Raw genomic sequence first — 53072 nt, forward strand, 5'->3', positions numbered from 1 at the left:
AATTAATACTTTTCGTCTATACTTTGGACACCATACTACATGGTATTTACAGGAATAGACGACATTGTTGTTTGATTCATATGTTATGTTTATATTTATATTATACTATGGCTCATTAGTTAATACAATTACTATTTTGTCCATCTTCAATTACTTGCATAAATTCGATGGACGCGTCTTATATCCCCATAGCTGACGCAAGGGGTTTTACGACGCATTGGATAAAAACCCCATAAAACGGATTTTCAGAACCTTCACAGTAACAAAAAATGGAAAACGCTTCAGAACCCGAAGCTCCAAGAATGTCCATACAGACAAAAGATCTTATAAGATATACCAACCATACCATACACCAGAAAAAAAATCACGCAAAACCCATCCAAAAATTCCACCACAATTCGACACACTCCCAGCCGACAACGAAGCACCTCGACACACTCCCAGCCGACAGCGAAGCACCTCGGCCCACCCCCTTCCCATCAAACCACAAGGAAACTCAGCCTTTCCTCCACGCCGTCCAGCGCAGCGCTGACGGCTCATCCAACTCCCGCCCAACCACCCTAACCCTACCGCCTTGAACCTCACAGCCCGAGCCGGGGATGCTGTCTGGTCTGCCTCTGCAGGAGGGGAGCTGATTCTTGGCTGGCGGAAATCTGCGTTGTTTTTCAAAAGTCCGCTGTCTGAGCGGCTGCAAGACGCGAGTTCGGACTTTTGGAAAACGCTTTTAGCAGATTCCCGGCAGCCTAGAAGCCAGCCCCCGACGAAGCCGCAGACCAGACAGCATCCCCGGCTCGGGCGTACGTTCACCCCCACCACCCTCTTCCCACCAAAATAAAAATCTGCTATAATACAACCACACAACAAAAATCAAAAATAACAAAGCGAACAATCACCAATCAATCGCATTCAAAATCCAAAGAAAGACAAGGTAAAACATAAATGAAATTTCCACCCAACATCAAAATCCCCGACTCCCTCAAAGGAGTCTTCAAAAAAAGCTCCACCCCGGATCCCCTCAGAGAACCCCGGCGCAACCCCAAGGACAACATCCCCCTGAACTTCCGCGAACGCAGCAATGCCCGCGTAAGTCTTATGGCATCCGTCATCGTCCTTGCGATCCTGGTCCTCTTCTTCAATCAGCTGGACTACCGCCTCATCCGCAAACCAGCTATAGACGCCCAGAAAAAAGCCGCGGCAGTCAAAGCCAAGGCCGATCAGGAAGCAGCCGACACCACTGCCGAAACTACCACTGCCTCCGTCATCGCAGTAGGCGACAACCTCTATCACCAGAGTCTCATCGACGCAGGCGCATCCTCTGACGGCAACTGGAACTACGACAAGATCTACACCCACATCCAGGACGCCATCAAGGACGCAGACATCAAAATGATTGATCAGGAAACCGTCTTCACAACCGACCATGACAGCGTAAGCTCCTACCCATCCTTTGCAACACCCACAGAAGTAGGAGACGCCATTATAAAAGCAGGATTCAATGTAGTAGAATCCGCCAACAACCACATCGATGACTTCGGAGAAGGCTTCCTCACAGACACACTGAACTTCTGGAAAACCAAATATCCGGATGTCACACTTCTGGGGATCCATGACTCCCAGGAAGATGCCGACACCGTCAAGATCCGTGAAGTAAACGGTATCAAGATCGCATTTCTGGATTACACCTACGGCACAAACGTAGGCGGCATTGAAGGAAAAGACTACATGATCGACATGATCCGCAAAGACAAGATCACAGCCATGATCCAGAAAGCAAAACAGCAGGCCGACTGCATCATCTTTGTAGCACACTGGGGTACCGAAGACGAAACCATGCCAAACGAATACGAAAAACAGTGGGCAGCCTACCTTATGGAGCAGGGCGTAAATGTCATCATCGGCGGACATCCACATGTACTCCAGCCATATGGCCGCCTTACTGATGACAAAGGCAATGAAACTGTAGTCTTCTACTCTCTGGGAAATTTCGTATCCACCCAGCAGAAGCTGGAAGAACTTCTCGGCGGAATGGCAAAATTCACCATTCAGAAAACCGTACAGGACGGCAAAACCTCAATTGAGATCCTGACCCCTACAGTGGAACCTCTGGTCATGCATTACAACAGCGATGCCGGTGAATTCGGACCATATATGCTTTCCGATTACACAGAAGAACTTGCATCTCAGAACGGTGTACAGTCATACATTGGTTCCGGTGTATTCACTCTTGACAACCTGAAAAAAAAGTTCAACGAGATCATGTCCATGAATGTCACTCCATCCACAGGGACCAACCTCCTGGATGTGACTATTGACACAGACCTGAACATGATCGATGCATCCGGAAATGTCGTAGAAGATACCGACTCCATCACAGCAGAAAAATATTACGCAGATAAAGGCATTGACATCACTTCCGAAGACTTTAACTCTGCTGATAATAACTCAGGCAGCACAGACGACTCCTCGGATGACGGTTCCTACGACGACAGTTACTCTGACGACGGTTCCTACGATGACGGTTCCTACGATGATGGTTCCTACGACGACGGTTCCTACGATGATGGTTCCTACGATGATAGCGAAGAATAGTGATAACTTTTCGTAACCAGTTTATACCCAGATCCATAAAATACCGGAGATCCGGCACCTCTGAAGCCAACACTTCAAAGGCACACAGATCTCCGGTATTTTTATTTTATCTCTTATATTTTCTTTCAAAGATTTCGCTATACAGAATATCAGTATGTAAATATACCAACTCCATAAGCTTCCAACGGATATGCAAAAGAAAACTCCCGGTTGTCACAATTTTTCTTTTCGGCTTTAAATACCTTGCCCTTCGGAAGAAGCCCCTGCTCATCCATGATCAGCTTGTACTGTTTTTTCTTCGGAACGCCTACACGGTAATCCGGACGTGCTACCGGTGTAAAGTTGCATACTATCAGGATATTATTACGTCTTGTAGGAGATTTTCTCACAAAGCTGAAGATACTTCTGTCGCCATCGTTGGCATTGATCCACTCAAATGCAGATGGATCATTATCTGCACCGTAAAGTGCCGGATATTTGCGGTAGATATGCAGAAGATCACTGACATACTGCTGCAACTTCTGATGATTTTCCTCGCCAAGAAGATACCAGTCAAGCTCTCTGGCCTCACTCCACTCACGCAGCTGTCCGAAATCCTGTCCCATAAACAGAAGCTTCTTACCTGGATGACCGAACATAAAAGTATATCCGGCCTTCAGGTTCTTGAATTTATCATCCAGCTCTCCTGGCATCTTCTCCAGCATAGAACACTTCAGATGTACTACCTCATCATGAGACAGAACCAGAACATATTTCTCACTGTATGCATAAGTCATAGAAAATGTCATCTTATTATGATTAAATTTACGGAAATATGGATCTAGCTTCATGTATTCCAGGAAGTCGTTCATCCAGCCCATATTCCACTTCAGAGAGAATCCAAGCCCGTCGTCTTCTGCCTTACCTGTTACCATCGGCCATGCGGTAGATTCCTCTGCGATCATGACAGTTCCATGATTTCTTCCGAGAACAACGGTATTCAGATGCTTAAAAAATTCAATAGCCTCCAGATTCTTGTTTCCGCCGTATTTATTGGCGATCCACTCACCGTCTTTCTTACCGTAATCCAGGTAGAGCATGGATGCAACCGCATCTACACGAAGACCATCAACGTGGCATTCCTCTACCCAGTAAAGAGCGTTTGCGATCAGGAAATTCTTCACCTCCGGACGTCCGTAATTGTAGATCTTGGTTCCCCAATCCGGATGCTCACCCTGTCTCGGATCTGCATGCTCATATACAGCAGTTCCGTCAAAGTTAACCAGTCCGTGTGCATCCTTCGGAAAATGTGCCGGTACCCAGTCAAGAATGATACCGATTTTCTGACGGTGAAGATAATCCACCAGATATTTGAAATCCTGCGGTGTTCCGTAGCGGGAAGTCGGTGCGTAATAGCCGGTTACCTGATAGCCCCAGGAACCGTCAAAAGGATGCTCTGCGATACCCATAAGCTCCACATGGGTGTATCCCATTTTTTTGACATACTGTGCAAGCTTCGGCGCCAGTTCTCTGTAGGAATAGAAACCATCCTCATCCTCTGCTGTCTGCGGATGCTTCATCCAGGAACCCGGATGCACCTCATAGATAGACATGGCACCTGTGTCCGGATCAAAGTTCTCGCGATTTTTCATCCAGGTATCATCTTTCCATTTATAGTTGGTGATATCTGTAATACGAGAGGCTGTTCCGGGACGCATTTCAGCGGCATTGGCATATGGATCTGCCTTGTAAAGCTCCTCACCATGTGCACCTGTAATGTAAAATTTATACAGCTGTCCGATCTTCGCTCCCGGTACAAATGTCTCATAAACGCCAATGGGTCCAACTTTTTTCATGGGATTCTTCTCCGTATCCCATTCGTTGAATTCACCTATAACAGAAACCGCCTGTGCATTAGGTGCCCACACTGCAAAATAAACCCCTTTTTTCCGGTTCTGCGTATCTGGATGTGCTCCCAGCTTCCTGTAAATATCATAATTCGTGCCCTGACCAAACAGATACTGGTCAAGCTCCGTAAATTGTAATTTTTTTCCCATTTTCAGGTACCTCCCTTTATAGTTCTGCCACCGTCCATTCCCCAATTTTAAGTGGAATTTTTTATTCTATAATTATACCAATCCCCATATTTTCAGTCAAGGAAAAACCCTCTCCGGCTAATATGTGTCTATTATCCGACAATGTCAGATAAAGTCAAAAAAGAGACCTGAATGACGCACATTTTGTCATTCAGGTCTCTCCTGTCATTTTTTAGTATTCTTCGCTTCCATCGTCATAAGATTCGTCGTAGGAACCATCATCATAGCTTCCATCATCGGAAGATCCATCCGAATAATCACTTTCGTCAGAGCCATCGGAATAGTCCCCTTCATCGGAAGATCCGTCACTGACATCCGATCCGTCAGAAGAATCGCTTCCATCGGAGCCATCCTCAGAGGAATCCTCTGAATCACTGGAATTTCCTGCATATCCTGCAACACGACCAGCCTGAAGAGAGCTGTCCCAGAAGTCAGAATAGGAAGCACTCTGTAACGTAACATCCTTCGCTTCTGCAAGCTCGCTGACTGTTACAAGCTTATATCCCTGGTCGATCAGTGCCGGGATCAGCTTCTCTGTGGCACACTTCACAGATGGTTCATGAATATCATGCATCAGGATGATAGAACCATCTCCCAAGGAAGAATCATTCATGATCTGATTATAATCTGCATCCGCATCCATCAGCTTCCAGTCCAGAGAATCTGTAGACCACATGAAGAAAGGCTTGCCAACTGCACTCATCTGCTCATCTGTGATCGCGCCATACGGTGCACGACATACCGTTGATGCCTGCCCACAGGCTTTTACCAGTGCATCATCCGTCTTCTGGAACTCCTGCATAACAGAATCCAGATCCATATTCGGCAGCGTCTGTTCCGGATGATCCCAAGTATGGTTACCGATCTCGCAGCCAAGCTTTACCATTCGCTGTATGGTAGATTCACGGCCCTCCACATTCTGTCCCAGCATAAAGAACGTAACATGGATATTATATTTCTCAACAGTATCAAGAAGTGTCTCTGTATACTCTCCAGGACCATCATCAAAAGTCAGAGCGATCATCGGGCGCTTCTTGGAAGGATCATAAGAGCCATCCTCATTAAAATAATAGTCCTTCACACCTTTCTCCACCCATCCGGTCTGCATGTATCCCTTTTTATCAAAGCTGTATGTTGTTCCGTCAATATCCGCAAAACCATTTACATAATATGTACCATCTGGATTCTGATACCACTTTCCTGTAGAATCCTCATGCCATCCCGGAGTCATAACAGAAAGCCTTTCGCCTGCTGCACTGCCCTTTACCGGCATCACCGTTGCATCCGTACCGGAATCCGCGCTGTCTGTATCCGAAGCAGCCGTATCCGTCGATGCCGTACCGTCCTTCGTACTGCTGTCTGTGGAAGCTCCGGCGGTATTTGCCTGAACATTTACTGTCTCCGCATCCTTATTGCTTCCGCCGCCTGCATGGTTGACGATGGGAAGAATTACCCCTCGAACAACAAAAACCAGCAGAAGAATCGCCGCAACTACACAGGTTATCCGCTTCATCATCCGCCGCCGTCTTAACTGCTGCTGTTTTCTGCGCATCCTCTCACGCAAAACTCTTTTGTCCATTTTTTACATCCCCGTTTATATACTCATATCTTTCTTTGATATTTAATGTCTGTCTTTAATCATACCGCATTTAACGCTTAAATACAATGGAAATTCCCGAAAGAATCTCTTAATTTGTTACTGTTCACTCCGTTCTCAGTAACACACTTCGCGATGCACATGTAAAAAAAATGGCACCCGAAACACATTCCGGGCACCACACTTTTTTAGCTGCTGATACTGTCAGATCACTCCTGACCCGCTGCATCCGATGTGCTGCTGTCTGCATCCTGATCCGCCTCGCCGTCTTCCGGCACCATATCTGTAGCCTCTGCCGCTTCTAGCTCTTCATCCACGGTACCTTCCGCACTGCTTCCGTCCGAGGAAGGATCATCTCCGTTTACTCCCTGGGTATCACCGGCAGAAACCTTCTCCTCAACCGTTGCATTGTCCAGGATAAAATCTTCCACTCTGAGAAGTCCGATGGATTCATCCACGGCTGCCTGTCCGTATTTATCTACTAGCGCAGCCAGATCCTTCACACTGTATGCTTTGATCAGTTCATCCTGGATACTGAGAGATTTTTTGTCTTCAAGTGTCATATTCTCCGCATCCATGATCCCCTGTACGATCAGGTTCTGCTTTACTTTAAACTCCGCATACTGACCGCTCTGCTCCTCAAAATCATCCATGGAGATTCCCTGAGCTTTTACAAAATCCTCCAGCGTCATATCACCCTGTTTTGCATAATTCTCATACAGACTGCGAAACTCTGTCTTGGCTGTATCCAGATCCTCCTGTGGATATTCCTTCACTTCAGATGCTGAAAGCACTGTGTTCCATGCAGTTTCACGCAATGTGTTCTGTGCACTTGTCTTCGCTTCATCCTCCAGCGTGGTACGGATTTCCTTCTTGTAATCATCCACACTCTTACAGTCTGTATTCTTGGCTACCCAGGTATCGGTAAGCTCAGGTGCACGCTTAAAGCTCTGCAGAGTGACCTTAAATACCACTTCCTGTCCGGCCAGCTCTTCCGAAGAGTATTCCTTCGGGAAAGTCAGATCGAGATCCTTGGTCTCACCTTTTTTCATTCCGATGATCCCGTCCTCAAATCCGTCGATAAATGTTCCGGAGCCTATGGTCAGCTCATAATTATTTGCAGTACCGCCGTCAAAAGCCACTCCGTCCTTGGTTCCCACATAATTAATGGTAACCACATCTCCGTTCTGAACACTGCCTTCCGTTACTTCCTCAGCCTTGTTCTGAAGTTCTTCCTTGATCCTTCCGTCAACCATATCATCGGTTACAGCTTCTACTGTGTTATCAAGAGTCAGCCCCTTATATTCTCCGATGGTCACATATTTGCTCACATCATCCACGGAAACAAGCCTTGTGTCTCCGGAGGCTGCCTCTTCGCTGTCTTTATTGGAATCCGTTTCTTCTGACTCTTTGGAATCTGCAGATCCGGAATCTTCTTTATCTGTTGTATCCTGCGCTTCTGCTGCAGGTTTTTTGTCATCTTTCTGGTCTGTTGATGTGCCACATGCAGTGATTGCCAGTGCCGCACACAGTGCAAGAACCATGAGATATGCTTTTTTCTTCATAACCTACTCCCTTCATCAAGTACTGTCGGTTCGATTATAATCTTTTTTTATACAGATTTGTAAAGTGTGTTTGCTGTCTTACATTTCCGGTACCGGTGTCGGTCTGGAAGAATCCCACACCTCCGATACATCAAACAGGTCACTGAGCATATCCGGATTGTAATACATTCTGTATCCATCCAGATTCCGTCTTCCCTGACGGAAATATTCACTTGTGATCTGCACAAAATACTGACTGGAATCTACATTGCAGAAATAGCGGTAGCCACGGCTTTTGTAATACTCATACTTCTCATTATCCGAGGTGTATCCTTCCCAATCGCCGATATCCGCACCAAAGGCAAAAATGATCATATCGGTTTTTCCGAGGATGGGTGCCACATATTTTTCCCATTTTTTATTATCGGTCTTCAACTCCGCTGCTGTGGAGCTTGTAGCGTTTCTGTGACCCCAGGTATGGCTTGCAAATTCCCACCCGTCCTTTTTCATGGCCTTCGCCACTTTTTTGGCTGCTTTTACTTCTTTATCATAGTCAAAATCCGGATTGGCCTTGAGAAAAGCCTTCTGGTCATCCTGAAGATTCTTCTTGGTCTTATATGCCCCATCTGTACGGTAGCCCAGAACACCATTATAACCGGTCATTGCCAGGATACCCTTTCTTCCATGATAGGAAAAATCCGGATGTTCTTTGATAAAGGAATCCAGGATCGGCACCACATCGTAATCTCCGGTCACAACTGTACCGTCTGCCTTCTTATACTCGCATTTGATATCTCCGTTGTCGTCGATCACCAGCTTTGTGGCAAATCCGTCTCCGTCCATATAATGATAGTAGCTGACGTCATCCTCTGAAAGAACAAAAGGGATCTTGCCTTCCGGCAGCATGATCTTTCCCTTGCTCATGGTTCCGTCATCATTGATCACAGCCATATCATGAGGACTCACCAGTACGTAACCCTTATCATACATGATCTGGAGCATTTTTTTGAATTCGCTGACTGTGGTCATCATCTGATTATATCCGGCCTCATCGGAATCTCCGTCAAAGGCCAGTGAAGTATTCACGATCAGGGAATGAAAAAATACATGGGTGATATTCTCAAGTGGATATTCCACACAGGCATCTCTTTTTTTCATGTAGGCTGCTGCTGCTTCCTGCATCTTGTCACTGGTGGCAAATTTCCAGTTGTTTTTCAACACGGAGATCGCGCCGGTGTAATCATACTGCTGTGCCAGTTTTTTGGCTTTTTTGAGAAGTGTTTTTTCGTCTGAGGAAGTACTGTCGGAGCTGTTCTCGGCAGCTTCCCTTTTCTGTGTTTCTTTTTCTGCCTTTTTTTCTTCCTTCGGTGTCTCGGTAGCTGCCGGCTGGTCCTCCGGGTCCGCTGCTACTTTGGCTTCTTCGGACTGTTCTTCTTCGGCTTCTGCAGCTTCTGCTTCCGCTTCATCAGACTGTGTATCCTCGTCATCCTGTGTCCCAGAGATCATATTGTCCACCTGAACAGTGACCGGATGGTTTCCGCCCACAAGAAGTGACGCCGCAAGCACTGTTGTCAGTACACCTGCAATTTTTTTCTTCATAATAATATATATGCCCCTTTCTAAAAGTCCCCTCGTATCTCCGGATATGACCGTTACATCGGCGGTACCGGTGTCGGTCTTGCCGGATCAAAAACATCTTTTACGTCAAAAAGATCGGATAACAGTTCCGGGTTATAATACATACGGTATCCATCCAGATTCCGTCTTCCCTGACGGAAGTACCGATCCCGGATCTGTACATAATACTGGCTGGAATCCACGTTGCAGTAATAATTATATCCCTGCCCCTTCAGATATTCGAATTTATCCCCGGAATACTCCTGGTCATTGGTAATGTCGGTTCCAAAAGCAAAAATGATAACATCCGTTCCCCCGATCAGCGGATCTACATTTTTCTTGAAACGTTCGGTATCTGCCTGAAGCTTCTCCAGTGTGACCTGTCCCACATTCTGATGTCCCCAGGTATGGCTCGCAAATTCCCAGCCTTCTGCCTTCATGGCATCGGCAACCTTTTTTGCGGCTGCCCGTTCTTTTTCCAGGCTGAAATCCGGATGTGCATCCAGCCACTGTACTTTATTTTCATCCAGATCTGCCGGACGGGTCTCATAGCTTTCGTCGGTCCGGTATCCCAGGATCCCGTTGTATCCGGTAAGTGCCAGGATTCCTTTTGCACCGCGGTATGAGAAATCCGGATGCTTTTCCACAAAACGGTCGATCAACGGAACCATGTCATAATCTCCCACGGAGACACTTCCGTCATCTTCCACATATTCATTGCGGATCTTTCCTTTATCATCCACGATCAGCTTCGTGGCATAGCCGTCACCGTCCATGTAATGATAATAGCATACATCATCCTGTGAGAGGACAAACGGCGTTTTCCCAGGCGGAAGAAGGATCTCTCCCTCTGTGATATTCCCGTTGTCGTCTGCCTTTGCCATGTCCTTGATGCTTACCATCACATAGCCCTTGTCATACATGGTCTGCGTGATCTTGTTAAACTCATCAATGGTTGTCATGACCTGATTATAATCTGCTTCTTTGTAGTCTCCGTCAAACGCTTTGGATGGATCCTTGATCAGAATATGATAAAAGACATGTGTCACCTTTTCAAGGGGCCATGCCGTACAGGTTGCTTTTATGTCTTCGTATTTTTTTGCAGCTGCCTGCATCTTCTTATCCGAATCATAGGACGGAGCCTTTTTCAGAAGATCGATAGCTTTGTCATAGTTATACTGACTGGCCAGAAGCTCTGCCTCTGCGAGAGTATCTTTGGAAGCGGTCTCTGTATTTTTAGTACCTGCTTCTAAAGCTTTTTCTCCGGAAACAGTCTGTTCTTTCTGTTTGTCAGAAGAAACCATCTTCTCTTTTGAAGCCTTCTCACTTCTGCCCTTCAGCGCACCGACCCCTACGGATGCCCCGACTGCGACGATCATTGCCGCTGTTATGATGGCCAGACGTTTTCTGCGTTCCTTCAGCTGGCGCTTTCTGCGGCGTTTCAATATCTCTTTCCGCCATTCTTCGTACTCCGGAGTCCCCATTTCCGGTCGGGTTCCCCCGGGCTTTTTCTCTTTCATATAATATTTCCTCCATCTCTGGTTTATCCATTACATATGTTAACTCAAAGATAGTTATATCCTGTATTCTCTGCAGCATACACAGATGAACTGCATCGTAATCATTATAACTGGTAACTGCTGAAATTTCCACCGTTCCACCTGTCTTTTTCACTTTTTTAATTGCCTTTTTGACGAAACAATGCTAAAATGTTGTTTGCGTAATGTAACCGATTGCGAAACAAATATATATACAGGGGGATTCTCAAATGAGTACAGTTACCATCGTTCTTCTGGTCATCCTCGTTATTCTGATCGCAGCAGTGATCGCACTCTATTTCTTCGGAAAAAAAGCTCAGAAAAAACAGGACGAACAGCAGGCTCAGATCCAGGCTAACAAGCAGACAGTTTCCATGCTGGTCATCGATAAAAAACGGATGCCGCTGAAAGATTCCGGACTTCCACAGATGGTCATCGACCAGACACCTAAGCTTATGCGCCGGTCCAAGCTTCCGATCGTAAAAGCCAAAGTCGGTCCGAAGATCAACATCCTTATTGCAGATGAAAAAGTTTTTGATCTGATCCCGGTCAAAAAAGAGATCAAAGCTGAAGTCAGCGGCCTTTACATCGTTGGCGTAAAAGGAATCCGTGGTTCTCTCGAAGCACCACAGAAGAAGAAAAAAGGCTTCCTCGCAAGATTCCGTAAATGATCAGAATCCAAAACAGCCGCCATGCTTTCAGGAATTCCCCTGATGTATGGCGGCTATTCTTATGTAGTGTGATTATATATCTTTTATTTTCTGCAGGATCTATAAAACAAAATCCTTGCAGTCTCTTGGCTGTACCTGGATCGCCAGATAGCAGTCTGCCACATGTTCTTCATTCATATCCAGCGCATAATCTGCTTTGATCTGAAGGTTCTCTTCGCTTTCCATCAGCTCCAGATTCGTAGCTGAGATTCCCATCTGAAGTGTTCCGTAAGGGGTAGTATAATAGGTCATGTTTTTTTTGCCCTGTTCAAATACCATGTGTACATTGACCAGTCCCTTCTTGCTGACCTCCAGACCCTTTCCGGATACTTTTATGTAATTGATGGTGGGTTCTGCTGTTTCATCCAGCAGTTCCTCATATCTAAGATAATGAGAACCATTGCGGAAATAATACTGTCCCGGAACAATGATCTCTATAGGTTCCTGATCCCCCTGTGCATCCATCATCTGAAGCCCTCTTACATGGATCAAAACTTCTTTCTGCATTCTTTTCTCCTATCATTTATGTACAGATCTGTTTAATATTTTTCGATATCGATCTTCTGTGTTTTTTCTACGTTATACGGCAGGATGGAATTGGCAAAATCCTTAAACTTCTCTGCAAGATCACTTACATAAAAGCGATACGGGAATTCCTCCTGTGCTACCTCATTGCTGGCAAGATCCAGTCTGGAGAGTAACTTTTTAAGCTCTAGCGCCGTCTCATATGCAGGATTCACAAGGCGGACCTCCTCACCCATGATCTTGCGGATGGTAGATCTTAAAAGAGGATAGTGCGTACATCCGAGGATCAGTGTATCGATCTCCTGCTCCTGCAGCTCCTTCAGATATCTTCTGGCAACTTCCTCGGTGACCGGATCATGATACCAGCCCTCTTCTACCAGCGGAACAAACAGCGGGCACGCTTTTCCGATCACGGTGATCTCCGGATCCAGTTCCTTCAGATAAGAGGCATGGATACCGCTTCCTACCGTGCCCACCGTTCCGATAATGCCCACCCGTTTATTTCTGGTTTCCTGGGCAGCAACTTTGGCACCGGCCTCGATCACTCCAAGGATCGGGATATCCAGTTCATCCTTCACCGCATCCAGAGCAAATGCACTGGCTGTATTACAGGCCACCACAATGGCCTTCACCTTCTGTTCCTGCAGAAAATGAATGATCTGGCGGGAATAACGGATCACCGTTTCTCTGGATTTGCTTCCATAGGGAACTCTGGCTGTGTCTCCGAAATATACGATTTTTTCCGATGGGAGATTGCGCATGATCTCCCGGGCTACTGTCAGTCCTCCGATACCGGAATCAAACACACCCACCGGTGCGTTTCTGTCTATATTCATTGATCTTATCTCCTGAAATAATTAATCGAACGTGATTGGTCCGTTGAAATATTGTATCACCAATCCAGGGCTTGCGCAAGCCAGAAGGATATCTTCACCGGCTTATTTTCCCCGTTGTCCTCTGCTTTTTCAAAGCAGAATTCCGGGTAGATCGTTCCCCACCAGGCATAAAACTGTGGCTGCCGATCACCGGCAGTTCTTCTCTCCCAGGTACTCCCTGCAAGGATCACTGCCGTGAGCAAAAGGAACCCTCCTGCTTTTTTTAATACATGCTTCTTCATTTTTATATGCTCCATGAGCAAGCCCTCCTGTCAAAAATCTTCTGATGATCTTATCCAGAGATATACTGTACGATTTATCGTACTGATCATCATCTGTATTATTAACAGTCCGACTCCCATCTATTCATTACTGCCGTAATCCACTTCCAGAAGCTCACCTTCCACCCATATCTCCGGAAGCCAGGGCAGCGTTCCATCCTGACAGAACTGATGATATACCTCCCGCAGAGTCACACCCTTCTTCTGCTGCCCGGATGTGCGGTTCTCCTGGATTCCCTGAAGGTATTCCCCTATGGAGCTTTCCCGGGCTCCTTTCCAGTGAAAAACATCTCCCAGCATATCCGTCCGGAACACGTAGACATCCTCTCCGATATGCTCTTCCTGCTTCAGATATCCGATCAGTGCTTCCCGGGATCCCTCTTCCAGGATCTGTTCATCCAGGATCAGCACTTCAAGATGACCCAGATCCAGAAATTTTTCCTGAGACCGGTTGTAGACTGCCTCGATCTCCTGAAAGTCCCGGCCGGAAAGAGTCAGCACAGAAATCGGATCTTCGTCCGGTTTTTCCTGTCCGGTAGCTGTACTCATATCCGGCATTGCATATTTCAGCACAAAGCCATTCTCTGAAACACCGGCCCCCAGTGCCAACGGATAAGCTCTTTTTTCCGGTTCTACTGCCGCACAGCCTGATCCCGTCAAAGTGATGACCAGGACAAGTCCTGCCACAGTTACTTTTTTCTTCCGTCTTCCCCGGTTTTCCGTACTGAGAAAAAGCTGTATCACAAGCAGAAACGGCACAAAGATGTACCCCAGATACCAGCCATAATACTCCCGGATCCCCATCCCGTTTCTCTCATACAGGGAAAGCAGCCAGCCTGCTGCCGGGATCCAGTACCGGCCGGTCCCGAATCCGGTTTTTTCCGCGATCTGATTTCCGTAATGAAACAAACTTCCCAGAGAAAACAAAAGTCCGAATACCAGAAACCCCATCCATATCACATCAAATCTCGCCAGTACGTTTCCCGGAAGATCTGCACCCTCCAGAAGAGGCAGTACCGGACAGATCTCGTTTTTAAGGCGTGCACCTCCAAAGACTGACGGAAGAAGGAGCTGCATTCCAAAAATGATCCCGCAAACTGTAAGAAAAGCCAGGATCACAGGTTTTCTGGCACTTCCCTGTTTTTTTGCATACTCCAGCCCGAAAGGAAGAAGTCCTGCTCCTGAAAAAGCACACAAAAGTGTATACAGATCACGGAGCCATCGCTCTCCTGTAAATCCTGTTTCCGGATCTTTCATCACTTCCATAAAGTACTCTGTTTTTCCCTGCCCTGCACATAAAAGCATCAGAAGAAGGATCCCTGCCAGAAAAATCCTTCCGGACACCTCAGCGATCCGCCCTCTTCTCTGCATTCCGCGATGCGTTCCCAGACTACAGGCTGCAACTGCAAGAAGAGACAGCCATTTTCCGGAAATCCCGCTGATCAGACTTTCCGGGATCACCTCCCCCAGAAGGCCCGAAAGAAATGCCGCACTTGCGATCACATATACCAAAAAGAACAGGCCAATAAATCGTACAGTAAAACTTCCTGTCCTTTTGGAAAGCTCTCCATATGCAGGTGTCAGACGTATCAACCAGATCACATAAAAAGAGAGCACTACGGCCGCAGCAGCTGTCCCTGCCATGGCACTGATGCCCAACATCGCTCCATTCTTAAACAGGCACAGCAGAAACGGCGCCGGAAACACCAGTATGATCTGCCGAAAAAGCTGTCTGTGGGAAATCCTGTTATTCTCCGCAAATCTCATAACCTTTATCCTTTCCGGCTCCATGGCCTTGTCCGAAGCCTGCGTTTCTGGGCATTTCTGGCATACAGCGGCCGGAATTCCCGCTTCCGGAAGGGCTGTCGCAAAATCCTTCCACCGGTTTCCGCCTCACTGTTCTTCTCTACAAAAGGTACCAGATATGGGACACCGAAGCTTAAAAGTCCTGCCAGATGCGCCATGGTGAGATACAGTCCCAACACGATTCCGAATATACCTAGAAATCCTCCCAGAAACAGAAAAGCGTACTTCAGAAGCCGGAATGCAGAAGCAAATTCCTCATTAGGTATAGCCAGTGATCCCAGTGCTGTCAGTGCCACGATGATCACTACCACCGGGCTGACAAGATTGGCCTCCACCGCAGCCTGTCCGATGATCAGTCCTCCTACGATCCCAATGGCATTTCCAAGAGCTCCCGGGATCCGCACACCAGCCTCCCGTATCAACTCAAAAGACAGTTCCAGGAACACCAGCTCCACTACACTGGAAAATGGAACGCCCTCTCTTGCCTGTGCAAAGGAAAGGATCAGATTCGCCGGAAGGATCTGTGTATGAAACCGGATCACAGCCAGATAAAGTCCGGGGAGCAGCGTTGCCACAGCCATGGCCAGATACCGGAGCACCCGCAGGAAGGATGCCATCTCAAAACGGTTGTACCAGTCTTCACTGCTTTCCATAAAACTGTTGAATGCTCCGGGAACCACCAGTGCCACCGGCGAATTGTCGCAGAGCAGAACTGCTTTTCCATTCAGCAGCTCCTGGGCTGCCCGATCCGGCCGCTCCGTTGTCTGAAACTGAGGAAAGGGAGAATACCATGCTTCTTCTGTCAGCTGTTCCAGCATCCCGCTGTCCAGGATCCCGTCCACTGCAAAAGATTCCAGGCGCTCTTTCACAGCAGTCAGAAGCTCCTCATGGACCAGATCCTCCACATAAAGAAGCTGTACCACCGTATTGGAGCGTACACCGATGCTGCTCTGCTCCACCTTCAACCTGGTATCCCGGATCCGCTTTCTCACAAGGGCCGCATTGGTTTTTACACTGTCACAGAAGCCCTCCTTGGAGCCTCTGAGAACCTTTTCCGTTTTCACCTCTGATACAGCCAGCCCCGGATATCCTTTACTGGAAATTTTCATTGCTTTGTCGTATCCATCCAGAAAGAAAACTGCATTTCCCGAAAGAATGGCACCAAATACCTCCTCCATGGAAGACAGCTCCTTCACATCTGCAATTCCAAGACTGTTTCGGCGGATAAATTCCCGGATCTTTTCCTCCGGGATCTCCCAGAAATGATTGATCATTTTTCCGATAGCAGAATCATCCAGCATCATGTTTGAAACCGCAACCTCAATATAGACCATCAGACAGTCCGCCTTATGTCCCTCACCAAGGCGCATGGGCCTGATCAGGATATCATCGCAGTTTTCACACCGTTTCCGGATATACGATTCATTTTCATGAAGAGATATCGATATCTTCTTTGTTTCCATAAAGCCACCATCCTTTACAGCAAGTTCCCCCCACTGCTTATTGCTTTTCGCAATTGAAACAGGGAACTTACTTGATTCGGTTAAAAAAAAGAGATGCCCCAATGACATCTCTCTTAATATTCCCGCATATCCGGTTCTTATTCTTTTTTCTCGGCCTCTTTGGCCTCATTCTCCGCGCGGATAGTACGGATGATCGCTTTTCGTTGATTCTCCAGATGATGGAAAGAAATATCCTGCGCCTTTTGCACATCTCCTTCACGGATGGCTTTTACCAGCTCTTCATGCTCACTGACCAGAAGATTTCTTGTCTGCTCCTCCTTCAGATACTCTACACGATAGCGATACATCTGCTCACGGAGATTATTCAGGACCTGATTCAGACGCTTATTATCAGAAGCCTGATATATGATCTCGTGGAAAGCCACATCGGTTTCCGCCAGACGGACCAGATTTCCCTCTGCTTTTGTTTTTTCAAATTCCTTGGCTGCCACCCAGAGCCTTCCCAGCTCATCCTCTGTGATCAGCTTGCACGCTTTTTCTATGGCAACATTTTCGAGGGCGATACGCACCTCCAGAACATCGTTCAGATCCTTTTCTGTGATGCTGGCTACCTGTGCACCTCTGCGTGGGATCATCACTACAAGACCTTCCTGCTCCAGCTTGCGCATAGCCTCACGCACCGGTGTTCTGCTCACGCCAAGACGCTCTGCAAGGGCAATCTCCAGAAGTCTTTCGCCCGGCTTCAGCTCTCCCTTCAGGATTGCCTGCCGCAAGGTGTTAAAAACAACATCCCGAAGCGGCAGATATTCATTCATATCCACAGAAAAATCACTTGTCATTTGTAACTCCTCCATCTCTATTGTAAATATCCGTGGCAAATACAGTCTTTGCAAGCCCGCTCTTTCTGAGGCTTCTGGCTGCCGCGGCCATCTTATCCCTGTTATCAAAGATTCCAAACACAGTAGGACCGCTTCCGCTCATCACGGCTTTCAGCGCACCTTTTTCTTCCATAAGGTTCTTGATATTGCCGATCACAGGATACTGTCGGATGATCCCCGGTTCAAATACATTCTCCATTCTGGATGCCATGGCATACAGATCATTATTTCTGATAGCTCCGATGAGTCCATCGATGTCCGGATGTTTTCCGATCCCTTCCAGATTCAGATTCTCATAGGCTGTTTTTGTGGAAACATTGATTCCCGGTTTTCCTATCAGAACATAACATTTCGGAACTTCCGGAAGTCTGGTCAGCTTCTCTCCGATTCCCTCCGCAAGAGCTGTTCCCCGCATGATACAATACGGAACATCTGCTCCGACCTTTACTGCACGTTCCATCAGCTGTTCTTCGGTAAGCCCTAAATGGAACATCCGGTTCACACCCACAAATGCGGCCGCTGCATCGGAGCTGCCTCCTGCCATGCCTGCTGCCACCGGGATAAATTTACGAAGCTTGATGGAAAGTCCCTCTTCAACATCGAACTCCTCCATCAGCATCTGTGCTGCCTTATATACAAGATTTCTCTGATCTGTAGGAATAAACGGAAGATTGGTCGTCAGTACGATCCCCGGCCGTCTGGTCTTTCTGATATCCAGGATATCATACATACGGATGGTCTGCATGATCATGCGTACCTCATGATAACCGTCCTCTCTCTTTCCCAGAACATCAAGTCCGAGATTGATCTTTGCCATTGCTTTTAAACGCATAAGCCCCTCCATTTGTACTTTGTATACAGTATTTATACATGTATTTTATATGATTTTTACATTCTTTTCAACAGCAAAATATTCCACTTTTTATTTGATCTGACCTTCCACTTTTTTCACAACAAGAAGCGGAGTTCCCGGAGAGGGTTCCTGATTTTCCTTAAGAGCATTGATCGTCCGGATCTCCTGGATAGATGTGTGATATTTCCTTGCGATATCCCACAATTCATCTCCCGGTTTTACCATATAAACCAGGATTCCCGGCATAGCCTGGAGTTTTTTCATATCCAGTGGTTTTTCCTCTACTTTCTCAATGATAAATACCGGTTCTCTGGCAACTGCCAGAAGCTCCAGTCCTACAGTTGCCCGGATCTCGATCTCATTTCCATCTGCCATGGCTGCGGAAAGCTGCTCCAGCTTTGCTTTTAACTGATAACAGCTGTCCTGTCGGATCCCTCTTGCTTCCACCATATGGGAAAACGGTATCATTGCCTCCATGGAATAAAACGGCATATCATCATTTCCAATAATGTACAGGATCTTCAGCATGACCACGCCATCTGCCTGCACACCGTTCTCTACGATCCTGGTCTTATCAATCTTCACTTTTCCCTGACTGTGACACAGCTGGAGGACTTTTCCCTGAGTCTCCTTTACCTGGATCCTGTCACTGATCCTGCATCTGGAAAAATTACGTACCAGAAGCCGTTCCAGTACCTCATTCTTTCCTTCCGGAACACATTCACGGATCGGTGTATACACATCGGTAATGAGATCATATTCCTCTTCCCTGAAAAATTTCATATCCAGCTCCAGCACAACATCCGAAACAAGGATCCGTTCTTCCCCATCGACATCCGGTTTGGCCTCCAGACTCTGATGCATCACCGAAGCTTCGATCAGCGGGATCAGTTCCTCCGTGCAGTCCGGACATTCCACTTCTCCGGAAAAAGGCAGCGAATATTCCAGCCACTGCACCGGGGCTTCTGTATCTTCAGCTCCGTACAGCACAAAAACGGACAGCTCTCCTCTTGCCTTTACCACATTTTCCTCCGGTTTCAGATCCAGCCCCCGTATATCCATAGTATACCAAATCAGGCTGGCGATATCCGGACGATTGGAGGCAATGGTATACTCATCCTTGATCCGGAGTGTATCTTTTTTATGTACGGTAAGTCCCAGAAAACGGACTGTTTTTTTTCTGACGGATACCTCTTCTGCATCCAGCGCCACCGGCAGGCGGATCTGTTCTGTTTCATCCACAGTCGCACAAAAAGTTACCAACGCTTTGATATTGAGCTTTCTGGAATGGATCAGGCGGATCGTAAGATCTTCAATTTCCCACTTCAGACACATTTTATCCCCGTTTATGATATTCTTCAGGTTCAAGGTTTCCTCAAATGGAAGTTTTGCAGTAAGACTGCTGACGATCCCTCTTTCTTCCCCCACATAAAGGATATCTACCTGCAGATTTCCCGTAAGAATACCTTTCCCGTCAGTAAGACGGACATCATCCATAATGATCCTGCCCTTATTCTGGATCAGTCTTCCTGCATCCGGTTTTGCATCCGGTACATTAAAATCCTCATCAAAAGTGATCTGACTTTTTGCCCTGCTTTTTTCCTTTAATATCTGCATGCTTTCTTTTTTTAATTCCACAGTCTATTCCCCTTTCTCCGACTCTTTTTTCACCGGACTGCTGCTTTCCCGGAACGTTACCGGCTTTTCCTGTTTCCGGGTTTTTATCACAATGCAGGGATAGGACGGAACTCCTGCCTCCTTAAGATCCTCCGGTCCAAGAAGTTTTGTAACAAAAAATATCCCATTCGAGGATTCTCCAAGCTCCTCTACCTGGATGCTGTATCCGCCACTCATCTGCCGCCCGTACCCTTTGGCCAGGTAAAGATCCTCTCCGGTTTCATAACTCAGCTGAAATTCCTTTTCCTTTTTTTCTTCCATAAGCCTGGAAAGCTCCTCCGGGATATCCCGGCGTTCCACAACGATGTAATCTACCGGTTTTCGTTCTTCTTCCTCCACCCGGACAAATTGACACCCGGAAAGCAGCAGTGCCAGCACGGCAGCTGTCAGCACGATCCGCAGAAATACTGCTTTTTTCATAATATAAGCCACCTGCATGATTCGTTACTGTTCACTCCGTTCTCAGTAACACGCTTTGCGGAAGATCACCAGTAAACAGTAACCATTATTCAGTATTTATTCTATGTGAGCAGGGAAAGATTTATTGCAACTATCGGATTTTCTTCGTATAATATAAAAATACCATCTTACTGCGGAACTCTCCGCAAGTATCTATAACAGAAAGGACAAAAGACATGATTCGATTCATACTTGTTTGTATCGTGGTGATCGCCTATCTGGTGCTGACCATTCCGGTTCTCCTTGTAGAATGGATCATCGGGAAATTTTCTCCCATGACTAAGGATATCAGCTCTCTGCGCATGGTACAGACCATATTCAAATTCATCCTGTGGATCACAGGCGCCAAAGTCACCGTTATCGGCGAAGAAAACGTTCCAAAGGATCAGGCTGTTCTCTATGTAGCAAACCACCGGAGCTATTTCGACATCCTGCTCACCTACAGCCGCTGTCCGATCCGCACCGGCTATGTTGCCAAGAAGGAAATGGAACATTATCCGCTGCTCTCCAACTGGATGCGCAATCTCTACTGTCTCTTTCTCGACAGAGAGGATATCAAGCAGGGTCTGAAAACGATCCTCCAGGCCGCAGACTATGTGAAATCCGGCATTTCCGTATGTATCTTCCCGGAAGGAACCAGAAATAAGAATGCTGATGAAACAGAAATGCTGCCTTTCCATGACGGCAGCTTCAAGATCGCAGCCAGAGCCAAAAGCCCGATCATTCCTATTGCGATCAGCAACTCTGCCAATATCTGGGAGGCCAATTTCCCGAAGATGACACCTACACACGTAGTGATCGAATATGGCAAGCCTATCATTCCTTCAGAGCTTGACCGGGATACTCAGCGCCGCTTAGGTTCCTATACACAGGATATCATCAAAGAAATGCTGATCAAAAACAAAGAACTGGTGTGAACATCAAAAAAACCATATCTATGTCTGTTTTTCGACATAAGATATGGTTTTTTTATTACTGTGTACCTGCTCCCAGGATTTTTTCCGCATTTTCGATACGTTCTTTCGTTGGCGGATCAATTCCCTTCAGCGGATAATCAATATGCAGATTTTCCCATTTAAAGGTTCCGAGTGTGTGATATGGAAGAACCTCCACTCTCTTAACTGTCTTCAGTGTTGCAATAAAGTCAGCCAGCCGGTGGAGATAGTCATCCCGGTCATTGCGTTCCGGAACCAGTACGTGACGGATCCACATGGATACGCCCATATCGGAAAGCTTCCGGGCCATGGCAAGGATATTTTTATTGGTACATCCTGTGAGGATCTTATGCTGTTCCTCATCAATGTGCTTGATATCCAGCATGACAAGATCTGTGTACTTCATCAGCTCTTCCCATTTTTCATACCACGGACCCTCTTCTGTGTAAGGGTTGCCGCTGGTATCAAGTGTTGTGTGGATCCCAAGTTTTTTTGCTTTTCTGAACAGCTCAGTGAGGAAATCGATCTGTAACAGTGGCTCGCCTCCACTCACAGTAATACCGCCCTTACTTCCCCAGTAAGAGCGGTATCGACAGGCTTTTTCAAGCAGCTCATCTGCTGTGTACTCCGTCCCTGTTTTCATTTGCCAGGTGTCCGGATTGTGGCAGAACTGACAGCGCATGGCGCAGCCGCTCAAAAAGATCACATACCGGACTCCTGGTCCGTCAACAGAGCCGAAGCTCTCCAGTGAGTGGACGTAGCCAGTGATTTTTTTCTGGTCGTCCATATTTTTTATTACATCCTTTCGTGGCAGGTTCTTGCGATAACGTCAAGCTGCTGCTCTCTTGTAAGGTCGATGAACTTAACAGCGTATCCGGAAACACGGATCGTGAAGTTTGCATACTCCTCTTTTTCCGGATGCTCCATAGCATCGATAAGTTTCTCTTTACCGAATACGTTTACATTGAGGTGATGTGCACCACGGTCAAAGTATCCGTCAAGTACATTTACAAGATTCTCTGTACGCTCTTCCTCAGAATGGCCAAGTGCATCCGGGTTGATCGTCTGAGTATTGGAGATTCCGTCAAGGGCATCCTCATAGTCAAGCTTTGCAACAGAGTTCAGGGAAGCAAGAAGTCCGTTCTGCTCTGCGCCGTAAGACGGGTTTGCTCCCGGTGCCAGAGGCTCGCCGGCTTTTCTTCCGTCCGGAAGAGATCCTGTAGCTTTACCATAAACAACGTTGGATGTGATGGTAAGGATGGATGTAGTTGGCTTGGAATCACGATAGGTATGGATGTGTTTCAGTTTCTCAAGGAATGTGGAAAGCAGAGTTGTTGCGATCTCGTCTGCTCTGTCATCATCGTTACCATAACGTGGGAAGTCACCCTCAACCTGGAAGTCTGTTGTGATTCCGTCCTCGTCACGGATTGCTTTTACTTTTGCATATTTGATAGCGGAAAGGGAATCTACTACGTGTGAGAATCCGGCGATACCTGTTGCGAAGGAACGGTCAACCTTTGTATCGATAAGTGCCATCTCAGCTGCCTCATAGTAGTATTTATCATGCATGTAGTGGATCATGTTCAGTGTTCCAACATACAGATGTGCAAGCCAGTCCATCATCTGATCATATTTTGCGATTACCTCATCATAGTCAAGGTACTCGGAAGTGATCGGCTGATACTGCGGTCCTACCTGCTGTTTTGTCTTCTCATCAACACCACCGTTGATCGCGTAAAGAAGGCATTTTGCAAGGTTTGCACGAGCACCGAAGAACTGCATCTCTTTACCTGTCTCTGTAGCAGATACACAGCAACAGATGCTGTAGTCATCGCCCCATACCGGACGCATAACGTCATCGTTCTCATACTGGATGGAACTTGTTGTAACAGAGATGTCTGCTGCATATTTCTTGAAGTTCTCAGGCAGTCTTGAAGAGTAGAGAACTGTAAGGTTCGGCTCCGGAGCCGGTCCCATATCCTCAAGTGTATGAAGGAAACGATAGTCGTTCTTTGTTACCATGGAACGTCCGTCCTGTCCCATACCTGCTACTTCCAGAGTTGCCCATACCGGGTCACCGGAGAAGAGCTGGTTGTAAGACGGGATACGAGCGAATTTAACCATACGGAATTTCATTACGATATGGTCAACAAGCTCCTGTGCCTCTTTCTCTGTAAGAGTTCCGTTCTCAAGGTCTCTCTCAATATAGATATCAAGGAATGTGGAGATACGTCCAACACTCATTGCAGCTCCGTTCTGAGTTTTGATTGCTGCAAGATATCCAAAGTACAGCCACTGGAATGCTTCCTTTGCATTCTTAGCCGGCTGGGAAATATCAAAGCCATAGATCTGAGCCATTTCTTTCATTTTCTTCAGAGCACGGATCTGATCTGCGATCTCCTCACGAAGCTGGAAGTCATAACGTCTCATACCCTGACGGTCGCATGCTGCGAAATCTCTCTCCTTGCATGCGATCAGATGATCGATTCCGTAAAGAGCTACTCGTCTGTAATCACCTACGATACGTCCACGTCCGTAAGTATCCGGAAGTCCTGTAAGGATCTTGTTGTGACGTGCTCTCTTCATCTCCGGTGTGTAGATATCGAATACACCCTGGTTGTGTGTTTTGAACTCATAGTTGTTAAAAACATCTTTGATCTTGTCGCTTACATGGTATCCGTAAGTCTCACATGCCTGCTCTGCCATTTTGATTCCGCCGTATGGCATGAAAGCACGTTTCAGAGGTTTGTCTGTCTGAAGACCTACAACCTGCTCCAGGTCTTTGAGTTCCTCATCGATATATCCAGGACCGTATGCTGTAATTCCTGTTACTACCTCTGTCTCCATATCAAGAACGCCGCCTTTAGCACGCTCTTCTTTCTGAAGCTCCTGAAGCTTGCCCCAGAGTTTATCTGTTGCCTCTGTTGGTGCTTCCAGGAAGGAAGCATCTCCATCATATGGTGTATAGTTCATACTGATGAAATTACGAACATCGATCTTCTCTTTCCAACGATCACCCTTAAAACCATTCCACTGTTCAAAATCAACTTTTGCCAATTTGTTACACATCCTTTCCTGTTGTCTCAATATTTCGTTCACTGCCCGCGCAGTTAGTAATATATAACATTTCTCATGACGACCATAAGATAACAGATTCCGAATTTAAAGTCAACAGCTTGGAAGTATGTTCTTTATAATATACATGTAATTGTATTATTGATAAAAATAATGAGAAAATTGTACCAGATATTGTACAATGTCGGGCGTCTGACGGACGCTCCTGGCGGAGGGCGTTTCCTTTCCAGGGGGGACACTTTGGCGTGGGCAAGTTTGCGAGGGGGAAAGGCGCTCGGAGTTACGAAGCCCGCTTTTCCCCCTCGCGCTCCCCCTTTCCGGGCACGTCGCTGTTCTGCGCTGTGGTATGGGGTAGTGTATTGGCAAATGCCTGTATGCTGCTGTATTGGTGGCATCAGGCTGAGCCGATTTTTTTTCGCCGGACGGAAGGCGGTCTGCGCAGCAGACCTGTTCCTGGTGGTTGTTGTATTGCTGGCGCTGATCTGCTCCTGCCTGTTGTTCTATTGCTGGAGCTAATCTGCTCCTGCCTGTTGTATTGCTGGTGCTGACCTGCTCCTGCCTGTCGCTGTATTGCCGGCGCTCACTTGCTCCCGTCTGTTGTCGCATCACTGGCATAGACCTACTTCTGCCTGTTGCTATATTGCCGGTGCTCACTTGCTCCCGTCTGTTGTCGCATCACTGGCATAGACCTACTTCTGCCTGTTGCTGTATTGCCGGCGCTCACTTGCTCCCGTCTATTGTCGCATCACTGACATAAACCCGCTCCCATTAACAACAGGGAACAGGCCCGCTGCGCGGGCCGCTTTCCCGTCCGACGAAATAAAAATCGGCTCAGCCTGACACTGCCAATACAGCAGCATACAGGACTAAGCCGATAAATTAACACACTCCAAGGCGTAGCACAGCGGCGTGCCCGGAGGGGTGGGGTGTGGGGAGGGGAAACGGGCTTCGCAACTCCGAGTGCCTCCCCTCCCCACGAATTTCCCCGCTTTTTCAAAGCAGAACTTTTCCACGAAAAACCCTACAACACTTTGGAAAGAAACTCCTTCGTCCTTTCCTCTCGAGGATCCCCAAACAGTTCTTTCGGATTTCTATCCTCAAGAATCACCCCATCATCCATAAAAAGCACTCTGTCACTGACCTCCCTTGCAAATCCCATCTCATGGGTAACCACCAGCATGGTCATGCCTTCTTTTGCAAGCTCCTTCATAACCTCAAGAACCTCTCCGACCATCTCCGGATCAAGAGCTGATGTCGGCTCGTCGAACAGAAGCACCTGGGGATTCATTGCAAGGGCTCTGGCAATGGCAACCCTCTGCTTCTGTCCGCCTGAAAGCTTTCCTGGATAGACATCGGCTTTTTCTTCAAGGCCGACTCTTCTCAAAAGAGCCCTCGCCTTCTGATCAGCTTCCGCTACATTCCATTTGCCAAGGCGCACCGGCGCAAGGGTGATATTTTTCAATACTGTCATATTTGGAAACAGATTAAAATGCTGAAAAACCATTCCCACATTTTCCCTGAATTTATCTACATCCAGCTTCGGATCCAGAAGCTGCTGTCCGTTTACGGTGATCTCGCCTTCCTCCGGTTTTTCCAGAAGGTTCAGACATCGCAGAAATGTAGATTTTCCGGAGCCGGACGGACCGATGATGCAGATACACTCACCCTTGTTTACGTGAGTTGTGATTCCCTTTAATACGTGTACATCCCCGAAGGACTTTTTCAGATTTTTAACATCAATCACTTTCTCTCAGTCTCCTTTCAAATCTCTTCAGCAGAAGGCTCAGGCACTTCACGATCAGATAGTACATGATACCTGCAACGATCAGCGGTATGAACATCTGATAAGTACGGGAAGAAACATAGCTTGCCGCTTTTGTCAGATCCATGATACCTACATAACCTAAAATAGATGTTTCTTTGATCAGCTGGATAAACTCATTACCCATTGCCGGAAGGATGGTTTTTACAGCCTGCGGAATGATAATGAAACGCATGGTATCTTTATACCCAAGGCCCAGAGAACGACCAGCCTCGCTCTGGCCCTTGTCTACAGATAAAATACCTCCGCGGATAACCTCGGAAACATATGCACCGCTGTTGATACCGAAGCTGACCACTGCTGCCACATATCCCAGCCTGCTGTGGAACACTGCAAAATAGATGATCATCAGCTGAAGGACTGACGGTGTTCCACGGATCACATCAACATAAATATCCGCGATCGTGGAAAGAATGGTTCTTCTGCCTTTTTTCGCAGCTCCAAGACGTACCAGAGCCACTACAAGACCGATCAGGATACCTACGATCACTGACAAAAGGGAAACGATCAGCGTAATCCCAAGACCGTTAATATAAAACTTCCAACGATTATCCTGAAGGAAAATAAAGCTTAAAAGTCCCAGAAAACCATCGGTTGCTGCTACATCTGTCACATCCTCGCTGTTTTCAAGTGTATCCACAAAATACTTCTGATAAAGATCATCATATTCCCCGGATTTTTTTACTTTTGCAAGCCCGTCATTGATGATCTGGACAAGCTCTGTGTTTCCTTTTTCAATACAGAAAACCGTATCCTCTGCTGTACTTGGCACGGACTCATACTGCAGGTCTGAGTTCTGTTTGCAGTAAATCTCAGCCATGATATTGTCGATCAGAACTGCATCTGCTCCACCGTTTTTCAGCTCCATGACTGCACTGGAAGCGTTTTTAAATCTTTTTACTTTGGCATCCTTAACTTCACCGTAATCGGTAGTCTCGCCGGATGCGATCATATCACTCTGTGCACCCTCCAGAACTGCAACGGTTTTTCCGGACATCTCCTCAAAATCCTTGATCGGATTATCCTTACGGCTGATGATGCACTGTGTACCGGTGTAATAAACATCGGAAAAATCAACGCTTTTTTTACGGTCCTCCGTAGGTCCGATCCCGGCTGCGATCACCTGTACATCACCAGCCTCCATGGAACCCATCAGGGAATCAAAGGGCATATCCTTCCATACCAGCTTTACGTTTTCTTCCTTGGCGATCGCCTCCAGAAGATCGTAATCAAAACCTGTAATATTTCCATTATCATCCAGGTATTCAAATGGTGAATACTCTGCGTTCGTTCCTATGATGATGGTCTGCTGTTCTGCCGCTTTTACTGCCACTGCACTGCTGAAATATATCGGCAGAGCCATGATCATACACAGTACAAAACAGATAAGAGCTCTGCTTTTTCCATTGCGTCCCATTATTTTCCCCTCCTGCTATTCATATTTTTTTCCGTAGCCAAAAGCACCTTCCATGCCACAAATGCCCGCTGCAAAAGCAGCTGCCTCTTCAAGACTTTCACAGATCGCGGTTTCCTCCGCCATGCCGTTTTTCCTTCTTCCGATATACCCGGTAAGGAAAGATGCGATCAGTGAATCCCCGGCGCCAAGAGTATCTTTTACTTCCGTAAGCGGCGCTGCCGGCTGTCGGTAAAAATTCCTTCCGTCATAAAGAATGCAGCCCTTGGCTCCTCTGGAGGCCATGGCAAGCTTCGGCCCCATGGAGATGATCTTTTTCAGATGCTCTTCTGCCTCCTGGTCGGTTCCGTCAAAGGAGCAAAATGCGTAAGTAACCTCCGGTGCTGTTTTTTCATAATATTCCTCTGTGGAATCATCAGAAAAGTCAAAAGAAACCGGAATTCCCGCCTCTTTGATCTTATGCAGCTCTTCCTCCGTAAAAGAGTAATTTCCGCTATGTACCACATCAAAGCCTTTCATATATTCCAGATCAAAACGATCAAGGATATACGGTGTTTTTCCACGGATACCACCATCATTAAAATCCAGGAACTCACGGTCTCCGTCTTTTAATGTGATCCTGGAATAACCGTTCTCGCCGTGCAGCTGTCTGCACTTTACGGTTTCCACGCCGATTTTTTCCAGTGTATCCATGATCAGTTCTGCTCTGTCGTCATCTCCGAAATATCCCATATACGCTGTTTTTTCACATCCGGCCATCTTTCCGTAAACACTGACGTTTACGCAGTTTCCGCCTGGATACATGGTTTTCAGATGATCATAGATATCCACTACATTGTCTCCGAAGCCAAGAAGCCTTGTACTGTATTTACTCATATTTTCCCTTTCTCTGTGCACAGGCACAGTAGCACCTTTAGTACTCTACAACGCCCATATATCTTCTCATATCCAGCGGATGACGGCGTTTATCCTGGAGAGCGGTACGGTAAACGGTCGTCATGGTGTAGAACAGCATCGGGGTAAAATATTCCACACAGCTGTCATCAATTGCTTCCATACCAAGCTTATCCGCATCGATCACTTCGTATTTCTTTCCGTATTTTTCAAGGAAAGTCAGCACACGCGCATCCATCATACGATTTCTGCCCCGGCTCATCATAAGGATATAAAGATGATCCTCATCCGTTACCTCAAACGGTCCATGGAAATATTCCGCACTGTTCAGATAACCGCAGTCCATCCACTGCATTTCCTGAAGTGAGCAGATCGCAAAGCCATATGCCTGAGAATAGGAAGCTCCCGATGCCATGATATAAAGGTTCGGTTCCTCTGAATATTTTTCTGCAAAAAGCCATGCTGCATTCTGCTGATCCTTCACTGCAGCTGCAATAACATCATCGATCTTTTCAAAGCCTTCCACGATCTTATCGTAAAGCTTATATCCCGGCTCCTGTACCTTCATCAGCTCATTAAGAATACGAAGTACGATTCCCTGAGGCTTCTCTGCTTCCTTTACCCCCGGTGCCCAGTCGTATACAACGGAGATCCATTTATCGGTATCACATGGAGAACCTGGCGCATGTGTCATTGTAACAACAGCCGCACCTGCATCCATTCCTGTTTTTGCTGCCTCCAGACACTCCTTTGTCTTGCCACTGTGGGAGCAGATGATCAGAAGACTGTCTTTTCCCAGCTTCTTCGGCGGTGTCAGTGCAAACTCTCTTGCAGGGATCCACTGTGCATCCATCACTGCGGATTCCGCACGGACAAAATAATATCCCGGATACAGATCCACAAGAGATCCTCCGCATGCAAGAAAATACACATTTTTGATTGTTCCATGCTCTTTGTTGATCTTATTTACGATTTTTACTGCGTCCATTTTCATCCTCCGGTTTTCGTGGAAATTCGTCTGAGAATCCTCTGAATCCATTGAAAATACAGGTTTTTTCGGATTTTCAGATGAATTTCTCCTTCTTGTACTTTTGCATTTTACCTTTTTGAAGAATATAACATATTATAACGTTATAGTAAAGAGTATATTCATGATTTATGATTAATTATTCATCCAATATACCTTCTGACGCACTGCAGAGGTTTGTCCCTTACTGGACAAATACATCCGCACTATAGTAAAATATCTTTTATGAACAACCTCAGAAAGGATATTTTCATGTTAAATAAAAATTCAATCCAGCCGCTTTACAAGCAGCTTATGGATATCATCACCCAGCAGATCAAAAACGGTACTTATAAGCCCGGAGAAAAAATCCCTCCTGAGCCGGAGCTTGCCGATCTTTACCATGTCAGCCGGATCACTGTCCGACGTACCGTGGAGGAGCTTTGCACACAGGGCTATCTTATCAAGCATCAGGGAAAAGGAACCTTTGTAAAATCCCCCATGATCTTCCGGAAATTTGAATCCCAGAAAAATATGAGCTTTTCCGAATCCTGCCGTCAGAATGACCGGATTCCGGAATCTCACGTACTGTCCTTCTGCAAAAAACCTGCGAACAGCGTAACCTCTGATTTTCTGCAGCTTACTTCGGATGAGGAAGTTTTTTTCCTGGAACGTCTTCTTCTGGCTGACAGTATTCCGGTTATTGATGTTCACACCTGGCTCCCCACACGGCTTTTCCCGGATTTTGATCCGAACGCTGTAGAAAACGGTTCTTTTTTTGAATATATCAAAAACACCTACCGCTGTACGATCGCAGAATCCAGCCGCAGCACCATTTCTGTTACTGCAGCCTCCCCGGATATGGCAAAAACTTTGCGTCTGTCTTCCGGCGATCCCGTGCTGATCCTGGATTCCTATATGGAAGCTCCTGATGGAAATCCGCTTTACATCAGCCGTGAATACATTGCAGGTTCCCGCTATACGATTTCATTTTGAAGAATCAAAAAACGGCACAGAAGCGTTATGCTGCCAATACAGCAGCATACACCTCTGTGCCAGTGTTTATTTATCCAAAAATATTACTGTTCACTCCGTTCTCTGCAACACGCTTCGCGATACACAAAATTTGTCCTTTATCTTTTCAAGACTCCGATCCATCACTGCCTGTCATCTGTGCCTCAATGGCCTTTCCAAGGCGGTTATAGATCGTCACCGCATCCTCCACATGGAGTGGGCTTCCGGTATTTCCCGATGCGCCTGCCGTTACCAGTATGTATTCCCTGTCGTAAATCTCTGCAAAGCTTGCAAGACACAGACCCGCCTCGCTGGTATATCCTGTCTTGCCGCCCAGGATCTTGCCGCCGGTAACGGAAGGGTCAGAAAGATTTTTGAACATGGTACTGTAATATGTGATCCCGCTGGGATGGATATTCGTCACTCCTGTGGAATGCCGCGGACTCTCAATGATCTCTCTGAACGTATCGTTCCGAAGCGCATACCTGAGCAGCACCGCAATATCTCTCACTGTACTGTAATGATCCGGATCATGAAGCCCTGTCGTATCACAGAAATGTGTATCATTCATTCCAATCCTCTGTGCCTTCTTATTCATCAGCTCCACAAATCCATCCCTGGAACCGCCTACGGTATCCGCCAGTGCGATACAACACTCCGCACCGGATGGCAGCATGGCACCATAAAGAAGGTCGATGGCCCGCACGGTCTCACCGGGCTGAAAGCCTGCCTGGGTGGCATCCTGCTCATAAAGCCCCTGGAACATTTCCTGGGTCAGAGTGATCTCCTGATCCAGATCATCCAGGTTCTCAATAGCCACGATCACCGTCATGATCTTCGTCATGGAAGCCGGATAGATCTTCTCATCGCCCTTCATATTTCCGATGATCTTTCCGCCTTTTACCTGCATCAGCACTGCGTAGGGACTGTTGATACCGCTCATCTCAAGCTTACGGACAACCGGTCTCTGCAGAGACTCCATCCAGTCACCTACCCCTTTATTCCAGCCGATGATCACTACAAGTGTCAGGATCACGATAGCCTCTACCACCAGGCAGAGTATCATTTTTATTTTGTTTACCTGTTTTTTTATTTTCTTCGCTTTACGCTTTTTTGATCTCAATTTATACTCCCTGTTCCGACAAATTCATCTGTAAGTTTTACTTACAGAAACGTTTTCCCCATCTTTTTTATATTAACATGATTATTATTTTCTTCTGTAAAATCTATATGAAAAAGCTCTGATGAGCTTTCGGTCTGTTACAACTCTGTTTGTGCCTTATTGTAGGATTTTTGCCCCCAAAAATCAAGGTGTATAAATGTATAAAAAAATACCCCATACAAAGTTTCCTCTGTACAGGGTATTTAAAATTTATTACTGAGCTAATTTAATCGGGTTAAGCTTAACACCAGGTCCCATTGTCGGAGCGATTGTAACGCTCTTCAGATACTGACCTTTCAGTGTGCTAGGTCTAGCCTTTGTGATAGCTCCCATAAGCGTCTGGAAGTTGTCGCTTAACTGCTCCTCGGTAAAGGAAGCCTTTCCGATCGGAACATGGATGATGTTGGATTTGTCAAGACGATACTCGATCTTACCTGCTTTAATGTCGTTAACAGCTTTTGTTACGTCCATTGTTACAGTACCAGCTTTCGGGTTTGGCATTAAACCTTTCGGTCCAAGTACACGACCAAGACGACCTACAACGCCCATCATATCCGGTGTTGCAACTACAACGTCAAAGTCAAGCCATCCCTCGTTCTGGATCTTCGGAATGAGGTCCTCAGCTCCTACGAAGTCTGCTCCTGCTGCCTTTGCCTCTTCTGCCTTAGCATCTTTAGCAAATACAAGTACACGAACTTTTTTACCTGTTCCGTGTGGCAGAACAACTGCTCCACGGATCTGCTGATCTGCGTGACGTCCATCGCAGCCTGTACGGATGTGAACTTCGATGGTCTCGTCGAACTTAGCTACAGCTGCTTTTTTAACAAGGCTGATAGCCTCTGGTGCATCATATAATGTTGCGCGGTCTACTGCTTTCGCAGCTTCCACATATTTCTTTCCTCGTTTCATTTCTATAACCTCCTGTGGTATTTGCGGGGAAAAGCCCTCCCACTTGAAAATTTCACTTTTTCTACGGGAACCCCGAACTTAAGCTTCGGTATTTATTAGTCTACGACTTCGATTCCCATACTTCTTGCTGTACCGGCGATCATGCTCATAGCAGCCTCGATGGATGCTGCATTGAGGTCTTTCATCTTCAGCTCAGCGATCTCCTGAACCTGTGCCTTAGTAACTTTAGCTACTTTGGTCTTGTTCGGTGTACCGGAACCAGATTTGATGTTTGCAGCTTTCTTAAGAAGAACTGCTGCCGGCGGAGTCTTGGTTATGAAGCTGAAACTTCTGTCAGCGTAAACAGTGATGACAACCGGGATGATAAGATCTCCCTGATCAGCTGTTCTTGCGTTGAACTCCTTAGTAAACTGTACGATGTTTACACCATGCTGTCCAAGAGCCGGACCTACAGGTGGTGCTGGAGTTGCTTTACCAGCCGGAATCTGTAATTTGATATATCCTGTTACTTTCTTTGCCATTTTCGGCACCTCCTATGTGGTATTGGCGGGGGTGTGTCCCTCCCACTTGCTGTTACCTTGTTTTTGAATTACTCAGCTTTTTTGATTTCTGTGAAACTTATTTCTACCGGTGTTTCACGACCGAAAAGCTCAACATTGATCGTTACCGTCTGTTTCTGCATGTTGATACCTGTGATCACACCTGCTGTATCTTTCCATGCACCACCGGTAACGACTACCATGTCGCCCTCTGCGAAGTCCACTTCGATATCCGGTTTCTGGATACCAAGCGGCATCATTTCCTCTTCTGTAAGAGGCACAGGCTTTGATCCCGGTCCTACGAATCCTGTAACACCGCGGGTATTACGGACAACGTACCAGGTATCGTCATTCATCACCATATTGAGAAGCACATAGCCTGGAAACATCTTTTTCTGAACCTGTCTTGAGGTTCCGTTCTTCATCTCCACTACATCCTGCAGCGGAACACGTACCTCCAGGATCTGGTCTTCCAGGTGTCTGTTCTCGATCGTCTTTTCAATGTTGGCTTTTACCTTGTTCTCATACCCGGAATAGGTATGGACAACGTACCATTTTGCTGCTTCTGACATATAATCACCTTGTCCTTACTTCATTAAGAAATTAATGAATTCCAGAATTCCGGAATCCATTACACTGATAACCACTGCCAGGATGATCGTGATGATCACGACCACAACAGTCTGCTTTGCCAGTGTGGGACGGTCTGTCCAGACAATCTTCTCAAATTCTGACTGAAGTCCCTGAAACCAACTTTTCTTCTGCGGCTTATCCTCAGATTTCTGTTTTTCCATAGCATAACCTCACAAATCTCTGTGATTACTTTGTTTCCTTGTGCAGAGTGTGTGTATGACAGAACTTACAATATTTCTTGGTCTCCATTCTCTCAGGATGGTTCTTTTTCTCCTTCGTCATATTGTAGTTACGCTGCTTGCACTCGGTGCATGCTAATGTAATCTTAACGCGCACAACTTCCACCTCCAGTGTTTTCATTTGCATGGTCTTCTATGCCGCCCGGAACGTATATCCGTCGTCATTTTCGGGCATAAAAAAAAGACCTAACTTCCATGTCGCTCGTCAATTTTATCACAGAGCAGGTGTGCAAGTCAAGCCTTTTTCGCTTAAATATAAAGAATTTCACAGATTCCGTACGGACGTCTCAAGTGCGCAAACCCGATTCTGCTTCGCTGCATTTCGTTTTCGGGACGTCGCCCTGTACAGAAAGTAATAAGAAGACCCTTATGTGCAGGCACAACATGTCTTCTTCTGTCTTCCTGCACACTTTCAACTTCTATTAAAAGTAGTCATAACCACCGTGGATATCCACCACACTGCCGTTCATATATCCGTTAGACAGCACTGCATAAGCCATATCCGCCACTTCCTCCACAGTTCCAAACCTGTGGAGTGCGATCTTCCGGTTGATACGGTCGTAGCTCTCCTGGGTGCGAGCGCTGTGCCACGGAGTTTCGATGAAGCCAGGTGCAATAGCGTTGACTGTGATGCCCTTTGGCTCAAATTCCTTTACCAGGGATCTTGTCAGAAAATGGATGGCTGCCTTGGTGACTCCATATACAAGGGAGGAAGAATACGCCTGCTGTCCTGCATAGGAACCGGTAAAGAGCACACTGCCGCCCTCCACCATCATGGATCTCAGCTCTTTTACCATAAATACAGGTACGGAAAGATTGGTGTTTACGATCCGTGTCCACTCCTCAAAGCTGTAGTCTTCATATTTTGCGTAGGTACTGATGCCGGCATTGCTTACAAGCCAGTCAATATGGTCTGTCTGCTTTTTCAGCTCCTCCACAAAAACCATCATCTCTTCATAGGAAGACATATCTGCCTTTATCAAAGTCACCTGAGATCTTTTTTCCTCAGGAAGGCTCTCCTGAAACGACAGTGCCTTCTTCTCATCATGTCCATATGTTACAAAGATCCTGTCAGCTTTTGCTGACTCTGCCAGGATCTTTTCGGCGATCCCTCTTCCGATTCCAGAGGTACCGCCTGTGATCACAGTTATTTTTCCCATTTTACAGCTCCATCAGTTCATCAAATATCGGTTTCGGTATATAAGGCTGCTGATTGTGGATCGGCTCACCCAGACAGGTCTTCGGGTATGCGTAGGTTCCATGCTCCAGCATGATCTCCAGAAGCTCCGGTCCGTTCTGCTCCAGGAATCCACCGGCATATTTTTCCACGTCTTCTCCCTGGATGCGCTTTGCAGGAATTCCGTAGGCCTGCGCCACATCTGTAAAATCGCAGGATGAAAATCCGCTGCCATCGGAGGTATCCGCATATACACAGTCAAAATAATCTCTCTGAAGATGACGGATCATTCCCAGAGCCTCATTATTCATTACGATCATCTTCACTGGGATATTCTCACGCTTCACCCACTGTAGCTCCTGGATATTCATCTGGAAGGCTCCGTCTCCGCAGATACATGCCACCGGCTTGCCGGTAGCATAATAAGCTCCGATAGCCGCCGGAAGTGCATATCCCATAGCACCATGTCCGCCGGAAAAAAGTGTCTTCTGCCCCTGCTGATTGTGGAAGGACTGATAGCTCCATACCATATGCTGTCCCACATCCACAGCAACCGCTCCGGTATCGGAAAGCTGATCACTCAAATATGCGATCATGCGGTTCGGATAACGCTGCGGTGTCTCATCGTCCACTTTCCAAAGTTCCTTACGGATCTTCTGGCAGACAGCAAGCCATTCCTCATAGGAACCGATCTGTGCCTGCTGCTCTGTCAGCTTACGCACCACAGTCTCTGCGCTGACGCAAAAGCATTTCTCACCTTCTCTTCCCTCATGGATCTCTCTTTGAAGATTATAAGGATCAATATCCACACGGATGATTTCGGCATTCTTCGCAAACTCATGAACCTTAGTACCAATCTGACGGGTACACAGGGAAATTCCAAAGCAGAGCAGAAGGTCGCTTTTTGCATTGGCGATCATATTTGCATACCGGTGTCCGTAGGCACCTCCGATGCACCCGAAGTTCAAAGGATCATCAAAGCTCAGTGCGGACCGGGCAAGTACGCTTGTGATCACTGGAATGTGATGGGCACGCGCCAGATCTGTGAGCATTTTTTCTGCTTCTCCGGAAGCTCCGTGACCGATCATAAATACCGGCCGTTTTGCAGTCCTGATCTTATTCAGAATATATTCTGCCGCCTCTGCTCCATCAGAAGAATCCGCCTTTGCAACTGCATCCCTGTAAAAGGCTGCCCCGTTTTCCGGATCATTTTTTCCATATACAGCTGTCTCGATCTCTTCCTCGGAAAATTCCATATCATAAGCCGGATCTTCCACCTCGCCTCTCTGCACATTCATAGGAAGATCGATAAGAACCGGCCCTTTCCGTCCTGTATTGGCGATCTGCCATGCAAGATTCAGTTCACGAACGATATTTTTCGGATCACGGACCTGCACCGCGTACTTGGTTACCGGCTTTGCCATGGAAACCATATCGATCTCCTGAAAGCCCTGCTGACGAAGGCCTGTAATACCGGAATATTCATAGGTATTCAGCTGTCCGGTGATAAAGATCACCGGAAGAGAATCGAAATACGCATCTGCCACACCGGAAAGCAGATTGGCAGCTCCCGGACCACTGGTGGCATAGGCACAGCCGCAGGCATTCTTTGCCTGAGCATAACCACAGGCGGCAAAAGCAGCTCCCTGCTCATGATAGCTGGAATGACTTCTTACATGGGGATTCTTCTCAATGGAATCTACCAGATGTGCGATCATGGTTCCCTGGTATCCAAAGAAATCATGAATCCCTTTTTTCTGCAAAAATTCCACAACATAATCTGTAAGCTTGACCTTAGACATATTTTTTTACCTTCTCCATATACGAGATCCTTCCTGTTTTTTCCAGATACTTAAGATACAGGTCAAAAACCTCCGGATCTGTTTCAAATGCTTCTTCATATTTCAGGCAGCGATCATTCATCCTGGTATATCCTGCAAATGCTTTTTCCAGTTCCACATAATCTTCATTTTTGAAGAGATTCCGGATATAGCTGAGCTTTTTGCGATAAGCCAGTGCACAGGTATATTTTTCCCCGCAGAATTTTGCATAATCCCAGCACTGTGCAAGATATTCCCGGTAATTCATTCCAAACTGCCTGCGCTTTTCCCTTTTCTTCCTGACAGAAGCAAATTTCTTCAGTTCCTTTGACTGCTGCAGAAATTCCTCGCATGGGATCAGTGTGCTGCACACCACCAGCGAGCCGGGAACATAGTTTTCCATTGACTTATTTCGATAATTTTTGCCGTAGGCCCGGGTGAGATAGCTGTCTGTGTTTCCCGGGACCATAAAGGATTCTCCTCCAAGCATTGCCTCCCCGGGATTTTCAAAAATATGCGCAGGAAAATAAAGATTCTGGTCAAAATATCGGAGTACATATGTTTTTGCGCCATCCTGCGGCTGCCGGAGCAGATCCCGGAATATGCTCTTTGCCAGCCAGCCTCGTCCGCAAAGGGAAAGGACTCGCACCATCCAGATACCTCCCAGCTCACGCCGGTTCCGCCACTTGCCTTTTTTTCCGTAGATCCTCTTCCATCCCTCTTCGCGCATACGGTTCCAGAGATATTTTCCCTTTGGACCATATTCACACTGCAGCGGAAGGATATTGATCCCCAGTCCCGGATGTTTGTATTTTCCATACTCGTCCAGCTTATAAAACAATGTATCTTTATCTGTATAACGCAGAAAAAATCCGGGGAAACGGCTGTTATTCTCCATAGATTCCAGAGCTCTGCGCAGCTCCGGTTCTTCGTCAAAGATGTTTTTAAACCGGGCCATATCACCGGTCTTCATATAAATATCATTGCTTGCCGGATTCATGGGAAAAGGGCGCTCCGTTACCGCACAGAGGGTAAGATACGGAGAAAGATAATATGTGATCTTATTTTTTCTGCATATGGTATCTATTTCTTTTAGAAGTTCCAGTACTTTCTGCTGTTCTCTGTTCAATACACTCTGCCTCGTTTCTGTTGATCTGTCATTACAGGATCCGCTTCAGAAGCTCCTGAAGCTCCTCCTGACTTTTATACTTATCTAGCCAGCTGTTCAGAAATTCTGTCACGTCTGCCTTCTTTGCGAAAAATCCGGTACGCCGGCTTCCATCGTAAAGATCCTCCAGGAAGATCCTGGAAAGCTCATTTTTTATATAGGGATGCGGCTCATGATCCAATGCCAGGAAATAATTTTCGAAGGCTTCCCGGGTACGCCCCTGTTTCTTCCGGATATCTCCCAGAAGCTTGTATACCTCTCCCTGCCATTCCTTATGGACCAGAAAGCTGCGGATCTCCTCTGCCAGATATTCCATCTCGCCCTCTTCCTCACTGCACAGGATCCTGGTACGGCCCTCTGCCAGTGCTTTGGGATAGCCGAATCTCTGCCATGCACAGGTAAGTGCCTCTTTGTACACTGGCTCCTCAAGGGTTCCCTCCCTTGGAGAATTACCGGTGATCCCCAGTTCTTTGCAAAGCTCTCTCACCAGCTCTTCCAGCTCCCCTTTTGTACGGACGGAATATACCTTCGCAAGATAAAGAGCGCCTCTGATCTCCTCATCCTCCGGCATCAGTCTGCTCCAAAATTCCATCAGAGAGAGTGCTTCTGATCTTCTCTGGCTTCCAAGCAGATCCCGACAGTCCCGGATCGCCTGGGACTTCTGTTTTTTCAGGAATTTATCCAGTTCCAGCTGCACAATGCCGTTATTGGTGCATTCTCTGGCTTTCAGATACTCTGCCATTGCTTCGTTCCGGAGGCCCTTTTTCCAGAGAAGATCCCCCTTATATTTCATAAAATATCCATCCTGGGGAAATACTCTCAGGCAGTAAGACAGAAATTTCTCCGCTTCCGAAGCATTCTGCGGTCCTTCCAGGCGCTCCATCACAAACCGGCATTTAAATTTCAGGAATCCCGGAGCATCCGGATATTTTCTGAGAAGATCATCCACGATCGCCTCTGCTTCCTGCATTTCTTTAAATTCATAGTGGCTGGCTGCTTTTCGGAAACGGCGGATATCCTCCACTGTCTGCTCCATTTCCGGAGTAAGATGATCCATTTTCTTGCGTACCTCGTACATACGGTATGCCTTGGAAACACGCTCCTGATAGATCAGTGTCAGCATGGCCGCCTGAAAAGCCTTATCCTCCAGCGGAATCAGGATCGGATGATAGAACGGACGGATCCCGTTAAAATCCTCACGCCCGATAAACTCCATGCTGAGCTGTACACGGTAATACTCCTCAAAGATCTCACCAAGCACATCATATCTTCTCTCTTTCAGCAGGGTCTCCGCTGTTTTTTCGGATCTCATCAGCCGGGCAGACACATCCCGGGCTACAACACCGGCTTTGATCCTTCTTCGTCTGTCATCCTGTTTATGGTCTCCCTTTGCCATAAGAAGGCAGTAGAATTTGCGGAAAAGCATCTGTCTGCGGATACGTTTTTTGTCGATCCTTGGCGTATATTCATCCCGCACCTCCTGATAGCTGGCGCCCGGAACATCAACAGACTCATGAGATTCTCTTTCCCCATGAGGCGGTATATAGGACCATTCGTCCCCGTAATGCCAGATCAGATAATCGCTGGTCCTGTGAGGGATCATAACCTTTTCGCCCTCGAAGTCCATATATTTTACAGGGAACATCATATTCTTGTCAAAAAGAAACGGGCAGCCTCCCCATCGCATGGCATAGCGGCTGCACTCCTCTTCTTTATAAGAAAACATGATCTTCTCCAATTTCTTTAAGGTTCTGTCCTTTCCGCAGAAGGTATAGCGGAAAAGCCAGTACAGATACCGCCAGGGAGAAATTTCCCATCTGACTCCCACGACCATGCTGATATTCAGAAGTTCCGTATAGATCATCATATGGTCCCGGTATTTCTCATACTCACGGTCATCATCCGGAATGGGATCCAGAGTCAATACGTCAATGATCTCACCCGCCTTGTCGTCTCCTATGATCTGATGCTTGTGGATCGCACAGGTATCCGTACTTCCGTAGCGCGGAAAACCGTTGGTATAATTACGGTCCACTTCTGCACAATAAACCGCCCGGTTCGGCGGCATCTCGTTCTGACATATTTCTACAAATTTATCCCAGTCACTTTTGGGCATGTAAATGTCCACATCATCGTCCCATGGGATAAAGCCTTCATTTCGAAGAACACCGATCAGAGTACCTCCGGCCATTACATATCTAAGATCATGCTTTTTGCAGATCGCGTCAACCTCCCGGAAGAGCTGCAAAAGAAGCTTCTGTTTTTCTGTCATCTGTCAACCTCTTTGATTAATTATTTTCAAAAGCTCAGCCAGAGTTTCTGATTCTTCATAAAAAAATCTCGTACATTCTGTCCGTCTGTCACGGATCATGATGACCAGCTCCTGAAGCAGATAGCGAAGACCATTTCCCTCAAAATTAAAGCTGTAGCGTTTCAGGAATTCCTGACCTTCTATTTTGGCTTCAAAATATCCGGTATTCCACCAGTCACCGGGTACGGTGATACGCCCCCTGGTTCCGATGATCGCAAGCTCGTTTTCCACATCCACCGTTGTTCCGATCTCAATGGTCGCTAGTGCCCGGAGATACTTCATCGTGATCATATCATAAATAAAGCAGCCGTCACTGCTTTTCACCGCATTGCTCTTCACCTCCAGGTAATCCTTACCGAGAAGCTTGATGCATGCACACAGCGCCTGGCTGACTGTTTCGCTGAAATTTTTTCCGCCCTCAAAATCATCCTGAGAAATCGCGCATTTTACAGCTACCACATCTCCCACAAGCGCTCCATGTGTCAGCCAGACAAGCTGCGTAAACGCGCGCAGATAGACCATGGTAAGCTTCTCTACCAGAACAACCTGATGTGCCTTTGCCAGTGCAAACAGCTCTCTTATCTCTTCCGGCTCCAGAGCCATAGGCGTGTCACTGATCACATATTTATCACATTCCAGTGCCTTTCGGATATAATCTGCCCTGTTTTTCAGACCGGATCGGATATAAATGATATCCAGTCCTTCCAGAAACTGTCCGTAATCTGTACCATAAGAGTCAAGTTCGTATCTGTCACAGAATTCTCTCGCAACAAAAACGTCCTCGGAATACACACTTTCTACATGCAGTCCGCTGACATACTTGGACTCCATCACCATTTCGTTGTCCTCTGTATCATCCGTAACAATGCCCATGCTGTAGATCATACCCTCACTTCTGAGCTTGGTACTGGAAATATTTTTGGTACGTTCCAGATAAACGACCTCACAGTAATTCTTCAGATAATCAAATTTGCCACGCCAGTCCGAACCGACTACCAGAAGGTCGATATTGTATTTTGTAATGTCATTTAGCTTCTGCCCCTGATATTCCTCTACAATGATCTCATCCGCAAAACCAGTCTTGCGGACATTTTCGATACGCTTCAGAAGGCTGTCCTGTACATTCAGCTTGCCGCGTTCGATATCATAGCTTTCACTGGTGACACCCACAACAAGATAATCCCCCAGCTCCCTGGCTCTTTTCAGAATATTGTAATGTCCCTGGTGGAACAGATCAAAGGTACCGTAAGTAATGACTTTTTTCATTATTAATTTAATCCTGCGCTTTCTCTTCTTTATTTTTCAAAAGCACTTCCATTTCCCCCTGCGGTTCTGTGATCTTTAATATATCATCCAGGTCCTGGAGCTGCTCAAATTCCTGTGGAGCTCCGGCATCATCCATGCCTTCCTCCATCTCAAGATCCTCATCTACAAAGAAATCCTCGCCACGGATTTCTTCCGTCTCTTCTGTCTCATGTTCCAGTACAGCCGCCACATCGTCCTTCACCTTACGTGCATCCTCCTCGTCCAGAGTTGCCGCAAGCTCCTCAATGGCTTTCTTTCTTTTCAGTATGATCTCATAACGGTCATCTTCATCATATTCATCCTCAAGTCCTTCATCCTGCACCTGCCTCTCACGTTTGAACAGAATAAATGTAAGCAGGTTTAGTACCCCTCCGTAGAGGAAAGATACCGGCTTGCTTCCAAGGATCAGCACAAGCACCCAGGATACTCCAAAAAGCACCCAGACATTCAGCATCTGCGGGATGCTGAGAAGAAGCAGGCCGTTGAGTACGATCATGATCGGATAATGGAAAAAATAAATCCCCATGGTATTTCTTCCAACAAAGGTAACCGGCAGCTTCACATCCGGGATCAATGCCAGAAACGTCAGCACCAGCACAAAAGATACCAGATACATCAGAAGGCGAATCAGCATTCCTGTGATATCATCCATTCCCGATAACTGATACGTATGATTCCCACGGAAAATATCTACCGGGATCTCATTGGCGATCATAAAATTCGGAACTGCATACAAAAGCAGGGCTGAAACCAGGAGCAGGATCCATTTACCCTTGAATTTACGGACCACGTCTGTGTAATCACTCTTCCACAGATAGCCTGCCACAAAAAACGGAAAAAATACAACAATCCTGGAGCTTGAAAGATAGGTCGTAAATTCCGGTCTTGTTCCTGCCCACAATGCAAAAATAATGCTCAGAGGCACGATAAAACGTATCTTGCCAAGTGCTTCGATAGTCAGCCTGTAGATAAACAATGCCAGCACATACCACATAACTGTTCCGGACGGACGGAGCAGCTCATAATCCATGCTTCTGCCGGTCCAGATATAAGCATACCAGGTCAGACTGTATCCAAGAATATAAGGGATCAGCAGATTCTTCACATTCTTCAGTACATCCTGTGGCTTCTTGGAAAGATATCCAGATATAAAAATAAAAGCAGGCATGTGAAAAATGGTGATCCCATACCATACATAACGCACCACCATGTCCACCTTGACCAGCTGAAATGCGATCAGATGATTAAATACGACAAGAAAGATCAGTACTACTTTAATGTTATCGACCAGGTAAGAATACGGAACTCCCTGGCTATCCGTTCTCTGTTTCATTTGTTTCCACCTTGTAATATTTGATAAAAGTATGAATAAATAATAACATATATTTATGAATTTGGAAATAAAGAATTAATATATGTCAGAATTATTCACCTCTTCCAGAATTTTTCAACGGTATTTCCATATCCCGTGGAGCGCATAGGAAACAAAGAAAAACAGACTCTTCAGCGGACCATATCCCACATACCGATACACCTGATAAGTCATTGCCGCAGACTTCAGCTTATTTCTGGATTTTCCCCCTTCACTGAGCCGGTATTTCAGGTAAGGTCTGTTGATCCCTGCTGCAAATCCTCCCTTTCTCAGGATCCGGAGCCAGGTAATGTAATCTTCATGGCTGTCATCATGTTCCATTGGAAACGCAAGTGCATCTTCTCTGCGCAGCAATACGGAAGAACAGTTGATGCTGTTATGCTTCAGAAGCTCCCTGTATGTGATCCGTTCCTTTACCGGAATATATTTGCTGGTAGTGCGCCCATCCGGCGTCATCAGCTCTCTTCCGGTGGAGCAGATCGCACAGCCGGTCTGTTCCATAACCTCTGTCTGGGCTTTCAGCTTGCCCTTTTCCCACCAGTCATCCGCATCCAGAAATGCGATATATTTTCCCCGGGCTTCCTTTACGCCCCGGTTTCTGGAACGGGCAGCCCCCATATTCTGTTCATTTTGGATATAACGGATCTTTCCGCTGTCCATATATTTCATTACAGCAAGTTCTGTGCCGTCTGCAGAACAGTCATCAATGACCAGCACTTCTACCGGAACCTCCTGTCCCAGTGCTGATTCGATCGCTTTTCCAATATATCTTTCCCCGTTATATACGGGCATCACTACGGAAACCAACGGCTTTTCCATAAAAACAACCTCCGTCCTCTCTATCCACAAAATGCGCGTCAGGATGATCTGCCGCAGCCTGACACGCATTTCGTTTCGTTACTTATTTTTTGTCTTCGGAATCCTTAAGAGCGTTCTTCTGATTATCATCCACGCCCTCGGAAACTTCTTTCTGGAAAAAGATCTTTACAGTCATAAACAGAAGCTTGATATCCAGAAGGAATGAATAATTTTCAATATAAAACAGATCCAGCTTCAGCTTATCATACGGTGTGGTGTTATATTTGCCATATACCTGAGCATAACCGGTCAGTCCGGCTTTTACCTTAAGACGATAGTGGAATTCCGGGATTTCCTGCTCATATTCCTGCATGATCACATCTCGTTCCGGACGTGGACCTACCAGAGACATATCACCCATAAACACGTTAAACAGCTGGGGAAGCTCATCCAGATGCAGGTTACGCAGAACATGTCCTACCGGTGTGATACGGGAATCGTGCTTGGATGCAAGACGCGCCCCGTTCTTCTCGGAATCCACACACATGCTTCGGAATTTCCGGATGCGGAATTCCTTTCCCTGATAGGTAAGACGATCCTGGAGATAAAATACCGGACCGCCGTCATAAGCCTTCACCGCAATGGCAATGATCAGCATGATGGGTGAGGATACGATGATCCCAAGTCCGGAAACAATGATATCCAGAACTCTCTTGGCTGCACGCTGCTCCATGGAAAGTCCCTGATTCCTGCACATCAGAAGCGGCGTATCAAACAGATGGATCCTGTCTGTTCCAAGCAGGATGATATCGGAAATCTTCGGGCTCATATAGCAACGGATGGAATGAGAAAAACAGTATTTCAGATACCTGTTTCGGATCTGGGACGGAAGATCCCAGATGATCACGCCTTCATAATCTTCCATCATGGCATGGATCTTCTCTTCGCCCTCACGGATATGAACCTTACCGCTGATATCGTATTTATCCTTTCGAGTGTTCATCTTGTGGATCACATCACCGGGATCACGGTCTCCGTAGAGCACCAGCAGCCTTCTGGCTCCGTACAGTCTGGAGTAAATATACCTGGATCCCCAGATCCACAGTACCGTCACAACAAGCTGGACTCCGGTCATTTCGATCACCGGTCTGGCCGACATAAACCATCTGTTGATCAGTGTGATCTGAAAATACGTCACAACATTGGTACAGATCGTTGCCAGCGTCAATGAATAAAATACATCGATACGCTTCAGATAGCCTACCTTCAGACCTCCGTAAAGCTTGGCAAACATCAGATAGATCAGCGCATAGATCAGGATCATTACCCAGTTACCTTTTCTCCAGAATGGCTTCAGGATCAGGTCACTGTAAAAATCATACCATACATAAGCAAAGATCGCTGCCTGTGCGATCACGATCAGACTTGCCAGACAAAATACCACAAATCTCTTATAATCTTCTCTTTTACTTCTATTCACAGATTTTTCTTCCTTCCTGAGGAGTAGATATTAACTTCATCATTATAGCCAATATATACTCTTACGTCCAGAGATTCCTCTGATTTTTCTCCTGATATTTTCCTGTCAGGATGTTTTTTTCCGTGACTATAGCAAAAATCCCCAGGAGCTTACCCGGGGATTTTTGGCTGTATATATTTATTTTTCTTTTTCAGTTTCCACGCCTTTTCGAATTATTCATTCACCAGGTTATACTCTTCGATGGATTTGTTGATGGAATCTGCCATGTTTTTCACAGCTGTATCCACATCCTCTTTTCCGTTGAGCATACTTTCAATCTCGGATTCCACGGTAGCTCTTGCCTCCGGGAATACACTTAACAGAGCGCCTACATAGTCGGCGGAAGAATCATGGAGCTGGTCGATCGCTGTCTGGAACTGCGGATATTTTGCAACATTATCCTTAAATACCTGCTCTTCCTGAGACTTTACAGTTACAGGGAAATATCCGGTCTGTGCGTTCCAGTAAGCCTGAGACTCCGGAGAGATCAGGAATTTTACGAACTCCCATGTTGCACGAAGCTTTTTCGGATCATTGTTGTTCAGTGCCCAAAGAGATGCACCACCGATGGAAACACCGCCCTCGTCACTGGATTTGATCTTCGGGAAGTATGCAGTACCAACCTCAAATTTTCCGTTTACATCCTGAAGGATCTGTTTCAGGGAAGCTGTGGAGCCAAGAGTGATCGCAGATTTTCCTGCTGAGAAATCTGCCAGACCAGCATCGCCGCCTTTTCCTACGACCGGTGCGAAGCCCTTGTCGTTAAGATCCTTCCATGCTGTAAGGATATTCTTTGCAGCATCATTCTCGTCAAAAGCAACAGCTGTAGCAGCCTCTTTACGTCCGTTTCCGTTGTTTGCATACTCAAGGCCCTGCTTTCCGATAAACTGCTCGAAGAACCATCCGTAGATTCCAAGAGACATTACCTCGCCTGCGCCGCCTTTGTCCAGAAGATCCTGTCCGATCTCACCGATGCCCTCCAGGCTGTCCGGAATTTCTGTGATGCCTGCTTTATCAAACATGTCCTTGTTGTAATACATGATCGGTGTGGAAGAGTTGAATGGCATGGAGTACAGCTCATTGTCGATGGTGTAGTATGCAGCCAGGTTCGGCTCGATCTCAGATACATCGTAGCTGTCTGCGTCGATCATCTGCTGCATAGGCACGATCCATCCGGAATCGATCATGAATCTTGTTCCGATCTCATATACCTGTACAAGATCCGCACCCATGTTTCCGATCTGTGCACTTTTCAGCTTGTTCAGGGAATCATCATATTCACCCTGATACTGAGCATCTACAGTAATTCCGTATTCATTCTCATCGTTAAATTTTTTTACCAGTGTATCGATTGCCTCACCATTGACACCACCCATGGAATGCCAGAAGGTAATGGTAGTTCCGTCTACATCGGAAGCATCTGCCATTTCCACTTTTTCATCTGTGCCGGCATCTGCGGCGAATACAGTTACTCCGGAAAGAGAACCGATAGTCATTGCTGTAGTAAGGAAAGCTGCGATGATTTTTTTCTTCATAACTTTTTTCTCCTCTTGAAAAATTTTCTCTTTTTTCATTTTTTTATATAAGATGAACTGCCCGTCTTACGACTTTGCAGTATCTTTTTGCATTATTTTTCCCCTTACAGCAGGATGCTGCAGGGTTGCTGCCTGCTCCGATATCAGCCCTTGACTGCACCAGAGAACATTCCTCTGATCAGCTGCTTCTGTCCAACGATAAAGATGGAAATGGACGGAATGATGATCATAACAACGCCTGCGATCATCAGGGTGATAGACTGTGAATCCACACTATCCAGCATACTGATACCGATCTGAACGGTTCGCATATTGTTGGAGCCTGTTACAAGCAGCGGCCACATGTACATATTCCATGCGTTGATAAAGGTATACACTGCCATAGCGCCAATAGCGGATTTTGTCAGCGGAAGCAGGATCCTTACGATAAATTTCAGATTGCTGCAGCCGTCAAGCTTTGCCGATTCATACAGTGAGATCGGGAAAGTCATGTAAAACTGGCGGAACAGGAAAATTCCCATTGCGGATGTAAGGTAAGGCACGATCAGTACCTGATAAGTATCCAGCATTCCCCAGCTTGATACCGTCAGGTAGTTGGAAATGATCGTTGCCTCTCCCGGAACCATCATGGTTGCCATCACAACCATGAAGAGAATACCTTTTCCTTTGAATTCCAGGAAAGAAAACGCAAAAGCAGCAAGAGAACAGGTAATGATCTGTCCGATGGTAATGCATCCCGCCATGATAAAGGAATTCAATATGAATCGGAGAAGTGGAACGGTGCGGAATGCATTGATAAAGTTGGAAAAGGTCGGATTCTTGGGAAAGAGATTCAACTCTGTAGTAAACAGTTCACTGGAAGGCATCAGTGCAATACTGATGGCATAAAGCAATGGAAGCAGGATCAGAACCGCAAACACAACATTTGCCGTAACACGGAGTGCTGTTCTTGTTCTTCTCTTTGCAAGAGCTTTTGCATTCATAGCTTTTTTCAGCTCCAGAAGCTCCTCTTTTGACATATTTCCCACTGCCGGGACTGCCATATTTTCCATCTGGCTCATCAGTAATTCACTCCCTTCTTCTCAATACGGAACATGATCAGTGTGATGATCATGATGATCACAAACAGGATAACCGACTGGGCTGCCGCACTTCCGAAGCGGTAGTTAAAAAACGCATCCCTGTAAATGGAATAAACAATAACATTGGTAGACTCATTAGGACCACCCTCTGTCAGGATCTTGATCTGTCCAAAGGACTGAAATGCCTGTATGATATTTACCACCAGTGTGTAAAACATGATCGGGGAAAGTCCCGGAAGCGTCAGGCTGAAAAACTGCTGCACACTGCTGGCTCCATCCACAGAAGCTCTCTCATAAATGGTCTCATCAATATTTCCGAGTCCTGCGGAAAAATACAGAAAATTGATCCCGCTGTTCAGCCACGCAGTAAGAATGGCTACGCAGATCAGAGCCGTGTTCGGATCGTTCAGCCAGTTGATATCCAGGCCGGTAAGCTTATTCACAATACCTACTGCCGGGTGGAGCATGATCTGAAAGATCATTGCTGCAGAGCTGGATGCAATAGCCATTGGCAGAGCATAGGATGTACTGAACACCCGGATTCCCGGAAACGCCTTGTTACAAAGCACTGCTGCGATCAGACCAAGAAGCATGCCGCCGACCACAACGATCAGCACAAAGATCAGCGTTACCTTCAGACTGTTGATAAAGGATGCTGACTGAAGCAGCTCTTTATAATTGCCCAGACCAACGTACAGCTTTGCCTGTCCCATCTTGTTGGTCTTGTAAAGACTTAAATAAATTGTTTTCACAAACGGATAAAACAGAAAAATTCCAAAAATAAGCATACAAGGCACCAGATATAAGTACGGTGTGATCTTGCTTTTGCTGTTATTTTCCATAACTATTTCTCCTCCTTGCATAATCAGATTCTATTTACAGGCTGATCTGCCTGCACTCAAGCTTTTCCGTGACATAAATTCATGACACAAAAATATTTTCTTCTGTCTCCGGATCAAACACATGGGCCTTCTCCATATCAAAATACAGAGAAACCTTCTCCCCTACCTGTGTCTGATTTTCCGGACTTAAGCGGACTGCCAGGGTTTTGCCCTGCTCATCAAAATAGAGGATCACTTCCGCTCCCAGCATCTCGCGGTTTACTACAGGCTCATCTACATCTACGCTTTCATTTTCAATACCAAGCTTTTTCGCCTCGTCCAGCTCGTAGATATCCTCCGGACGGATTCCGAGGATCACGTGTCTGCCGTTATATCTGTCTGCGATCTGTTTTCCTCTGGTTCCGTCCAGATAAACCTTTTTCACAGTTTTGGCATCATCCAGAAGAAGGGCCGTGCGATTATTTTCTTCTGCTTTTACCGTACACCGGAAAAAGTTCATGGACGGAGAACCAAGGAAGCCTGCCACGAAAAGATTTACCGGATTGTCATAAATACTCTGCGGCGCTCCCACCTGCTGGATCAGACCATCCTTCATGACCACGATCTTAGTCCCAAGAGTCATGGCCTCTGTCTGGTCGTGCGTTACATAAATAATGGTGGTGTCCAGCTGTTTATGTAATTTCACAAGCTCCACACGCATCTGAGCACGGAGCTTTGCATCCAGGTTGGAAAGGGGCTCATCCATGAGAAAGGCTTTCGGCTTCCGAATAATTGCACTTCCAATGGCAACTCGCTGTTTCTGACCGCCGGAAAGAGCCGCCGGCCTCCGGTCAAGAAGCTGGTCGATCTCCAGGATCTTTGCCACCTCATGGACCTTTCTGTCGATCTCATCCTTCGGAAGCTTACGGATCTTCAGGGCGTATGCCATATTTCCATAAACTGTCATGTTCGGATATAAGGCATAGTTCTGGAACACCATGGACATTCCCCTCTCCTTCGGTTCCAGATAATTGGAAAGCTCACCGTCGATCCACAGCTCACCGTCTGTGATCTCCTCCAAGCCTGCGATGATACGCAAAGTGGTGGATTTTCCACATCCGGACGGACCTACAAAGATCACAAACTCTTTATCATGTATATCAAGATTAAAATCCTTCACACCGTAATGCTCCGAATCAAATTGCTTACATACATTTCTAAGTGCAATTTCTGACATTATTTATCTCCTTTCTCTTCTCTCGCTCACATAGTTTGTAGTATAGGATTTTTCCGGCTGTTCAGATATCGTGATTGAGATAAAGCTTTGTGAATTGTATGTTAAATTGTTTCAGAAATTATATGCAATTCCGTTAAATTCTTTCTCCAGAGTAAAATACCCATCGTGTTATGTTGCCACCTTCTTTCGCCGTCATCTCTGTCCTGCATCATATCTTCCAATTTTTATTACATTGATCACAACAGCTCTCTCCAATATGTCAGCAATATGGATATTTCCCGTCTCCTCGCATATCTGAATCAAATAAAAATAGAATATTCATATTTAATACTTGCCTCTCTTCCAGATAAATGCCAACTTTCAGGCTTTTATGATCACTTAATTTGTGCAATTTTTTATGTTATTTTAATTTTTTCTGTAAAATCTCAAATATATGCTTTGTTTTTGTCTAATTTTACCCTTGAAGTTTTGTACATAAGTTAAACAATACAAAATATTGTTCTTAAATTTTCTAACTTTTTGTTAGCCACCTCGTCCGAGAAGTGCTATAATAATCCCAGTCAGAAAAGAAATGCAGAATTCGTGTTACTGCGAACAGCGCGAACAGCAACATTACCGGAATCCATGCATCAGGAGGAGGAATTTGACATGATCACATTGAAAGCAGAGAAAAGAAACCCGAATGTAAAAGCTAAAAAATTAAGACGTGAGGGTTACGTCACAGGAATTCTTAGTGGAAAAGAAATGAAAGAGCCTGTAGCACTTCAGTTTAACGGTGCCGAGGCAGCCAAATTCATTAAAGCAAATAAAGAAGGTACACAGGTTTACTTGGACATCGAAGGCGAAAAAGTTGATGCCCTGGTAAAAAATATTGACTATAATCCAATTGAAAAACAGCTGATGGCTCTGGATTTCCAGGCACTGGTAGCCGGTGAGAAGGTTTCCACAACAGTCGCTGTTAAACTGGAGCACACCGACATGGTTCAGGGTATCGTTGAGCAGGAGATGGAAGAGATTCACTACAAAGCAGATCCGTCCAACCTTCTTGACACCATCGTCATCGACTTCAACGGCTATCCTGCAGACGTCCGTGATATCCATGTAAAAGACCTCCCGATCCCGGAAGGCAAACACGTCCACTTCATCACTCCTGAGGATGCAGTTGTTGTTCATATCGGTGAGTATGAGGCAGCTCCGGAAGAGGATGAGGACGCTGAAGGCGCTGAAGCTGAAGCGAAATAATTTTATAATTTCATATGAAATATTTCAGGGGATTGCTTGGTGGCAATCCCTTGGTTTTGTTTACATAATTCTAAGAATGTTATTTCATTTGTAATTTCTTTATCTCATCCAGCGGCAACCCGAAAAAATTAGAGATATCTTCCAGTGTAAATCTGCTTTCTTTGAGCATTTTCTGTGCGGTAAGCAGCGCCTGTTTCTGAAGCCCAATACTTTCGCCCTCTGTACCCCCTGTGTTCTGCCATCTGCTCTTGCATCATCACACATTTCCTGTACAGCCTGACACATATCAACACTCCTTAATAAATTTTTGTTAGCGATCTATAAACGCTCCGTCAAAAACTTCCCTACGGCGTATCGGCTTCGCCTTGTTTCTTAACCTCACTCTACTACTAAACGATTATATACAGATTTTATTATCACATTACTATATGTATCGGAAGCAAGGTTCTCTTTAATGTTCCTTATTTCCTTATGATAATCTCCTTTATCAATCTGATTTCTATAAATGACTTTCTTACAATTTGCAAATTGAATAGTCACTTCCGAAAATATTTCTTCACCATCTATATCAGTAATGATGCCTTCTCCCAGTTCTTTGTGGATAAGATGTTGTCCCACCATAATTTCTTTTTGATTTATATTTCCGGAATAATTGTCCACTATATATTGAATAAATGAATTTAATATGTAAATATAATCTTCAAAATTGTTTTCTATTTCTTTAAAACACCTATTTCTCCATTCTACAGAACTTCCATTTTGGTCATACAATAAATTTATTTCTGAACAAATATAAGAAACACCTGGAACAATGAAATAAGAAAATTGCTTAGGTACAATTAACTTTTGATGTTTAGACCAAAAAGCGTTTTTTCCAATCAATATATGAAGTAATAAATGTTCAATATAATTACAATAAACTAGACGTTCTGCTTTTTGGTACTCAAACGGTTGTTCTAATGCACATCCTGTATGCGAAAGCATATAGCCTTTATCTTCATCTATATGATGACAAAATAACCCTTCTTTAGTTCTTGAAATTCGCTTACTTTTAGTTTTACAAGTAGCATTTGTAAAATAATCATATTTAGCTGGTCCATATTTCTTTAATAAATATGACACAAATTCATCGTAATTCATTTCCATCTCTTGCTCAAAATGTTCTAATTTGCAATCATACCGGGGAAGAAATCTTTGACGTGCAACCTCCTTTTTGTCTGGATTTTGGCAGGGCCCCAAAGTTGGTACCCTGCCCTTTTTGGACAAAACAAAAGAACCTGAATGCCTTGATTTTAAAGGCTTTCAGGCTCCTAAGGAGCAGGGGATGAGAGAATCGAACTCCCACCAAAGGTTTTGGAGACCCCTATCATACCATTTGACCAATCCCCTATATACAAGAAAAAGTGGCTGTTGGCCACAAATTCTTTTACATTGTACTCTCAAAACTACATACATGCTTGTTGATCGTTAATCAAACTCTTTGAATCAATTCTTAACCTGCGTTTCTTGGTCAAGCCCTCACCCGATTAGTAACAGTCAGCTCCATGTGTTACCAC

45 protein-coding genes and 1 tRNA gene are annotated in these 53072 nt (G+C 46.0%); 5 read left to right on the plus strand and 41 right to left on the minus strand.

Annotated features, from left to right (window positions below; all coding sequences use genetic code 11):
- The coding region (locus tag LKD46_RS14795) for a transposase (RefSeq protein ID WP_227574317.1) at window positions 1-93 on the minus strand (93 nt) is incomplete at its 3' end.
- Window positions 94-939: 846 nt separating this feature from the next.
- Between LKD46_RS14795 and LKD46_RS14800 the strand changes: the two genes are divergently transcribed.
- Window positions 940-2589: a CapA family protein gene (locus LKD46_RS14800; protein ID WP_227574304.1), complete on the plus strand. Its 1650-nt coding sequence runs from the start codon at window positions 940-942 to the stop codon at window positions 2587-2589.
- A 149-nt stretch (window positions 2590-2738) separates the two neighbouring features.
- Here LKD46_RS14800 and glgB read toward each other — a convergent pair whose 3' ends face one another.
- The 5 genes from glgB to LKD46_RS14825 all read right to left on the minus strand — a co-directional run bounded on the left by glgB (window position 2739) and on the right by LKD46_RS14825 (window position 10942).
- A complete protein-coding gene (gene glgB, locus LKD46_RS14805; RefSeq protein ID WP_110104071.1) occupies window positions 2739-4625 on the minus strand; it encodes a 1,4-alpha-glucan branching protein GlgB in 1887 nt (628 codons plus the stop codon).
- A 211-nt stretch (window positions 4626-4836) separates the two neighbouring features.
- Window positions 4837-6243, minus strand: a complete 1407-nt coding sequence (locus tag LKD46_RS14810; protein ID WP_021653064.1) for a polysaccharide deacetylase family protein — start codon at window positions 6241-6243, stop codon at window positions 4837-4839.
- 227 nt (window positions 6244-6470) lie between these two features.
- Window positions 6471-7826, minus strand: a complete 1356-nt coding sequence (tig, locus tag LKD46_RS14815; RefSeq protein WP_022427308.1) for a trigger factor — start codon at window positions 7824-7826, stop codon at window positions 6471-6473.
- Between the two features lie 78 nt (window positions 7827-7904).
- Window positions 7905-9404 (minus strand): polysaccharide deacetylase family protein, encoded by a 1500-nt coding sequence (locus LKD46_RS14820; RefSeq protein ID WP_227574305.1) that lies wholly within the window; start codon window positions 9402-9404, stop codon window positions 7905-7907.
- Between the two features lie 53 nt (window positions 9405-9457).
- Window positions 9458-10942, minus strand: coding sequence for a polysaccharide deacetylase family protein (locus LKD46_RS14825; RefSeq protein ID WP_330603430.1), 1485 nt, complete (start codon window positions 10940-10942; stop codon window positions 9458-9460).
- A gap of 248 nt (window positions 10943-11190) precedes the next feature.
- Here LKD46_RS14825 and LKD46_RS14830 point away from each other — a divergent pair, with 248 nt between their 5' ends.
- Window positions 11191-11631 (plus strand): type IV pilin, encoded by a 441-nt coding sequence (locus LKD46_RS14830; protein WP_021653070.1) that lies wholly within the window; start codon window positions 11191-11193, stop codon window positions 11629-11631.
- A gap of 99 nt (window positions 11632-11730) precedes the next feature.
- On the opposite strand, the gene LKD46_RS14835 is transcribed toward LKD46_RS14830, so the two are convergent.
- From LKD46_RS14835 to LKD46_RS14875, 9 genes are all read right to left on the minus strand, one after another.
- Entirely contained in the window at window positions 11731-12177 is a 447-nt protein-coding gene (locus tag LKD46_RS14835) for a YwiB family protein (RefSeq protein ID WP_227574306.1), read from the minus strand.
- A gap of 32 nt (window positions 12178-12209) precedes the next feature.
- Window positions 12210-13031 (minus strand): glutamate racemase, encoded by an 822-nt coding sequence (gene murI, locus LKD46_RS14840; RefSeq protein ID WP_227574307.1) that lies wholly within the window; start codon window positions 13029-13031, stop codon window positions 12210-12212.
- A gap of 56 nt (window positions 13032-13087) precedes the next feature.
- Window positions 13088-13327 carry a hypothetical protein gene (locus LKD46_RS14845; protein WP_021653073.1) on the minus strand — a complete coding sequence of 80 codons (240 nt, stop codon included), beginning with the start codon at window positions 13325-13327 and terminating at the stop codon, window positions 13088-13090.
- Between the two features lie 105 nt (window positions 13328-13432).
- The gene (locus tag LKD46_RS14850) at window positions 13433-15118 is read right to left on the minus strand and encodes a GerAB/ArcD/ProY family transporter (protein ID WP_227574308.1); all 1686 of its coding nucleotides are present in this window, start codon (window positions 15116-15118) and stop codon (window positions 13433-13435) included.
- A gap of 5 nt (window positions 15119-15123) precedes the next feature.
- Window positions 15124-16620, minus strand: a complete 1497-nt coding sequence (locus tag LKD46_RS14855) for a spore germination protein (protein ID WP_227574309.1) — start codon at window positions 16618-16620, stop codon at window positions 15124-15126.
- Between the two features lie 137 nt (window positions 16621-16757).
- Window positions 16758-17459 (minus strand): GntR family transcriptional regulator, encoded by a 702-nt coding sequence (locus LKD46_RS14860; protein ID WP_022427303.1) that lies wholly within the window; start codon window positions 17457-17459, stop codon window positions 16758-16760.
- On the minus strand, window positions 17449-18330 hold the full coding sequence (gene ispE, locus LKD46_RS14865) for a 4-(cytidine 5'-diphospho)-2-C-methyl-D-erythritol kinase (RefSeq protein ID WP_015525345.1): 882 nt from the start codon (window positions 18328-18330) through the stop codon (window positions 17449-17451). Before ispE ends, LKD46_RS14860 begins: the two co-directional genes overlap by 11 nt.
- Before the next feature lie 90 nt (window positions 18331-18420).
- Window positions 18421-19989: a DUF3794 and LysM peptidoglycan-binding domain-containing protein gene (locus tag LKD46_RS14870; RefSeq protein ID WP_059086294.1), complete on the minus strand. Its 1569-nt coding sequence runs from the start codon at window positions 19987-19989 to the stop codon at window positions 18421-18423.
- 3 nt (window positions 19990-19992) lie between these two features.
- Window positions 19993-20448: a protease complex subunit PrcB family protein gene (locus tag LKD46_RS14875; RefSeq protein ID WP_227574310.1), complete on the minus strand. Its 456-nt coding sequence runs from the start codon at window positions 20446-20448 to the stop codon at window positions 19993-19995.
- 215 nt (window positions 20449-20663) lie between these two features.
- Here LKD46_RS14875 and LKD46_RS14880 point away from each other — a divergent pair, with 215 nt between their 5' ends.
- Window positions 20664-21404, plus strand: a complete 741-nt coding sequence (locus tag LKD46_RS14880) for a lysophospholipid acyltransferase family protein (RefSeq protein WP_227574311.1) — start codon at window positions 20664-20666, stop codon at window positions 21402-21404.
- Window positions 21405-21459: 55 nt separating this feature from the next.
- Here the strand turns inward: LKD46_RS14880 and pflA are convergent, their stop codons facing one another.
- The 6 genes from pflA to LKD46_RS14910 all read right to left on the minus strand — a co-directional run bounded on the left by pflA (window position 21460) and on the right by LKD46_RS14910 (window position 29615).
- Window positions 21460-22209: a pyruvate formate-lyase-activating protein gene (gene pflA, locus LKD46_RS14885; RefSeq protein WP_227574312.1), complete on the minus strand. Its 750-nt coding sequence runs from the start codon at window positions 22207-22209 to the stop codon at window positions 21460-21462.
- Window positions 22210-22217: 8 nt separating this feature from the next.
- Window positions 22218-24479 (minus strand): formate C-acetyltransferase, encoded by a 2262-nt coding sequence (gene pflB, locus LKD46_RS14890; RefSeq protein WP_227574313.1) that lies wholly within the window; start codon window positions 24477-24479, stop codon window positions 22218-22220.
- Window positions 24480-25518: 1039 nt separating this feature from the next.
- The gene (locus LKD46_RS14895) at window positions 25519-26241 is read right to left on the minus strand and encodes an amino acid ABC transporter ATP-binding protein (protein WP_227574314.1); all 723 of its coding nucleotides are present in this window, start codon (window positions 26239-26241) and stop codon (window positions 25519-25521) included.
- Window positions 26234-27736 carry an ABC transporter permease subunit gene (locus LKD46_RS14900; protein WP_118609220.1) on the minus strand — a complete coding sequence of 501 codons (1503 nt, stop codon included), beginning with the start codon at window positions 27734-27736 and terminating at the stop codon, window positions 26234-26236. The genes LKD46_RS14895 and LKD46_RS14900 overlap by 8 nt, the downstream gene beginning before the upstream one ends.
- 15 nt (window positions 27737-27751) lie before the next feature.
- Window positions 27752-28609: a PfkB family carbohydrate kinase gene (locus LKD46_RS14905; protein ID WP_147603119.1), complete on the minus strand. Its 858-nt coding sequence runs from the start codon at window positions 28607-28609 to the stop codon at window positions 27752-27754.
- Between the two features lie 37 nt (window positions 28610-28646).
- Window positions 28647-29615 carry a phosphoheptose isomerase family protein gene (locus LKD46_RS14910; RefSeq protein WP_114001934.1) on the minus strand — a complete coding sequence of 323 codons (969 nt, stop codon included), beginning with the start codon at window positions 29613-29615 and terminating at the stop codon, window positions 28647-28649.
- Between the two features lie 291 nt (window positions 29616-29906).
- Between LKD46_RS14910 and LKD46_RS14915 the strand changes: the two genes are divergently transcribed.
- Window positions 29907-30629 carry a GntR family transcriptional regulator gene (locus LKD46_RS14915; protein ID WP_022427097.1) on the plus strand — a complete coding sequence of 241 codons (723 nt, stop codon included), beginning with the start codon at window positions 29907-29909 and terminating at the stop codon, window positions 30627-30629.
- Between the two features lie 145 nt (window positions 30630-30774).
- Here the strand turns inward: LKD46_RS14915 and LKD46_RS14920 are convergent, their stop codons facing one another.
- The 18 genes from LKD46_RS14920 to LKD46_RS15005 form a co-directional block, all read right to left on the minus strand.
- Entirely contained in the window at window positions 30775-31770 is a 996-nt protein-coding gene (locus tag LKD46_RS14920) for a D-alanyl-D-alanine carboxypeptidase family protein (RefSeq protein ID WP_022427096.1), read from the minus strand.
- A gap of 252 nt (window positions 31771-32022) precedes the next feature.
- On the minus strand, window positions 32023-32718 hold the full coding sequence (rplA, locus tag LKD46_RS14925) for a 50S ribosomal protein L1 (RefSeq protein ID WP_015525334.1): 696 nt from the start codon (window positions 32716-32718) through the stop codon (window positions 32023-32025).
- Window positions 32719-32813: 95 nt separating this feature from the next.
- Entirely contained in the window at window positions 32814-33239 is a 426-nt protein-coding gene (rplK, locus tag LKD46_RS14930) for a 50S ribosomal protein L11 (protein ID WP_015525333.1), read from the minus strand.
- A gap of 68 nt (window positions 33240-33307) precedes the next feature.
- Window positions 33308-33829 carry a transcription termination/antitermination protein NusG gene (nusG, locus tag LKD46_RS14935; RefSeq protein ID WP_015525332.1) on the minus strand — a complete coding sequence of 174 codons (522 nt, stop codon included), beginning with the start codon at window positions 33827-33829 and terminating at the stop codon, window positions 33308-33310.
- Between the two features lie 15 nt (window positions 33830-33844).
- Window positions 33845-34051 carry a preprotein translocase subunit SecE gene (secE, locus tag LKD46_RS14940; protein WP_015525331.1) on the minus strand — a complete coding sequence of 69 codons (207 nt, stop codon included), beginning with the start codon at window positions 34049-34051 and terminating at the stop codon, window positions 33845-33847.
- A 25-nt stretch (window positions 34052-34076) separates the two neighbouring features.
- Entirely contained in the window at window positions 34077-34226 is a 150-nt protein-coding gene (rpmG, locus tag LKD46_RS14945; protein WP_044961412.1) for a 50S ribosomal protein L33, read from the minus strand.
- A 325-nt stretch (window positions 34227-34551) separates the two neighbouring features.
- Complete coding sequence (locus LKD46_RS14950; RefSeq protein ID WP_118515827.1) at window positions 34552-35289, minus strand: SDR family NAD(P)-dependent oxidoreductase; 738 nt, start codon at window positions 35287-35289, stop codon at window positions 34552-34554.
- 1 nt (window position 35290) lies between these two features.
- Window positions 35291-37108 carry a thiamine pyrophosphate-binding protein gene (locus LKD46_RS14955; RefSeq protein ID WP_118609218.1) on the minus strand — a complete coding sequence of 606 codons (1818 nt, stop codon included), beginning with the start codon at window positions 37106-37108 and terminating at the stop codon, window positions 35291-35293.
- Entirely contained in the window at window positions 37101-38255 is a 1155-nt protein-coding gene (locus LKD46_RS14960) for a LicD family protein (protein WP_227574315.1), read from the minus strand. The genes LKD46_RS14955 and LKD46_RS14960 overlap by 8 nt, the downstream gene beginning before the upstream one ends.
- 31 nt (window positions 38256-38286) lie before the next feature.
- Window positions 38287-40566, minus strand: coding sequence for a LicD family protein (locus LKD46_RS14965; RefSeq protein ID WP_118609217.1), 2280 nt, complete (start codon window positions 40564-40566; stop codon window positions 38287-38289).
- Between the two features lie 3 nt (window positions 40567-40569).
- Complete coding sequence (locus tag LKD46_RS14970; RefSeq protein ID WP_015525326.1) at window positions 40570-41871, minus strand: adenylyltransferase/cytidyltransferase family protein; 1302 nt, start codon at window positions 41869-41871, stop codon at window positions 40570-40572.
- A gap of 7 nt (window positions 41872-41878) precedes the next feature.
- Window positions 41879-43243, minus strand: coding sequence for an acyltransferase family protein (locus LKD46_RS14975; RefSeq protein WP_015525325.1), 1365 nt, complete (start codon window positions 43241-43243; stop codon window positions 41879-41881).
- 114 nt (window positions 43244-43357) lie between these two features.
- A complete protein-coding gene (locus LKD46_RS14980) occupies window positions 43358-44101 on the minus strand; it encodes a glycosyltransferase family 2 protein (RefSeq protein ID WP_022427092.1) in 744 nt (247 codons plus the stop codon).
- An 82-nt stretch (window positions 44102-44183) separates the two neighbouring features.
- Entirely contained in the window at window positions 44184-45560 is a 1377-nt protein-coding gene (locus LKD46_RS14985; protein WP_227574316.1) for a sugar transferase, read from the minus strand.
- Window positions 45561-45772: 212 nt separating this feature from the next.
- Window positions 45773-47134 carry an ABC transporter substrate-binding protein gene (locus LKD46_RS14990; protein WP_022427090.1) on the minus strand — a complete coding sequence of 454 codons (1362 nt, stop codon included), beginning with the start codon at window positions 47132-47134 and terminating at the stop codon, window positions 45773-45775.
- A 143-nt stretch (window positions 47135-47277) separates the two neighbouring features.
- Window positions 47278-48195, minus strand: coding sequence for a carbohydrate ABC transporter permease (locus LKD46_RS14995; protein WP_022427089.1), 918 nt, complete (start codon window positions 48193-48195; stop codon window positions 47278-47280).
- Window positions 48195-49058 (minus strand): carbohydrate ABC transporter permease, encoded by an 864-nt coding sequence (locus LKD46_RS15000; RefSeq protein ID WP_015525321.1) that lies wholly within the window; start codon window positions 49056-49058, stop codon window positions 48195-48197. Before LKD46_RS15000 ends, LKD46_RS14995 begins: the two co-directional genes overlap by 1 nt.
- Before the next feature lie 79 nt (window positions 49059-49137).
- The gene (locus LKD46_RS15005) at window positions 49138-50274 is read right to left on the minus strand and encodes an ABC transporter ATP-binding protein (RefSeq protein WP_059086348.1); all 1137 of its coding nucleotides are present in this window, start codon (window positions 50272-50274) and stop codon (window positions 49138-49140) included.
- A 648-nt stretch (window positions 50275-50922) separates the two neighbouring features.
- On the opposite strand from LKD46_RS15005, the gene LKD46_RS15010 reads away from it, so the two are divergent.
- Complete coding sequence (locus tag LKD46_RS15010) at window positions 50923-51516, plus strand: 50S ribosomal protein L25 (RefSeq protein WP_161209943.1); 594 nt, start codon at window positions 50923-50925, stop codon at window positions 51514-51516.
- Window positions 51517-51894: 378 nt separating this feature from the next.
- Here the strand turns inward: LKD46_RS15010 and LKD46_RS15015 are convergent, their stop codons facing one another.
- Together LKD46_RS15015 and LKD46_RS15020 are read right to left on the minus strand one after the other, a co-directional pair.
- Window positions 51895-52656, minus strand: a complete 762-nt coding sequence (locus tag LKD46_RS15015) for an SAV1803-related protein (protein ID WP_147238621.1) — start codon at window positions 52654-52656, stop codon at window positions 51895-51897.
- A 178-nt stretch (window positions 52657-52834) separates the two neighbouring features.
- Window positions 52835-52905: transfer RNA gene (locus LKD46_RS15020), tRNA-Trp, on the minus strand.
- Window positions 52906-53072: the final 167 nt, after the last annotated feature.

This window comes from Blautia fusiformis (assembly GCF_020686995.1).
Taxonomy (GTDB): Bacteria; Bacillota; Clostridia; order Lachnospirales; family Lachnospiraceae; genus Blautia_A; species Blautia_A fusiformis.

Excerpts from the sequence above, each read along its gene's own strand:
- LKD46_RS14800 (WP_227574304.1), top strand. The coding sequence starts at position 940 with ATGAAATTTCCACCCAACATCAAAATCCCCGACTCCCTCAAAGGAGTC.
- glgB (WP_110104071.1), bottom strand. The coding sequence starts at position 4,625 with ATGGGAAAAAAATTACAATTTACGGAGCTTGACCAGTATCTGTTTGGT.
- LKD46_RS14810 (WP_021653064.1), bottom strand. The coding sequence starts at position 6,243 with ATGGACAAAAGAGTTTTGCGTGAGAGGATGCGCAGAAAACAGCAGCAG.
- tig (WP_022427308.1), bottom strand. The coding sequence starts at position 7,826 with ATGAAGAAAAAAGCATATCTCATGGTTCTTGCACTGTGTGCGGCACTG.
- LKD46_RS14820 (WP_227574305.1), bottom strand. The coding sequence starts at position 9,404 with ATGAAGAAAAAAATTGCAGGTGTACTGACAACAGTGCTTGCGGCGTCA.
- LKD46_RS14825 (WP_330603430.1), bottom strand. The coding sequence starts at position 10,942 with ATGAAAGAGAAAAAGCCCGGGGGAACCCGACCGGAAATGGGGACTCCG.
- LKD46_RS14830 (WP_021653070.1), top strand. The coding sequence starts at position 11,191 with ATGAGTACAGTTACCATCGTTCTTCTGGTCATCCTCGTTATTCTGATC.
- LKD46_RS14835 (WP_227574306.1), bottom strand. The coding sequence starts at position 12,177 with ATGCAGAAAGAAGTTTTGATCCATGTAAGAGGGCTTCAGATGATGGAT.
- murI (WP_227574307.1), bottom strand. The coding sequence starts at position 13,031 with ATGAATATAGACAGAAACGCACCGGTGGGTGTGTTTGATTCCGGTATC.
- LKD46_RS14845 (WP_021653073.1), bottom strand. The coding sequence starts at position 13,327 with ATGGAGCATATAAAAATGAAGAAGCATGTATTAAAAAAAGCAGGAGGG.
- LKD46_RS14850 (WP_227574308.1), bottom strand. The coding sequence starts at position 15,118 with ATGAGATTTGCGGAGAATAACAGGATTTCCCACAGACAGCTTTTTCGG.
- LKD46_RS14855 (WP_227574309.1), bottom strand. The coding sequence starts at position 16,620 with ATGGAAACAAAGAAGATATCGATATCTCTTCATGAAAATGAATCGTAT.
- LKD46_RS14860 (WP_022427303.1), bottom strand. The coding sequence starts at position 17,459 with ATGACAAGTGATTTTTCTGTGGATATGAATGAATATCTGCCGCTTCGG.
- ispE (WP_015525345.1), bottom strand. The coding sequence starts at position 18,330 with ATGCGTTTAAAAGCAATGGCAAAGATCAATCTCGGACTTGATGTTCTG.
- LKD46_RS14875 (WP_227574310.1), bottom strand. The coding sequence starts at position 20,448 with ATGAAAAAAGCAGTATTTCTGCGGATCGTGCTGACAGCTGCCGTGCTG.
- LKD46_RS14880 (WP_227574311.1), top strand. The coding sequence starts at position 20,664 with ATGATTCGATTCATACTTGTTTGTATCGTGGTGATCGCCTATCTGGTG.
- pflA (WP_227574312.1), bottom strand. The coding sequence starts at position 22,209 with ATGGACGACCAGAAAAAAATCACTGGCTACGTCCACTCACTGGAGAGC.
- LKD46_RS14900 (WP_118609220.1), bottom strand. The coding sequence starts at position 27,736 with ATGGGACGCAATGGAAAAAGCAGAGCTCTTATCTGTTTTGTACTGTGT.
- LKD46_RS14905 (WP_147603119.1), bottom strand. The coding sequence starts at position 28,609 with ATGAGTAAATACAGTACAAGGCTTCTTGGCTTCGGAGACAATGTAGTG.
- LKD46_RS14910 (WP_114001934.1), bottom strand. The coding sequence starts at position 29,615 with ATGGACGCAGTAAAAATCGTAAATAAGATCAACAAAGAGCATGGAACA.
- LKD46_RS14915 (WP_022427097.1), top strand. The coding sequence starts at position 29,907 with ATGTTAAATAAAAATTCAATCCAGCCGCTTTACAAGCAGCTTATGGAT.
- rplA (WP_015525334.1), bottom strand. The coding sequence starts at position 32,718 with ATGAAACGAGGAAAGAAATATGTGGAAGCTGCGAAAGCAGTAGACCGC.
- rplK (WP_015525333.1), bottom strand. The coding sequence starts at position 33,239 with ATGGCAAAGAAAGTAACAGGATATATCAAATTACAGATTCCGGCTGGT.
- nusG (WP_015525332.1), bottom strand. The coding sequence starts at position 33,829 with ATGTCAGAAGCAGCAAAATGGTACGTTGTCCATACCTATTCCGGGTAT.
- secE (WP_015525331.1), bottom strand. The coding sequence starts at position 34,051 with ATGGAAAAACAGAAATCTGAGGATAAGCCGCAGAAGAAAAGTTGGTTT.
- LKD46_RS14950 (WP_118515827.1), bottom strand. The coding sequence starts at position 35,289 with ATGGGAAAAATAACTGTGATCACAGGCGGTACCTCTGGAATCGGAAGA.
- LKD46_RS14955 (WP_118609218.1), bottom strand. The coding sequence starts at position 37,108 with ATGTCTAAGGTCAAGCTTACAGATTATGTTGTGGAATTTTTGCAGAAA.
- LKD46_RS14965 (WP_118609217.1), bottom strand. The coding sequence starts at position 40,566 with ATGACAGAAAAACAGAAGCTTCTTTTGCAGCTCTTCCGGGAGGTTGAC.
- LKD46_RS14970 (WP_015525326.1), bottom strand. The coding sequence starts at position 41,871 with ATGAAAAAAGTCATTACTTACGGTACCTTTGATCTGTTCCACCAGGGA.
- LKD46_RS14975 (WP_015525325.1), bottom strand. The coding sequence starts at position 43,243 with ATGAAACAGAGAACGGATAGCCAGGGAGTTCCGTATTCTTACCTGGTC.
- LKD46_RS14980 (WP_022427092.1), bottom strand. The coding sequence starts at position 44,101 with ATGGAAAAGCCGTTGGTTTCCGTAGTGATGCCCGTATATAACGGGGAA.
- LKD46_RS14990 (WP_022427090.1), bottom strand. The coding sequence starts at position 47,134 with ATGAAGAAAAAAATCATCGCAGCTTTCCTTACTACAGCAATGACTATC.
- LKD46_RS14995 (WP_022427089.1), bottom strand. The coding sequence starts at position 48,195 with ATGAGCCAGATGGAAAATATGGCAGTCCCGGCAGTGGGAAATATGTCA.
- LKD46_RS15000 (WP_015525321.1), bottom strand. The coding sequence starts at position 49,058 with ATGGAAAATAACAGCAAAAGCAAGATCACACCGTACTTATATCTGGTG.
- LKD46_RS15005 (WP_059086348.1), bottom strand. The coding sequence starts at position 50,274 with ATGTCAGAAATTGCACTTAGAAATGTATGTAAGCAATTTGATTCGGAG.
- LKD46_RS15010 (WP_161209943.1), top strand. The coding sequence starts at position 50,923 with ATGATCACATTGAAAGCAGAGAAAAGAAACCCGAATGTAAAAGCTAAA.
- LKD46_RS15015 (WP_147238621.1), bottom strand. The coding sequence starts at position 52,656 with ATGAATTACGATGAATTTGTGTCATATTTATTAAAGAAATATGGACCA.